The following is a 56074-nucleotide window of genomic DNA, read 5'->3' as shown; positions in this document are numbered from 1 at the left end:
CCCCCTACTACCAGGCCCCGGCGCGCTTCAACGGCGACTCCGCGCAGCGGCTCGTCGTCGCGGACGCCGTCGAGCGGACCGTCCAGCGCGACTCGTTCGGCGCCGAGGCGAAGCCGACGCCCACTCCGACCCCGACGCCCACTCCGACCGAGACTCAGACCGCTTCCGCGACCGTCGACGAGGAGGAGTCGGGCTCCGCCGAGGCGGAGACCGCCGCTCCCGTCCAGCGCGCCGCCGCTCCGGATCCCGGATCCGCGAAGGCGATCGCGTACGACATGATCGTGCAGCGCGGCTGGGCCGACAGCGAGTACGACTGCCTCGTCCTCCTCTGGAACCGCGAGTCCGGCTGGAACGTCTACGCCGAGAACAAGTCCAGCGGTGCCTACGGCATCCCGCAGGCACTCCCCGGCAGCAAGATGGCGTCGGCCGGCTCCGACTGGGCGACCAACGCGAGCACCCAGATCACCTGGGGCCTCGGCTACATCTCCGGCCGCTACGGCTCGCCCTGCGGTGCCTGGGCCCACTCCGAATCGGTCGGCTGGTACTGATCGTTCCCCTCCGCTCGGCACCGCGTCCGGCGGGCTGAGGCTCTCGCTACCCTGGTGCCGTGGATTACGCGCTGCTCGGGGTCGTCGGGATCATCACGGTCGTCACCGTCGCGCGGTTCTCGAGCCGCCTCGGGATCGCCGCACCGCTGCTCCTGGTCGTCATCGGGATCGGCGCGTCCTACCTCCCCGGGGTCCCGGACATCGAGGTCGAGCCTGAGCTGATCCTCGCGGGCGTGCTGCCGCCGCTGCTGTACTCGGCCGCGATCCAGGTGCCCCTCACCGACTTCCGGCGGAACCTGCGCTCGATCTTCGGGCTCTCGGTGCTGCTGGTCGTCGTGACCGCCCTCGTGGTCGGCGGCTTCCTCTACCTCGTGTTCCCCGATCTGAGCCTGCCCGCGGCGATCGCTCTGGGCGCCGTCGTGAGCCCGACCGACGCGGTGGCCGCGACCTCGATCGGCAAGAAGCTCGGACTCCCGCCCCGCCTGGTGACGGTGCTCGAGGGCGAGAGCCTCGTGAACGACGCGTCGGCGCTGGTGCTGCTGCGCGCCGCGACGGCTGCGGCGGCCGTGGTCGGCGCCTCCGTCACGACCGACGCGATCGACGTGGGCGAGGTGGGGGTCCTCTTCGTCTACTCCGTTCTGATGGCGATCGTCCTCGGACTGGTGATGGGCGTGCTCACCGTCTTCGTTCGCTCGAAGCTGCGGGACCCGGTGCTCGACACCGCCGTGTCCTTCGCCGTGCCGTTCCTGGCCTACATCCCGGCCGAGGAGCTGGGCGCGTCCGGGGTGCTCGCCGTCGTGGTCACCGGGATCTACACGGGGCACAACAGCGCGCGCTTCCTCTCGCCGCAGTCGCGGATCAGCGAGCGGGTGAACTGGCGGACGGCGCAGTTCCTGCTCGAGAACGGCGTCTTCCTGCTCATGGGCGCCGAGATCAAGGCGATCGTCTCCGGGGTCGTGGACCCGGGCGAGTTCGGAGTGGGCACCGCGGTGCTGCTGGGTCTGGCCACCGTGGTGATCCTGATCGTGCTGCGGGCCCTCTTCGTGTGGCCGCTGCTCCTGTGGCTGCGCAGCTCCGGTCGGCGGGCGGAGCGGATCAACCGGCGGCTGGCGGTGGGCCTCATGCGACTGCGCAACAGCGCCACCAGCGACGAGCGCTTCCGGCGGCGGCAGGTGAGAGCGGAGCGGCTCTACCTCCGGCGCGAGACCGATCTGGCCGCGACCACGAGCGAGGCGTTCGGCTGGCGCGGCGGAGTCGTCCTGTCCTGGTCCGGGATGCGCGGCGTGGTCACGCTCGCCGCGGCCCAGTCGCTGCCGGACGAGACTCCCTACCGCTCCCAGCTGATCCTGATCGCCTTCACCGTCGCCGTCGTGACGCTGCTCCTGCAGGGTGCGACGCTCCCCGCGCTGATCCGGCTCACCGGCATCCAGGGCACCGACGGAGAGGCCGACCGCCGCGAGCTCGCGACGCTGCTCGACGAGGTCGCGGCCACGGGCATCCAGGCCCTCCCCGAGGCAGTGGCTGAGCTGCCCGACGGCGAGGCGGGCGAGCGCGTCCTCGAGCGCGTGCGCCGCGACACTCTGACCCGCTCGCAGGTGGCGTGGGAGCAGGTCGGCCGTGCGGAGGACGCGCCGCTCGGCCCGCACGCGCAGTACCTGCGGCTGCGCCGAGCGGTCCTGCTCGCCGAGCGGGAGGCACTGCTGGACGCCCGGGGGCGCGGGGTCTACTCCTCGCGGACGCTGCGGCGGGCGCAGCTGATGCTCGACGCCGAGGAGACCCGGCTCGAGATGGACGACAGCTCCCACTGACGGAAGGGGCACGGCGGCGGCCTCCTAGACTGGGGGGATGCCGCGCAGCAACAGACCCCGGGGCGGCCGCCGTGACGACGACGACGAGCAGCGCGACCTCTCGCAGATGCTTGCCGGCTTCCGGCGCACCGAGTCCCACGCCGGCCGGGAGTGGAACGTCCAGCCCGTCTCCGCAGCGCGGGCCGTGAAGAACTACCTCTGCCCGGGCTGCGGGCTCACCATCGACATCGGCCAGCCGCACCTGGTCACCTGGCGGGCCGACGGCGCGCTCGGCGACGCGGCCGACCTGGCCGGCCGCCGCCACTGGCACACGCACTGCTGGAGAATCCGAGGAGCACGATGACCCACGAGATCCGCGGAGGCGTCGTCCTCCCCGCCCGCCGCGAGGACGTCGAGCTGCACACCTCCGACGGCCTGACCCTGGTGGGGGAGCTCGCGCTGCCCCTGGAGCACGAGCCGGTCGCGACCCTGGTCACCCTGCATCCGCTGCCCACCCACGGCGGCTTCATGGACTCGCACATCCTGCGGAAGGCCGCCGCCCGGCTGCCCGCGCTCGCCGACTTGGCGGTCCTCCGCTTCAACACCCGCGGCACCGCGTCGCCGCGCGGCACGAGCGAGGGCGCGTTCGGACACGGCACCGAGGAGCGCGCCGACGTCGCCGCAGCCCTGGCCCTCGTCGCGGACCGCGGACTGCCGCACCCCTGGCTGGTCGGCTGGTCCTTCGGCACCGAGCTCGCGCTGAAGTGGGGGAGGGAGCACCCCGTCGAGGGAGCGATCCTGCTCTCGCCGCCGCTGCACCGCACGAGCGCGGAGGAGGTCGCCGCCTGGGGCGAGGACGGCCGCCCGCTCGTGGCGCTCGTCCCGGAGTTCGACGACTACCTGCGGCCGGAGGCGGCCGCCGAGCGCTTCGCGAGCGTGCCGCAGCTGGACCTCGTCGCCGTGGGGGGCGGGAAGCACCTCTGGGTCGGCGAGGCGCAGACCCGCCGGGTCCTCGACGAGATCGTGCGCGTGGTCGCGCCCGCCTCGTCCCCGCTGCCGACGGAATGGGCGGGCGAGCTCGGCTGAGCCCGCCCGTGCGGCGGCCGCTTAGCGGCCGGACGAGCCGCCGTCGGAGCCGCTGCCGTCGGAGCCGCTGCCGTCGGAGTCGTCGCCGTCGCTGTCGTCCGCGAGTCCGTCGATGTGGCCGATGAGCCCGCGCAGTCCCGACACGTAGCCGGCGATCGCGTCGCGCTCGGTGCGGATCTCGTCGAGGCGCCGCTCGGCGGTGTCCATCAGCTCGCGGCTGCGGCGCTCCGCGTCCGCGACGAGCTTCTGCGCCTGGTCGCGCGCGTCGTCGAGGAGGGCGTCGGAGTCGTCCTGGGCCTTCCGGCGCAGTCGCGTCGTGTCGTCGAGGGCGTCGCTGCGGAGGGCGTCCGCCTCGAGGCGCTTGTCGTTCGCGCGTCGGATGGCGTCGGCGAGCTGCAGGTTCGACTCGTCGAGGTAGCGCTGGGTCTGCGCGACGGCCTCCTGGTGGCGGAGCAGGTCGTCGCGGTCGGCCTCCTCGCGGCGCGCGGCGAGCTCGACCACCAGGTCGATCCGGGCCTGCTCGACCTCGCGCGAGAGCGCAGCGGCCTCGTCGGCGGACGCGGCGCGCAGGCCCGCCAGCTCGGCGTCGAGCACGGCGACGGCCTCGGCGCGCTCCTGGGTGAGCCGGGTGCGCTGGTCGGCGATCTCGCGCGCGCCCTCGGCGCGGACTGCGGCGACCTCGGCGTCGAGCGCGGCGCGGGTCGAGAGCACCTCGGCCTCGACTGCCGCGCGCGCCTGGGCGACCTCGGCCTCGACGGCCGCCCGGAGCCGGTCCACCTCGGAGGCGACCTCGGCCCGCAGGAGCTCGTTGGCCTGGGCGAGGCGGGCGGCCTCGGCGCGGGCGACCTCGATCTCGCGGGCGGCGACGGCGCGCATCTCCGCGGCCTCGCGCTCGGCCTCGGAGCGGATCGCGGCGGCCTCGCGCTTCGCGGTGGCGCGCATCTCGGCGGCCTCGGTCGCCACGGTGCCCCGGATCGCGGCGGCCTCGCGGACGGCGTCCTGGGTCATCACGTCGCGGTCGTCGGCGGCCTTGCCGAGCGTCGCCGCGGCCTGCGCCTCGGACTCGTCGCGGGTCCGGTCCGCACGGCGGCGCGCCTCGGTCACCAGGCGCTCGGCCTCGTCGCGCGCCTCCTGGAGGATGCGGTCGCCGTCGTCGCGGGTGGAGCGGCGGAGGGCGGAGGCGTCGTTCTCGGCCTGGGCGATGATCCGCTCGGACTGCTCCTCGGCCACGCGCAGGGTGTGCTCGAGCTTGGCGCCCAGGCCGGCGTAGGTGGGAGTGCCGACCTGCTGCAGCTCCTTCTCGAGGCCCTCGATCCGGGAGGACAGGCGCTTCACCTCGCGGCCGCTCTCGGCCGCCTGGGTGTTCGAGTGGATGAGCTCGCGGCGCAGGCCCTGGACGGCCTTGTCGACCTCGTCCCGGTCGTAGCCACGGAACACCTGGGTGAATTCGGCCTCGTCGTTCGCCACGTCGTCTCCTTCAGAGCAGGACCGCGGTGGGGCTCGCGGCACTCGGAAAGTGTATTCAGCGCGGAGGCCGCGGCCGGGGCGACACCCGCACCGCGCGCCGCCCGGGCCGCACTCTCGGCTTCTCCCGGGCATCGGAGCGAGGGCATCGGCTATCGTGGACTGTCTTTGTCTGTTGCCGTCGCGCCCCGGTCCGGCTGCGTACCCCGAGCCGGCCCCGGCCGTCACCCCGATCCGGCAACGCAGGAGGAGTACTTTCGTGCGGTTCGTCTTCGCCATCATCGCCACCGTCATCGCTGCCGCGATGATCGTGCTCGGCATCGGTCAGCGGACGGTCTGGGCTCCTCCGGAGTCCCTCACCGCCGAGACCGCGCTCGACTCCTCCGCTCCCTACGCGGTCATCGACGGCAGCACCCTGGGCGCCAACCCGGGCCGCCAGACGATCACGGTCGAGGGCAGCGGCGATCTCGTCGTCGCCTACGCACCGACCTCCGACGTGCTGGGCTGGGTGGGCGGCTCGAGCTACGACGCCATCGGCTACGAGCGCGCCGACGACACCCTCACCTCCGCGGAGGAGACGGGGGAGCGCGTCCAGCTCTCCTCCGACGTCGAGACCGCCGACGCGGCGGTCGTCGATCCTCGCGGCTCCGACCTCTGGCTCGAGGAGTTCGAGGGGAGCGGCAGCGTGACCCTGGCGCTCGACGTGCCGGAGGACGTCTCCATCCTCATCGCGAGCGACGGCACCGCGCCGGCAGCCGACTCCGTGCGCGTCAGCTGGCCCGTGGACACCGCGACGCCCCTCGCCGGCCCGCTGCTGCTCGGAGGAGCCGTGTTCCTCCTCCTCGGCCTCGTCCTCTACATCTGGGCCTTCGTCCACCTGCGCCGCCAGCACGGCCCGCGCCGGAAGGGACCGCAGGGCCGGATCCCCCGCGGTGCCCGCCGTCCCCGGCCGCGTGCCGGGATCCAGGCCTCCACGGCGTCGCCGGCGCCCTCGCGCCGCCGGGCGGCCCTGGTGCTGCCCGTCGTCCTCGGGACGACCGTCCTCCTCTCCGGCTGCAGCTCCGACTACTGGCCTGATCTCGCCGCGGGCGCGAGCGAGGCGCCGACCGCGTCCGCCACGGCGACCGCGGGGGCAGAGCCGGTCTCGGCCGAGCCGACCCCCGTGGTCACCACGCAGCAGGCGGAGGCCGTCGTCGCCGAGGTCGCCGATGTCGCGTCGCGCGCCGACGCCGCCCGGGACGCCGGGATCCTGGCCGAGCGCTTCCAGGGCGAGGCGCTCACCGAGCGCACCACCAACTACGACGTCGTCGCCAAGGGCGGGACCATCGACCCCCCGCAGACGATCCCGGCCTCCCCGGTGAGCCTGGTGCTACCGCAGGACACGGAGTCGTGGCCGCGCCTGGTCACCGCCGTCGTGCAGAACTCGACGGACACCACCCAGGCCCCGATCGCGCTGATGATGAGCCAGGCGAGCCCGCGCGTCGACTACAAGGTCGACTACGCCATCTCGCTCGAGGCCAACGCGCGCATCCCCGACGTCGCGCCCGTCACCGTCGGCACGTCGATCGTGGCGCCGGACTCGCGCCTGATGAAGCTCGCCCCGCAGACCGTCGGCTCCGCGTACGCCGACGTGCTCGCCAACGGCGACTCGAGCCAGTACGCCGAGCTCTTCGCGGCCGACGGCGACACCCTCCGGGGCCAGGTCGGCGTCGACAAGAAGAACGCCGACCGCGAGGCGCTGCCGGACACCGCCTCGATCGAATTCTCGAACGCCGCCGGCACGTCGCCGACGATCGCGCTCGCGACGAACGACTCGGGGGCCCTCGTCGCGGCGAGCATCGCCGAGACGTCGACCGTCCGCCCCACTGCCGAGGGCTCGACCGTCTCGACCTCCGGCGCCTCGCAGACCCTGCTGGGCACGGACAAGTCGACGACCGGCATCGAGACCACCTACGGATACCAACTGCTGTTCTACGTACCGCCCGTCGGATCGGAGGAGAAGATCGTGATGCTCGGATGGAGCCAGGGACTCGTCTCGGTGGTGCAGCTGCCGTGAGCACCGTCCCGCCCCTGCCTGGAAACCTCCGCGGCGCCGTCGACCTCTCGTCGCTGGTGAACCGCCGCACCCCGCCCGCCGCCTCCGCCGGCGCCCCGGCCGCGCCCGCCGCTCCCGGAGGCGCGCCCGGCGCGAATCCGCTGCTGCTGACCGCCGGCGACGCCGAGTTCGACCAGGTGGTCCAGCTCTCGTCGCGCGTGCCGGTGATCGTCGACCTGCGCGGCTCCTGGTCGGACCAGAGCCAGAGCATGACCGCGCTGCTCGAGAAGGTCGTCGTCTCGTACGCCGGCGCGTTCGTGCTCGTCGGGGTCGATGTGGAGTCGAGCCCGCAGCTGGCGCAGGCGTTCCAGGTGCAGTCCGTGCCGACGGTCGCCGCGATCATCGGCGGCCGCCCGGTGCCCCTGTTCAGCGGCCTCGTCGCCGAGGAGCAGCTGCGCGAACTGCTCGAGCAGGTCCTCCAGCTCGCGGCTCAGAACGGTGTGACGGGCACGGTGCCGGTGGAGGGAGTCGCTCCCGCCGAGGGCGGCGAGCCCGAGCCCGAGCCGCTGCCGCCGCACCACCAGGAGGCCTACGACGCGATCGACCGGGGCGATTACGCCGCTGCGATCACCGAGTACGAGACCGCCATCGCGCAGAACCCGCGCGACGACCTCGCCGTCGCCGGTCTCGCGCAGGTGCGGCTGCTGGCCCGCCTCCAGGGCCGCACGCTCGACGACATCCGCTCGACCGCCGCGGCCGAGCCGTCGAACCTCGACGCGCAGCTCGCCGTCGCCGACCTGGACGTCTCGGGCGGCCACGTCGAGGACGCCTTCGACCGGCTGCTCTCGATGTTCCCGCGCCTCGACGCCGAGGGGAAGGCCGCAGTCCGGGCTCGTCTCCTGGAGCTCTTCGAGATCGTCGGTCAGACCGACCCGCGCGTCAACAAGGCTCGGGCCCGGCTCACCGGCCTGCTCTACTGACGCCGGCCGGAACGCCGAGAGGCCGCCCGCTCGCGACGATCGTCGCGGCGGGCGGCCTCTTCCGTGCGGGGACCGATCAGTCGGCGGGTCGCAGGTAGAGCACGGCCAGCGGGGGCAGGACCAGCTCGGCGGAAGCCGGGCGGCCGGCCCACGGCTCCTCGCGAGCCTCGACCGCTCCGAAGTTCCCGACTCCGCTGCCGCCGTAGATCTCGGCGTCCGTGTTGACGAGCTCCTCCCAGCGGCCGGCCGTGGGCAGGCTCACGCGGTAGCCGTGCACGGGCGAGCCCGAGAAGTTGGCGATGACGGCGATCGGGCGACCCTCGCTGTCCTTGCGCAGGAACGAGACGACGTTGGCCGCCGCCGCGCCGCCGTCGATCCACTCGAAGCCCGACTGCTCGTGGTCGAGCTCCCAGAGCGACGGCGAGTCGCGGTACACGCGGTTCAGCTGACCGACGAGGCTCCAGAGACCGCGGTGGCTCGGCTGATCGAGGATCCACCAGTCCAGACCCCGCTCCTCGCTCCACTCGGAGTACTGGCCGAACTCCTGGCCCATGAAGAGCAGCTGCTTACCGGGGTGGGCCCACATGAAGGCGAGGTAGGCGCGCACGTTCGCGAGCTGCTGCCAGTGGTCGCCCGGCATCTTCTGGATCAGCGAGCCCTTGCCGTGCACGACCTCGTCGTGGCTGATCGGCAGGACGAACTTCTCGCTGAAGGCGTAGACGAACGAGAAGGTGATCTCGCCCAGGTGGTACTGGCGCCACAGCGGGTCGTTCGCCATGTAGTCGAGCGAGTCGTGCATCCAGCCCATGTTCCACTTGAGCCCGAAGCCGAGGCCGCCGGAGCTGGTGGGCTGGGTGACGCCGGGCCAGCTCGTCGACTCCTCGGCGATCATCATGATGCCGGGGTGCAGCTTGTAGGCCGTGGCGTTGACCTCCTGGAGGAAGCTGATCGCCTCGAGGTGCTCGCGTCCGCCGTACTGGTTCGGCAGCCACTCGCCCTCCTTGCGGGAGTAGTCGAGGTAGAGCATCGAGGCGACGGCGTCCACCCGCAGGGCGTCGACGTGGAACTCCTCGAGCCAGAACAGGGCGTTCGCGACGAGGAAGTTGCGCACCTGGGTGTGCCCGAAGTCGAAGACGTAGGTGCCCCAGTCCATCTGCTCGCCGCGGCGCCAGTCCGGGTGCTCGTAGAGCGGCTCGCCGTCGAAGCGGGCGAGGGCGAAGTCGTCCTTGGGGAAGTGCCCGGGCACCCAGTCGACGATGACGCCGATGCCGGCCTGGTGCAGACGGTCGATCAGGTACTTGAGGTCGTCGGCCGTGCCGAAGCGGCTCGAGGCGGCGTAGTAGCCGGTGACCTGGTAGCCCCAGGAGCCGCCGAACGGGTGCTCGGCGAGCGGCATGAACTCCACGTGCGTGAAGCCGAGCTCGGTGACGTACTCGATCAGCGGGTCCGCGAGGTCGCGGTAGCCCAGTCCCGGACGCCAGGAGCCGAGGTGCATCTCGTAGACGCTGAGCGGCTGCGTGTGCGGATCGACCGAGGCTCGCTTCTCCATCCAGCCGGAGTCGCCCCACTGGTGGTGCGAGACGGGGACCTTCGAGGCGGTCGCAGGCGGCACCTCCGTGGCGCGGGCCATCGGGTCGGCCTTGCGGACCCAGTGGCCGTCGCGCGAGAGCAGGTCGAACTTGTAGGAGGCTCCGGGCTCGACGCCCGGGACGAAGATCTCCCAGACCCCGGTCGTCCCGAGGTTGCGGAGGGAGTGGCCCTCGCCGTTCCAGTCGTTGAAGTCGCCGACGACCCGAGCGGCCTGGGCGTGCGGGGCCCAGACGGCGAAGCTCGTGCCCCAGACCCCCTCGTGCTCGCGGTGGCGGGCACCGAGCGCCTCCCAGAGACGCTCGTGGCGGCCCTCGCCGATGAGGTAGAGGTCGAAGTCGCCGACCGTCTTCGAGAACCGGTAGGGGTCCTCCGCGGTCCACTCGCCGCCGCCGCCGTAGCGGGCCTCGACCGTGTACGCCTGCGGACCGAGGACGTGGAAGCCCTGCCAGATCCCGTCGCTGAGGTGGCTCAGCTCGACGCGGGCGCCGGTGGCGAGCACCACGGCGACCTTCTCGGCGAGCGGGCGGCGCACGCGGACGACCGTCACCGGGTCGGAGACGCCGGGGGCCGAGACGAGGTGCTGGCCCAGGACGTCGTGGGGGAGCGCGTTGCTGCCGGTGGCGAGCTGCTGCAGCACCCACTCGGGGATGTCGGGCAGCGCGATCGCAGCGGTGCCGTCGACGGGGCCCGAAGCGGAGGCGGGGTCCGCGGTCGTCTCGGCGGGGCCGGCGGTCGTCTCAAAGCGCGCGGCACTGTCGGCTGCGACGGAATCGGCGGCGTCCGTGTCGTCGGGCAGGTCGCCGTCGGCCCCGCTGCCGACCGGAGCGGACTCCGCGTCGTCGGCGTCGCGCTCGACGGTCACGGCGTCGTCGGCCGCGACCGGCTGAAGCGCCTCCGGGACCGTCTCGACCGCGTAGCTGCGCGCGTTCTCGCCCTCCGCTCCGGGGTGCTGTCGAGCGTCGGGCGCCGCGTCGGCGACGTGCGCGCCGTGGCCGGAGGTGGTCGCCGAGCTGGTGCCGGTCGTCGGGACCGTCTCGGCGTGCGCGCCGAGGCCCGCCTCCTCGGCCGGGCTCGTGCCCTCGGGGGTGGTTCCGCTCATCGCTCGTCCGCCTTCACGCTCAGGATGTGCACGGGCTCGACGAACGAGTCGAGCCGCACGTAGTCGTCGCTGCCCCAGGTCCAGACGGCGCCGGTGATCAGGTCCTCGACCTCGAAGGTCGCGCTCCAGTCGAGCCCGATCGCGGGCAGGTCGAGGTGGACCGTGGTCTCGCGGGCCGAATGCGGGTCGGTGTTGACGACGACGATGATCGTGTCGTCGGTCCCGGTACCCGTGAACGCGGCCTGCAGGTGCTTGGAGTAGACGAGGATCGCGTCGTCGTCGCTGCCGTGCACGTGCAGGTTCCGCAGCTGCCCGAGCGCGGGGTGCGAGCGCCGGATCTCGTTGAGGCGCGTGATGTACGGCGCCAGCGAGCGGCCCGACTCCTCGGCGCCGGCCCAGTCGCGCGTCTTGTACTCGTACTTCTCGTTGTCGATGTTCTCCTCGGCGCCGGGGCGAGCGACGTTCTCGACCAGCTCGTAGCCGGCGTAGACCCCCCACAGCGGCGACGCGGTCGCGGCGAGGGCCGCCCGCACCTTGTACGCCGAGCGGCCGCCGTACTGGAGGTACTCGGTGAGGATGTCCGGAGTGTTCACGAAGAGGTTCGGCCGCATGTAGTCGGCCGTCTCGTGGGAGATGCTCGTGAAGAACTCGCCGAGCTCCTCCTTGGTGTTGCGCCAGGTGAAGTACGAGTACGACTGCTGGAAGCCGACCTTGCCGAGTGCGCGCATGATCGCGGGGCGAGTGAACGCCTCCGCGAGGAAGACGACCTCGGGGTGCTCGGCGTTGACCTCGTGGATGATCCACTCCCAGAAGTCGAGCGGCTTCGTGTGGGGATTGTCGACGCGGAAGATCCCTACGCCCAGGTCGATCCAGTGCCGCAGGACCCGCAGCGACTCCTGACGGATGCCCTCGGGGTCGTTGTCGAAGTTGATCGGGTAGATGTCCTGGTACTTCTTCGGCGGGTTCTCGGCGTAGGCGATCGAGCCGTCGGGGAGCGTCGTGAACCACTCGGGGTGGCTGGTGACCCAGGGATGGTCGGGCGAGGCCTGCAGGGCGAAGTCGAGGGCGAGCTCGAGGCCCGCGGCCTCGACCGCGGCGTGGAAGGCGCGGAAGTCGTCCTCGGTACCCAGGTCCGGGTGGATCGCGTCGTGGCCGCCCTCGGCCGAGCCGATCGCCCACGGCGAGCCGGGGTCGTTCTCGCCGGCGTCGAGCGTGTTGTTCGGGCCCTTGCGGAAGGAGCGGCCGATGGGGTGGATCGGCGGCAGGTAGAGCACGTCGAAGCCCATCGCGGCCACCGCGGGAAGGCGGTCGATCGCGGTGCGGAAGGATCCGCTGGTCACGGTCCCGTCCTCGTGGCGCACGGCGCCCTCGGAGCGGGGGAAGAACTCGTACCAGGCGCCGACGCCGGCGCGGGTGCGCTCGACGTGGACGGTGCGCGGCTCCGAGACGCTGGTGAGGCTCATCACCGGGCGGGCGTCGAGCGCGCCGTGGACGGCGGGATCGGTCGCCGCGGCGAGGCGCTCCTCGGCGCTCAGTGTGGTGTCACCGACGCGGGCGGCGGTGTCGGAGAGCAGGCTGCGCTCGCCCTCGGGCCGCGAGGAGTCGTCGGCGCCGCTGCGCAGCAGGCCCTCGCCGATGGCGAAGGTGACGTCGATGTCCAGGCCGGCCGGGATCTTGACCTCGGCCGTGTGGAGCCAGGTCGCCCAGTCGTCGGCGTAGGCGCGGATGCGGTAGCTCCAGTCGCCCTCCTCGTCGAGGGCCACGAGGCGCCCGTAGCGGTCGGTGCCGGTCGCGAGGAGCGACATGCGGTGCTCCGACTCGGCCCCGGACGGCGAGCGCAGCAGGAGGTCGACGCCGATGAGGTCGTGCCCCTCGCGGAAGGCCGTGGCGGCGAAGGGGACGACCTCGCCGACGAACGCCTTCGCGGGCCAGCGGTCGTCCTCGAGCCGCGGCTGCGGGTCGATGATCGGCAGGCGCTCGGCGCGGACGCGGTAGCCGCTCCCGGTCGTCGCGGGCGCCGGCGACGCGTCGGGTGCGTCCGCGGTCACCGGGGCGGCCGGAGCACTGTCGGCCGCGGGGGGAGCAGGAGTCGCCTCGGGGGCGGCGGCGGGCGCCGGAGCGGCCGTCTCGGGAGGCGCCGACGCCTCCTGGGGTGCGCGTCCGCGACCCGCTCGCCGTGCGTCCTTGCCGTTCTGAGCCTTGCCGAAAGGTATCTGAGCCACGTCACGACAGTAGCGACCGGCGGCGGCTCGCACACGACGGTTGCGCCCGCGCTCGGGCCTGTGCAAACGGACCCGGGGAGCGCGTGCCGGAGCGTCGGGGCGGGTCCGCGTCCCGCCGATCCGCGGTGGTCGGGGTCCGCTAGGGTGACCGAGCGCGACCGCCCCGGTGCTCCGCGACCGGGCGCTCCGGGGTCCGCAGAGAGTCGAGGGGTGCCGTGAAGGCGATCCGCCGCTTCATCGTCCGCTCCGTCCTCCCGCCCGAGCTCTCGGCTCTGGGCGATCTGGCGGGCAATCTCCGCTGGGCCTGGCACGAGCCCGCCCGGCGCTTGTTCGAGCGGGTCGATCCGGAGCTGTGGCGGCGCGGGGGAGCGGACCCCACCGCCCTGCTCGGAGCGGTGAGCCCCGAGCGCCTCGCCGAGCTGGCGGGGGACCAGGGCTTCGTCGACGAGGCGTGGCGCCTCCGCGACGAGCTGGAGCGCTACCGCACCGAGCCGCGGTGGTACCAGTCGCTGCCGGAGTCCGCCCCGCGCTCGATCGCCTACTTCTCGCCGGAGTTCGGCATCGCGGCGGCGCTGCCCCAGTACTCCGGCGGACTCGGCATCCTCGCGGGCGACCACCTGAAGGCCTCCTCGGACCTGGGCGTGCCGCTCACCGGCGTGGGCCTCTTCTACCGGTCGGGCTACTTCTCGCAGAAGCTCTCCGCCGACGGCTGGCAGCTCGAGTCCTACCCCTCGCTCGATCCCGACGGGCTGCCGCTGCGCGTCGTCCGTCTCGCCGACGGCTCGCCCGCCCGCATCGTGCTGGCGCTCCCCGAGGGACGCGCGCTCTACGCCCGGGTCTGGCGCGCGGAGGTCGGCCGGGTGACTCTCCTCCTGCTCGACACCGACATCCCCGAGAACGAGGACTCGCTCCGCTCCGTCACCGACCGCCTCTACGGCGGCGGGGGCGAGCACCGCCTGCTGCAGGAGCTGCTGCTGGGCATCGGCGGGGTCCGCGCGCTCGAACTCTGGGCCGAGGTCTCGGGCGGCGTCCTCCCGGAGGTGTTCCACACCAACGAGGGGCACGCCGGCTTCCAGGGGCTCGAGCGCATCTCCGGCCTGATCGGCGCGGGCCTGGACTTCGACCAGGCTCTCCAGGTGGTGCGGGCGAGCACGGTCTTCACCACGCACACTCCGGTGCCGGCGGGCATCGACCGCTTCGACCGCGGGATGATCGAGGATTACTTCTCCACGGAGCTGCTCCCGGGCGTGCAGGTCGAGGACGTGCTCGCGCTGGGCGCCGAGCCGGGGGACTCCGGGACGGCGTTCAACATGGCGTACATGGGCCTGAGGCTCGCGCAGCGCTCCAACGGCGTCTCGACGCTGCACGGCGAGGTCAGCCGCTCGATGTTCTCGAGCCTCTGGCCCGGCTTCGAGACGGCGGAGGTGCCGATCGGCTCGGTGACGAACGGCGTCCACGCGGCCACCTGGACCGATCCGATCCTCCGGCGGCTCGCGGAGGAGCGGCTCGGCACCGACGACACGACGCGGGCCGACTGGGCCTCGGGTGCGCTCGGCGACACCGAGCTGTGGGCCGCGCGCCGGGCGATGCGGGAGCAGCTGGTGCGGGACGCCCGCCGCCGGGCCGCCCGCTCCTGGCGCGAGCAGAACCCGGGCGGCCTCCCGCCGGCCTGGCTCGACGAGCTGCTGGACCCGGACGTGCTCACCATCGGCTTCGCACGGCGGGTGCCGACCTACAAACGGCTGACCCTGATGCTCCACGACCCCGAGCGTCTGCGGGCGCTGCTCACCCACCCGCAGCACCCGATCCAGATCGTCATCGCGGGCAAGTCCCACCCGGCCGACGAGGAGGGGAAGCGCCTGATCCAGCGGCTCGTCCGCTTCGCGCAGGAGCCGGACGTGCGCCGCAGGATCGTCTTCCTGCCGGACTACGACATCGCGATGGCGCAGCTGCTCTACCCGGGCACCGACGTCTGGCTCAACAACCCGCTGCGCCCGCTCGAGGCGTGCGGCACCTCCGGGATGAAGGCGGCGCTCAACGGCTCGCTCAACCTCTCGATCCTCGACGGCTGGTGGAACGAGTACTTCGACGGCGAGAACGGCTGGGCGATCCCCTCCTCCGACCGCGCGCTCGACCCGGAGGCCCGCGACACGCTCGAGGCCGAGGCGCTCTACGAGCTGCTCGAGACCGAGGTCGTGCCGCGCTACTACGAGCGCGATCACGACGGCGTGCCCCGGCGGTGGGTGCGCTCGATCCGGCACACCCTCGCGACCCTCTCGCCCGAGCTCTCCGCCGAGCGGATGGTGCGCCAGTACGTCGAGGCGCTCTACTCGCCGGCCGCCGAGGCCGGGCGCGCCGTCGCCGCCGACCACTTCGAGCCGGCCAAGGAGCTGGCGACCTGGAAGCGGCGGGTCCGCGCCGGCTGGCCCGGGGTCGCGGTCGCGTCCGTCGAGTCCGGCGGGATCGACGCGGTGCCCCAGCGCGGGGACCGGCTCGCCGTGCGGGCGGGCGTGCGCCTGGGCGAGCTCTCGCCGGCGGACGTCTCGGTCGAGGTCGTCTACGGGACGACGTCCGCTGACGGCTCGCTCACCGAGGTCCGCCACCACGAGCTCGAGGTGGTCGAGGAGTCGGGTGCCGTGGTGCCGGCCGACGCGGTCGGGCGCGTGCCCTACGCCGGAGTGGTCACCCTCGACCGCAGCGGATCCTTCGGCTACACCGTCCGCGTCGTACCGCGGCATCCCCTCCTGGCCCGCTCCGCCGAGCTGGGCCTGGCCGCCGCCGCCGGCTGACCCCGCCCGGTCCCTCTCCGCGAGATGCCGCTCCGGTGCGCCTTCCTCGGCGTCTCGCGGACCGGAGTGGGATCTCGCGGGAGGAGGACGGCGCCCGGAGGAGGACGGCGAGGGATCGGGGGTCAGCGCGCGATGTCGGCGAGGAGGGCGGCCGTCGCGGCGACGAGGTCGGCGGGGGCGAGCTCGATGTCGAAGCCCCGGCGCCCGCCCGAGACGAGCACCGTGTCGTGGAGCTCGACGGTCTCGTCGATCACGGTGCGGTGCCGCGTCCTCTGCCCGAGCGGCGAGATGCCGCCGAGCACGTAGCCGGTCCGGCGCTGGGCCAGCACGGGGTCGGCCATCGCCGCCCGCCTGCCTCCGACCGCGGCCGCGAGCTCCTTCAGCCCGAGCGAGCCGGTGACGGGCACGACGCCCACCACGAGCTCGCCGTCGACGTCGACCATCAGGGTCTTGAACACGCGCTCCGGCTCGACGCCGAGCGCCTCGGCCGCCTCGAGCCCGTAGCGCGTCGTGGCCGGGTCGTGCCGGTACTGGCGGGGAGTGAAGGGGACGCCCGCCGCCGTCAGCGCGACGGTCGCCGGGGTCCCCGGCCCGCTCCTCGCCATCAGGCGTCCTGCTCGGCCGCCGGCCCGTGCGCGGCGAAGAGCTGCATCGAGGTTCCGGCCACGCGGATGACCTGCCCCGGCTCGAACGATTCGCCGTGCTCCAGCGGCTCCGGCTCGTCGCTGTTCCACAGGCGCGTGTAACCGGTGACCCCCTCGCCGTCGGCGAGCACGACCGTGGTGTCCTGCTCGACGCCGTGCACCACCAGCAGGACACGGTCCGGCTCGCCCTCGACCGGCGTCGAGGCCGCGAGGTACTGCAGCGTCCGGTTGGCGGCGGAGGTCCAGTCGTGCTCGCTCATCCCGCGCCCGTGGGCGTCGAACCACGTCATGGTCGTGGCGCCCGGCTCGCTCGCGTCGCCGCTGCCGTAGCGGGAGGGACGCAGCGCCGGGTGCTCACGCCGCAGGCGCAGCAGGGTGCGCGTGTGCGCGCGGAGCGCGAGCTGCCAGTCGGCCAGGCCCTCCCAGCGCACCCAGGTCAGGTCCGAGTCCTGGCAGTAGGCGTTGTTGTTGCCGCGCTGGCTGCGACCGGTCTCGTCACCCGCCGTGATCATCGGCACGCCGGCCGACAGCAGCAGGGTGCCGAGGAGGTTCCGCATCGCCTTGCGCCGCGCCAGCGTGATCCGCTCGTCGGTGGTGGGGCCCTCGAAGCCGTGGTTGAAGGAGCGGTTGGTGTCGGCTCCGTCGCGGTTCGACTCGCCGTTGCCGATGTTGTGCTTGACGTTGTACGAGACGAGGTCCGCCAGCGTGAAGCCGTCGTGCGCGGTGACGAAGTTGACCGAAGCGAGGGGTCCCCGCTCCGCCGAGAAGGTGTTGGAGGAGCCCGAGAGCCGGGTCGCGAAGCCGCCGATGCCGACGGGGGCCGTGCCGGCGCGGCGGGCGTAGTCGATGTCCGAGAGCCAGAAGTTGCGGGCGCGGTCGCGGTAGCGGTCGTTCCACTCCGACCACCCGGCCGGGAAGTTCCCCGTCTGCCATCCGCCCATTCCCACGTCCCAGGGCTCGGCGATCATCTTCACGCCGGCCAGCGCCGGATCCTCGACCGCGGCCCGCAGCAGCGGGTGGTCGCTCCGGAAGTGCGCGATCTCGTCCCGGCCGAGGGTCGCGGCCAGGTCGAGCCGGAAGCCGTCGATCCCGACCTCGCCCGACCAGTAGCGCATCGAGTCCAGCGCGAGGCGCTGCGCCGCGGGCCGGCCGAAGTCGATCGTGTTCCCGCAGCCGGTGACGTCCACGTAGTGGCCCTCGGGCGTCTGGCGGTACCAGCCGGCGTCGTCGATCCCGCGCAGGCTCGACATCGGCCCGCCCGGCCCCTCCTCGGCGGTGTGGTTGTAGACCACGTCCAGGATCACCTCGAGGCCGGCCTCGTGCAGGAGCTTCACCATCCCCTTGAACTCCCGGAGCACCGCGGTCGGTCCGCCGCGCTGCGCGGTGGAGGAGGCGTACGCGGCGTGCGGGGCGAAGAAGTTCAGCGAGTTGTAGCCCCAGTAGTTGGTCAGCCCCTGCCGCAGCAGGCGCTGCTCCGACACGAACGCGTGCACGGGCAGCAGCTCGACCGCCGTCACGCCCAGCTCGAGCAGCGCCGAGACCGTCGACTCGTGCGCCAGGCCGGCGTAGGTGCCGCGCAGCTCCACGGGGAGCGCCGGGTTCAGCCGGGTCAGCCCCTTCACATGCGCCTCGTAGATCACGGTGCGGTCCATCGGGGTGCCGGGCCGGGAGGAGGAGCCCCAGTCGAACGCGTCGTCCACGACGACCGAGCGCCACTCGTTCTCCGCCACCCGGTGCAGGCCGCGGGAGTACGGCTCCAGCAGGGCCCGGCGGGGGTCGAAGCGGTGCCGGGGGCCCGTCGGCCCGTCGACGCGCAGGGCGTAGCGGCGGCCGGGGGCCAGCAGATCGGAGCGCGCGGACCAGACCGCGGCGTCGTCGCGCGCCAGCGGGACCGTGCGGGTCACCCAGGTCGGGTCCTTCTCGTCGTACAGCAGCAGATCGACGGCGCTCGCGCTCTCGGACCAGACCCGCAGCTCACCGCCCTGATCGTCCACGGTCACGCCGAGCCGGGCCAGGGGATCGTGAGAGGTCATGCGACTTACAGTAGTGACGGGCACCGGCTCCCTCCGTGCCCCCGACGCGGGACGAAGGGCTGCTGTGATCTACCTCGACCACGCCGCGACCACCCCGCTGCGCGTCTCGGCGCTCGCCGCGTTCGCGGAGGCGTCCGCCCACGGCGGCAACCCCTCCTCCGTCCACGGCTCCGGCCAGGAGGCGCGCCGCCGGCTGGAGGACGCCCGGTCGGCGCTCGCCGGGGTGCTCGGCTGCGAGCCGATCGAGGTGATCCTCACCGCCGGCGGCACCGAGGCGGTCAACCTCGGGATCAAGGGCCTCTACTGGCAGCGCCGGAGCGAGGACCCGGCCCGCGTCCGAGTCCTGGTCGCCGAGGGGGAGCACCACGCGACGCTCGACTCCGCCGCCTGGCTCGCCGAGCACGAGGGCGCCGTCCTCGAGTGGCTGCCTCTCGACGACGAGGGCACCCTGCGGCCGGAGGCGCTCGCCGCGGCGCTGGAGGAGGACCCCGGCTCGGTCGCCCTGGTCACGGTGCTCTGGGTCAACAACGAGATCGGGACGATCAACCCGATCGCCGAGCTGGCGGCCGCGTGCGCCCGCGCCGGCGTCCCCCTCCACGTCGACGCGGTCGCCGCCCTCGGACACGTGCCGCTGCGGATCGCCGAGATCCGCCGCGCCTCCGGCTCCGGGCGCGGCGCGGGACTGGCCGCCGTCAGCGTCTCGGGTCATAAGGTCGGCGGGCCGATCGCGACCGGTGCGCTCGTGCTCGCCCGCGACGCCCGCGTGGTCCCGGTGCTGCACGGAGGCGGACAGCAGCGGGGCGTCCGCTCCGGCACCCAGGACGTGCCCGGCGCCGCGGCCTTCGCCGCCGCCGCGGTCGAGGCGGACGCCGAGCTGTCGGCGGAGGCGCAGCGCCTGGCCGCCCTGCGCGACCGGCTCGTCGCGGGCGTCCTCGCCGCCGTGCCGGGGGCGACCCTGACCGGGCCCGCCCTCGACTCCGGACGCCGGGTCGCCAACAACGCGCACCTCGCCTTCCCCGGTGCGCAGGGCGACTCCCTCCTCTTCCTCCTCGACACCGCGGGCGTCTCCGTCTCGACCGGATCCGCCTGCACGGCGGGGATCCCGGAGCCCTCGCACGTGGTCCTCGCGCTCGGCCGGAGCGAGGACGAGGCCCGCGGGGTGCTCCGGATGACGCTCGGCCACACCTCGACCGACGCGGACGTCGACGCCCTCCTGGCCGCGCTGCCCGGCGCCTACGCCCGCGCCGCCCGAGCCGGACTCTCGAACCGCACGGTGCTGCCCGGCTGAACCCCTGCCGGCCGCGCCCGCGGGAAACGTAGACTCGCACGGTGAAGGTTCTGGCGGCGATGAGCGGTGGAGTGGACTCGGCGGTGGCCGCGGCCCGCGCGGTGGAGGCTGGGCACGACGTGGTGGGCGTGCACCTCGCTCTGAGCAGGATGCCCGGCACGCTGCGCACCGGCAGCCGGGGGTGCTGCACGATCGAGGACTCGATGGACGCGCAGCGCGCCGCGAACGTCCTCGGCATCCCGTACTACGTGTGGGACTTCTCCGAGCGGTTCAAGCTGGACGTCGTCGACGACTTCGTCGCCGAGTACTCGGCGGGCCGCACCCCGAACCCCTGCATGCGCTGCAACGAGCGGATCAAGTTCGCCGCCCTGCTCGAGAAGGCTCTCGACCTCGGCTTCGACGCGGTCTGCACCGGCCACTACGCCTCCCTCCGCACCGCCGCCGACGGCTCCCCGGAGCTCCATCGCGCGAGCGACGAGGCGAAGGACCAGTCCTACGTCCTCGGCGTGCTGACGGAGCAGCAGCTGCGGCACTCGATGTTCCCGCTCGGCTCCACGCCGTCCAAGGCGATCGTGCGCGCGGAGGCGGCGGAGCGGGGCCTCAGCGTCGCGAGCAAGCCCGACAGCTACGACATCTGCTTCATCCCCGACGGCGACACCCGCGGCTGGCTCGCCGAGCGCGTCGCCCCCGAGACCGGAGCGGTCGTCGATCGGGACGGCGCGGTGGTCGGCTCCCACGAGGGCGCCCACGGGTACACGGTGGGCCAGCGCCGGGGCCTGCACCTCGGCGTCCCCGCGCCCGACGGACGGCCCCGCTTCGTCCTGGAGGTGCGGCCGGTGAGCAACGAGGTCGTGGTCGGTCCGCGCGAGGCTCTGCGCATCGGAGAGATCGCCGGCGAGCGGTTCACCTGGGCGGGCGCCGCTCCCGAGGACGCGGACGCGCCCTTCCGCTGCGACGTCCAGATCCGCGCGCACGCCGACCCGGTCCCCGCCTCCGCGGTGGTGTCGCACGTCGATGGCAGGGTGGAGCTCGTGATCACTCCGGACTCGCCGCTCGACGGCGTCGCCCCCGGCCAGACGGCCGTCGTCTACCTCGGCACCCGCGTGCTGGGCCAGTGCACGATCGACCGCACGGTCGCTGCCGACGCCGCGGTGCTCCGATGAGCGCCGTCGAGCCCGCCGCCCGCGTCGAGGAGCTGCGGGCGCGGATCCGGTCGGCGAGCGACGACTACTACGCGGCCGACTCCTCGCCGCTGTCCGACGCCGAGTACGACGCCCTGGTGCGCGAGCTCGCCGCGCTCGAGGCCGAGCACCCCGAGCTCGCCGCCGAGGACTCGCCGACGCGGACGGTCGGCGGGATCGTCGGAGCGGGCCTCGCCCCGATCGACCACGCCGAGCGGATGCTCTCCCTCGACAACGTGTTCTCGGCCGAGGAGCTGCGCGAGTGGTGCGAGAAGACGGTGGCCTCGGCCGACCGCCCCGTCGCCTGGCTCACGGAGCTCAAGATCGACGGGCTCGCGATCTCCCTCCACTACGAGAACGGCCGCCTCGTCACGGCGGCGACCCGCGGCGACGGCCGCACCGGCGAGGACGTCACCGTCAACGCCCTCCGCGTCGCGGGCATCCCCGAGCGCCTCTCCGGTGAGGGCCACCCGGCACTCGTCGAGGTCCGCGGCGAGGTCTTCATCCCCGTGGCCGCCTTCGCCGAGCTGAACGCCCTCCAGGAGACGCTGCGCGACGAGGCGGTCGAGGAGGCGCGGACCCGCTGGTCGACCCGCCCGGCCGCCACCCGCGGCGTCTTCGAGGAGGAGAAGGCGCGCACGAGTGCGCTGCGGCGCTTCCCGACCTTCGCCAACCCGCGGAACGCGGCGAGCGGCGGCCTCCGCCAGCAGCTCGACAAGAAGTCGGGTCTCGACCTGCGCGCCGGCGAGGCGCGCGTCGGCTCCCTCGCGCTCTACGTGCACGGCATCGGCGCCTGGCCGGACCCGTCGGTCGCGACCCAGTCCGAGGTCTACGGGCTCCTCTCCTCCTGGGGACTGCCGGTGAGCGGCCACAACCGCGTCTCGGCCTCGGTGGAGGAGGTGCTCGCCTTCGTCGAGCGCTACGGCCGCGAGCGGCACTCGGTCGAGCACGAGATCGACGGCGTGGTCGTGAAGGTGGACGAGCTCGAGCTGCACGACGAGCTCGGCGCCACCAGCCGGGCGCCGCGCTGGGCGATCGCCTACAAGTACCCGCCCGAGGAGGTGCACACGAAGCTCCTCGACATCGTGGTGAGCGTCGGGCGCACCGGCCGCGCGACGCCGTTCGCCCAGATGACCAAGGTGAAGGTCGCGGGGTCCGAGGTGCGCCAGGCCACGCTGCACAACGCCGACGTGGTCAAGGCCAAGGGCGTGCTCATCGGCGACACGGTCGTGCTGCGGAAGGCCGGGGACGTCATCCCCGAGGTGCTCGGCCCGGTGGTGGAGCTCCGCGACGGCTCCGAGCGCGAGTTCGTGATGCCGACGCAGTGCCCCGAGTGCGGCACCACGCTCGCTCCGGCCAAGGAGGGCGACGTCGACCTGCGCTGCCCCAACGCGGAGTCCTGCCCCGCGCAGGTCCGCGGGCGCGTCGAGCACATCGGCAGCCGCGGCGCGCTCGACATCGAGGCGCTCGGCGAGGTCAGTGCCGCCGCCCTGACCCAGCCCCTGGTGCCCGCCGAGCCGCCGCTGCGGACCGAGGCCGGCCTGTTCGAGCTCACGGTGGCCGATCTCTTCCCGATCGAGGTCGTCGTCCGCGACTCCGAGACGGGTCTGCAGAAGCTCGACGCGAAGGGCGATCCGAAGGTCGTCACGCCCTTCAAGCGCAAGCGGCAGCTCGCCAAGGACGGCGCCTTCGACCCGGAGGCGGGAGCCTTCGCGGGAGACGCGGCCTCCGTGCCCTCCACCAACGCCCTCCGGCTGATCGAGAACATCGAGCGGGCGAAGACCAAGGAGCTGTGGCGTCTGCTGGTCTCGCTCAGCATCCGGCACGTCGGCCCGGTCGCCGCGCGCGCGCTGGCGGGCTACTTCGGCTCGCTCGACGCGATCCGCGGGGCGAGCCGCGACGAGCTCGCCGCGGTCGACGGGGTGGGCGGGATCATCGCCGACGCCCTGATCGCCTGGTTCGAGGTCGACTGGCACGTCGAGATCGTCGACCGCTGGGCCGCGGCCGGAGTGCGCTTCGCCACGCCCGGCCACCCCGGTCCCGGTGCCGCGGACGCCGCCGGTGGGGTGCTCGCGGGTCTCACGGTCGTGGCGACCGGCAGCCTGGAGGGGTACTCCCGCGAGGGGGCGCAGGAGGCCATCCTCGCGGCCGGCGGCAAGGCCGGCTCGAGCGTCTCCAAGAAGACCGACTACGTCGCCGCCGGTCCCGGCGCCGGCAGCAAGCTCGGCAAGGCCGAGGCCCTGGGGCTCCGGATCATCACCGCGGCCGAGTTCCACCTCCTGGTGACGGAGGGACCGGACGCGATCGCGCTGCCGGAGGAGGCGTCCGCCGACGCTCCGGAGGAGGCCGCCGCCGGCCCGGACGGGGACGTCGCCGGCGCATCGCGCTTCGACGCCTCGCCGGAGGACGACGCCGTGCCGGAGACCGACGCCGTCCCGGACGCGGCCGCCCCGAGCACGGAGGAGCCGACCGGGCCCGATGCCTGACGCGGGCGGCGGGGAGCGGCGTGCGTTCCTGCGCCGCTCCCTCGCCGACGCAGCGTCGCTCGCGCTCGACGCCGCGGCTCGGCCCACCGCCGCCGAGCGTCGGACCGCCGAGGTGCTCGGGCGGATCGACCACGTGGTCGTGCTCTCCTTCGCCGGCCGCAGCCGCGACCAGGTCCTCGGCGCGCTCGACGATCCGGACGGTCCGGTGTTCACCGGTGATACGGACGCCGTGATGACCGCGCCCGGCCCGGACGATCCTCCGGGCGCGCGCTTCGCCCCCGAGATGCTGCCGGTGCACGCGCTCCTCGCCACTGCCTTCGCCCGGGCCGACCACTGGCGCGCCGACGGCCGCGATCCGGTGCCGGCGGCCCTGCGCGCGGCCCGGGAGACCGGCACCGGCTGGGCTCTCGCGGTCGACGAGCGGCAGGGCGTCTCGACCACGCTCCTCGCCGATCCGGAGTGGCCCCACCGCGATCCGGGCGCCGCCGGCTCCCGCGGCGGGCGCCTCCTTCCCATCGACGCGCTGGCCGCCGAGGCCGCAGCCGGCACCCTGCCTCCGCTCGTCCTGGTCGAGCCGCGGTCCCTCGTCGATCCGGCCGACTTCGCCGACGTCGCAGCCGCCGGCACCGATCGATCCGCTGATGCGCGCCTCGCGGAGCAGCTGCTGCACGTCGTGTTCGACGCCGTCCGCGACGGGGAGCGGGCGGGGCGGCGGATGCTGCTCCTCGTCACCGCGCGGGGGAGCGCGGAGCGGCCCGGCACGGTGCCGGCGCTCGTGCTCGCCTCGGCCGTCCCCTCGGGTGCACGGATCGGCGTGCCGCTCGGTCCGGAGACTCCCGCGCAGCTCGTCCGCGCCCGGGCGGGCGGGCGCCGGGCCCTCGTCGATCCGCAGGTCCGAGAGCTGGCCGCACTCCTCGGCGGTCCCGACCGGTCCCTCGCGCGCTGGCCCCGCACGGCGCCGGCGTTCGCGCCGCCCGCGCCGGTCGGGCGGCGCCTCCGCGACGCGGCCCGCCGCGCGCACGTCGACCCCGAGCCGGAGGCCGGACTGCTCGCCCGCGTTCGAGCCGCCGTCCCGGGCGCGTCGCTACACTCCGAGCAGGCGCAGGAGAGGCGGCGGAGATGACCAGCGAGCGGACTCCCTCGGAGCACGACGACGGAGCTCCCCGCTCCCGCTCGCGCCGCCGCTTCCTGGCCGGCACCGCCGCCGCCGGAGTCGGAGCCGGAGCCCTCGCCGGCGGCGCGATCGGCGCGGCCGTCGCCTCCGGCCCCCGCCGCGAGGAGGAGCCGCGACTGCCCGCCCGCACGGAGCCGGGCTTCGACCACGTCGTCGTGATCATGTTCGAGAACCGCTCCTTCGACAACGTCCTCGGCCGCCTCTACGGACCGGACGATCTGCCCGCGGGCGAGAGCTTCGAGGGCCTCCTCCCCGACGAGCGGACGAACACCAGCGCTGGCGGACTGACCGTCGGCACGCACGTCTACGAGGGCGCCACCGACTCCGTGATGCGCCAGCCCGACCCGGACCCGGGCGAGGAGTACCCGCACGTCAACACCCAGCTCTTCGGCACGGTGGATCCGCCCGAGAACGCCGGCCGCACCGTCGGCGCCATGACCGCGCCCTTCAACGCGCCCCCCGACGCCGCCGCCCCGACGATGAGCGGCTTCCTCGAGGACTACGTCCAGCACCTGAGGGTGATGAAGAAGGGGCAGGAGCCCACGGCGGAGGAGGCGCGGACGATCATGGGCGGCTTCTCGCCGGAGATGCTGCCCGTCTTCTCCACCCTCGCCCGCGAGTTCGCCGTCTTCGACCAGTGGTTCTGCGCCGTCCCCTCCCAGACCTTCTGCAACCGGTCCTTCCTGCACGCGTCGACCTCGCACGGCTTCGTCACCAACAAGCAGGGCGGCGGCTACGAGAAGTGGCTCGCGGACGACCTGGCCGACGCGCCGACGGTGTTCAACCGCCTCGAGGAGGCGGGGAGGACCTGGCGCGTCTACTTCGACGCGCTGCAGGTGGTCTCCTACACCGGCTTCCTGCACGCGCCGGTGCTCGAGAAGTACTGGAAGACCCACTTCTCGACGATGGACCGCTTCTACGCCGACGTGGAGAACGGCGAGCTGCCCGACTACGCCTTCCTCGAGCCGCGGCTCGTCTTCGACCACAACGACATGCACCCGCCGACCGGCGTCCTCCACGAGGACGAGGTCGACGGCACGCCCGTCTACGACAGCGCGCTGTCCGACGTCCGCGCCGGCGAGCTGCTGCTGCACCAGGTGTACTCGGCGATCCGGGAGAGCGCGAGCACGACCGGCTCGAACGCGGTGAACACGCTCCTGCTGGCGACCTTCGACGAGCACGGCGGCCTCTACGACCACGTCCCCCCGCCGTCGGCGACTCCGCCGGGCGACGGCCGCGAGGGCGAGATGGGCTTCGCCTTCGACCGGCTCGGCTGCCGCGTGCCGACGATCGCGGTCTCGGCGTACACGAGGGCCGGCACGATCGTGCACGACGAGCTGCACCACGGCGCCGTGATCCGAACCCTCAGTGCCCTGCACGGCCTCGAGCCGCTGACCGCTCGCGACGCCTCCGCCTTGGACCTCTTCGGGGTGCTGACCCTCGACGAGCCGCGGCAGATCGGCGACTGGCCGACCACGGTGCCGCAGTACCTGCCCCCGAACCCCGAGTCGGCACCGGCGCATCCAGCGCACGTGAACCGCGACAAGCCGCTGAGCCCGCCCGCCGTCGGCCTGATGGGCCTGCTGCTGGCCCGGTACGGCGAGCCCGGCGAGGACCTGCCGACCACCTACGAGGGGGCGTACAACGCACTCCTGAAGCACGGCTCCAGCCTCTTCGGGGGCTCCTGACGGGCGGGCGGCGCGGGCGGAGGCGGTGCGGGCGCGCCGAGTAGACTGGCGGCCGGAAATCCCCCCGAACCACCAGACGGAGACGCATGTCCGAGATCACGGCCGACACGGTCGCCCATCTGGCCCAGCTGGCCAGGATCGACCTCACTTCCGACGAGATCGGGAGCCTCACCAGGGAGCTCGGCCAGATCGTCGACTCCGTGCGCGCGGTCCAGGCCGTCGCCACGCCCGAGGTGCCGGCGACCAGCCACCCGATCCCGCTCGAGAACGTCTTCCGACCCGACGTGGTCGGCGAGACCCTCACGCTCGAGCAGGCGCTCTCCGGCGCGCCCGAGCACGACGGCAGCCGCTTCCAGGTCTCCGCGATCCTGGGGGAGGAGCAGTGAGCGCGCACGGCGACGAGCTCGTCCGCCTCAGCGCGTCCGCCCTCTCCGAGAAGCTGGCCGACGGCTCGGTCTCCTCGGTCGAGGCCACCCGCGCCCACCTCGAGCGCATCGACGCGGTCGACGGAGCGGTCCACGCCTTCCTCCACGTCGCGCGCGAGGGCGCGGTCGCGTCCGCCGAGGCGATCGACCGCCGGCGCGCCGACGGCGCGTCGCTGCACCCCCTCGCCGGAGTGCCTCTCGCGGTCAAGGACGTCATCGTCACGAACGACATGCCGACCACGAGCGGCTCCCGCATCCTCGAGGGCTGGCGCCCGCCCTACGACGCGACCGTCATGCGCAAGGTCCGCGAGGCCGGGCTGGTCCCGATCGGCAAGACCAACATGGACGAGTTCGCGATGGGCTCGACCACCGAGCGCAGCGCCTACGGCCCCACCCACAACCCGTGGGACCTCGACCGCATCCCCGGCGGCTCCGGCGGCGGGTCCGCCGCGGCCGTCGCGAGCTACGAGGCGCCCCTGGCCCTCGGCTCCGACACCGGGGGATCGATCCGCCAGCCCGCGCACGTGACCGGCACCGTCGGCGTGAAGCCGACCTACGGCGGCGTGTCCCGCTACGGAGCGATCGCGCTCGCCTCGAGCCTCGACCAGATCGGCCCCGTCTCCCGGACGGTCCTCGACTCCGCGCTGCTGCACGACGTCATCGCGGGCCACGACCCGCGCGACTCGACGTCGCTGCGCGACTCCTGGCCCTCCTTCGCCGACGCGGTGCGCCGCGCCGACGTGACGGGCCTCCGGATCGGCGTGGTCAAGGAGCTCGACGGCGGCGAGGGCTTCCAGCCCGGCGTGCTGGCGCGCTTCCACGAGGCGCTCGAGATCCTTCAGGGCGCCGGAGCCGAGGTCGTCGAGGTGAGCCTCCCGAGCGTCGAGCACGCGGTCGCCGCCTACTACCTGATCCTCCCCGCGGAGGCCTCCAGCAACCTCGCCAAGTTCGACTCGGTCCGGTTCGGCCTCCGGGTCACGCCGGAGGGCGGCGGCACGGTCGAGCAGGTCATGTCCGCGACCCGCGAGCAGGGCTTCGGCCCCGAGGTCAAGCGCCGGATCATCCTCGGCACCTACGCCCTCTCGGCCGGCTACTACGACGCCTACTACGGCAGCGCGCAGAAGGTCCGGACCCTGGTGCAGCGGGACTTCGACGCGGCCTTCGCGGACGTCGACGTGATCGCCTCGCCGACGGCACCGACGACCGCCTACCGCCTCGGCGAGAAGCTCGACGACCCGCTGGCGATGTACCGCGGCGACGTCGCGACCATCCCGGCGAACCTGGCCGGCATCCCCGGCATCTCCGTCCCCGCCGGCCTCGCCGACGAGGACGGGCTGCCCGTCGGCATCCAGTTCCTCGCTCCCGCCCGGGAGGACGTGCGCCTCTACACCGTGGGCGCCGCGCTCGAGGCGCTGCTCGAGGAGAAGTGGGGCCGCCCGCTCCTCGCGCAGGCCCCCGACCTGACCCACTCCGTGCTCTCCGCGACCGAGGAAGGTGCCGTCTGATGGCCTCCGCGCACACGTCCGCTCCCGAGCTGATGGACTACGACGAGGTCTTCGAGACCTTCGAGCCGGTGCTCGGCTTCGAGGTGCACGTCGAGCTCAACACGAAGACCAAGATGTTCTCGGACGCGCCGAACGAGTTCGGGTCCGAGCCCAACACGAACGTGACCCCGGTCGACCTCGGCCTCCCGGGCTCGCTGCCGGTCGTGAACGAGCAGGCCGTCCGCTACTCGATCAGCCTCGGCCTCGCCCTGGGCTGCTCGATCGCCCCGTCCAGCCGCTTCGCGCGCAAGAACTACTTCTATCCGGACCTGGCGAAGAACTACCAGATATCGCAGTTCGATGAGCCGATCGCCTTCGAGGGCTCGGTCGAGATCGAGTTGGCCGACGGCTCGCTCGTGCAGATCCCGATCGAGCGCGCGCACATGGAGGAGGACGCCGGCAAGCTCACGCACGTCGGCGGCGCCACCGGCCGCATCCAGGGCGCCGAGTACTCGCTCGTGGACTACAACCGCGCGGGGGTCCCGCTCGTGGAGATCGTCACGAAGCCCATCTACGGCGCGGGGAAGAGCGCGCCCGAGTACGCGAAGGCCTACGTCGCGACGATCCGCGACATCGTGCTGGCGCTCGGCATCTCGGACGCCAAGATGGAGCGCGGCAACCTGCGCTGCGACGCGAACGTCTCGCTCCGCCCGATCGGTCAGGAGAAGCTCGGCACCCGCACCGAGACCAAGAACGTCAACTCGCTCCGCTCGGTCGAGCGCGCCGTCCGCTACGAGATCCAGCGCCAGGCGGCGATCCTCGCCGCGGGCGGCACGATCACTCAGGAGACGCGCCACTGGCACGAGGACACCGGCCGCACCTCCGCGGGCCGGCCCAAGAGCGACGCCGACGACTACCGCTACTTCCCGGAGCCCGACCTGCTACCGGTGGTGCCGAGCCCCGAGATGATCGAGGAGCTGCGCGCCGCGCTCCCCGAGAAGCCCGCCGACCGCCGCCGCCGCCTCAAGCAGGAGTGGGGCTTCACCGACCTCGAGTTCCAGGACGTCGCCAACAGCGGCCTGCTGGTCGAGATCACCGAGACCGTCTCCGCGGGAGCCGCTCCGCAGGCGGCCCGCAAGTGGTGGACCGGGGAGATCGCGCGCCTCGCGAACGCGGCGGGCGAGGACCCGGCCTCCCTGGTCACTCCGGCGCAGGTCGCCGAGCTCGCCGGTCTGATCGAGAGCGGCACGCTGACCGACCGCCTCGCCCGCGAGGTCCTCCAGGGCGTCATCGCCGGAGAGGGCACCCCGCAGGAGGTCGTCGACGCCCGGGGACTCGCGGTCGTCTCGGACGACGGAGCGCTCATCGAGGCGATCGATGCGGCACTGGCCTCGCAGCCCGACGTGCTCGCGAAGATCCGCGACGGCAAGGTTCAGGCCGCCGGTGCCGTGATCGGTGCCGTGATGAAGGCCATGAAGGGGCAGGCCGACGCCGCCCGCGTCCGCGAGCTCGTGCTGGAGCGCGCGGCCGGCTGAGCCGGTGCGCGGGGAGGTGCGGTCATGAGCGGTGGAACCGGCGACGCGCCCCTTCCCGCGCGGCTCGAGCTGCCGGCGGGCGCCCTCCTGCGTCCCCTCGTCTCGAGCGATGCGGACCTCCTGCACGCGGTGATCGGCGAGCAGCGACCGTGGCTCGCGGCTCTCCTCCGCGGGGACGATCCGGCCGCCCTGCCGTCGGCGTCCCTCGGCGACGACGTACGCGGTCTCCTGCGCCTCGAGGAGGAGTCGCGTGCGGGCAGAGCGCACGCGTTCCTGCTCGTCGGGCCGGACCGCACCGAGGCGCTGGGCGCTCTGAGCGTCCGGCCCGGCGGCGGCGACTCCGCCGAGGCCTCCTGGTGGGTCGTCCCCGCCGTCCGGGGCTCGCGGCTCGAGGAGGAGCTCGACGCCTACGCGCGCCGCTGGCTCCAGCAGCACTGGCCCTTCGACACAATCACCACGCCCGACAACCACCCCGACGATCCCGCCTCCCTGGCCGGGGCGAACATCGTGGCGCTCGTGCCCGTCGCGCCGGAGCGCACGGCCCTCCCCGACGCCGATGCCGCCTCGGCGGCGCTCCTCTGGGCGGAGTACCGCTCCACGCATCCGGGAGTCGACGAAGCGCTCCCGCCGGTCGAGTCGTTCGGCGACAGCACGGCGATGGCGGACGAGCTGCTGGGCCTGGTGCGGCGCGGAGTGAAGACGGCCACGGCGTCCCTCGCCGAGGAGGGGGCGCCCGTCGCGGGCGACCACTGGATCGTCTGCGACGGCGCGGGAGCGGCGCGTGTCGTCCTCGTGACGGACGAGGTGCGGACCGGTCCGCTCGACTCCGTCGACGACGCGTTCGCCTGGGCCGAGGGCGAGGGGGACCGCACGCGCGCCTCCTGGCTCGACGGCCACCGCCGCTACTTCGCCCGCGTCTCACCGGGCGGCCTCGGCGACGTGGTCTTCGAGCGCTTCCACGTGGTCTGGCCGGAGGCCGACGCCGAGCGCGCGGCCGCCTTCGCCCGCTCGGTCGGAGCGTTCCGGCCCGAGGAGCTCGACGGGACTCCCGCGCAGACCTAGGGGGTTTCCCGGATGCCCCGCTCAGGCGCCCTGCGCCAGAGTGGAGTCATGGCTACTCTCGTGCGCCCCCGTCGGGGCAGGATCATCGCCGGCGTCTGTGCCGGTCTCGCCCGCCGATTCGGCTGGAGCCCCTTCGTGGTGCGTCTCCTGTTCGTGCTCTCGTGCCTCCTCCCGGGGCCGCAGATCATCGCCTACCTCGTGATGTGGGTGGTCATCCCGAAGCAGAAATGACCGAGGCCCCCGCTCGGAGCAGCCTCTGAGAGAACGCTCAGCACCCGGAGCGGTGAGAGGCCTACGGTGGCGGTGTGCGTCCGTCGGGCGCCGAGGAGGAGATCATGGGATTCCTGGACCGACTGCTGGGCCGCGACGAGCAGCCCGAGAGCGCACGCCGCTCGACGTACGCGCCGCCGCAGGCCGCGGACCGCAGGCCCGAGTACGGCTCCCCTCCGGCGACGTCTCCGCGCACCGACGATGAGCGTGCCATCGAGCGCTACCGCTACCTCCTCCGCACCGCGCCGCCCGAGGCGATCGAGCAGGTGCACCGCGAGGCCTTCGAGCAGCTGACCCCGGAGCAGCGCCAGCAGGTCTTCCGACAGCTCAGCGAGGGGGCCCCTGTCGGCGACGCGCCGAAGGACGACGACCCCCGCACGCTCGCCCAGTCCGCCACGCGGAGCGAGCTGCGCCAGCCCGGATTCATGGAGCGGCGCTTCTCCGGCGGCGGAGGCATGGGCTTCGGCGGCGTCCTCGCCTCCTCGATGCTCGGCACGATCGCCGGGTTCGCGATCGGCTCGGCCATCGCGGGCGCGTTCCTCCCCGACGCGGGAGGCGACTACGCCGGCGGTGACGGCGGGGGAGACGCCTCGGCCGACGGCGGAGCGGATGCGGGAGGTGCGGACGCCTCCGGTGCGGACGCCGGAGACGGCGGCGGCTGGGGCGACTCCGGCGGCGGCGACTTCGGTGGCGGAGGCGACTTCGGCGGGGGCGGCGACTTCGGAGGCGGCGACTTCGGCTTCTAGCCTCGTTGCAGAGGGCCCCCGATCACGGACAGTGGTCGGGGGCCCTCGCTCGTTCCGGGCTAGTCCTCGTCGGTCAGCATGGCCTTCACCTGGCGGCGGAGGACCTTGCCGATCATGCTCCGCGGCAGCTCGTCGACGACGGTGATCCGCTTGGGCACCTTGTAGGGGGTCAGCGCCTCCCGGACGGCCTTGCGGGCGGCTGCGACGTCGAGCTGCGCGCCCGGCTCCAGGACGACCGCCGCCGCCACGGACTCGCCGCTGCGCGGATCGGGCAGGCCGACCACCGCCACCTCCTTGATCTCGGGCAGGCGGAGCAGCACCTCCTCCACCTCGGACGGCGAGACGTTGAAGCCGCCCGTGATCACGAGCTCCTTGATCCGGTCGACGATGCGCACGAAGCCGTCCTCGTCGATCGTCGCGATGTCGCCGGTGCGGAACCAGCCGTCGCCGGTGAAGGTCGCCGCCGTCTCGTCGGGCTTGCGGTGGTAGCCCCGGAACACCTGCGGACCGCGCACGACCAGCTCGCCCTGCTCGCCGGTCGCCACCTCCGTGTCGGGATCCTCGGGGTCGACGATCCGCACGTCGGTGCCGGGCAGCGGGAGCCCGACCGTCCCGGCGCGTCGCGTCGGACCGACCGGGTTGGCCATCAGGACCGGAGAGGTCTCCGAGAGGCCGTAGCCCTCGACGAGCGTGCCTCCGGTCAGCGCCTCGAACGACTCGACCAGCGCCGGGTCGAGCGGCATCGCGCCGGAGATGGCGATCTCGATGCCGCGGAGGGAGACGCCCCGCTGCTGCGCGCTGCGCGCCAGGCGCTCCGCGATCGGCGGAACGGCCGGGAGGAAGGTGGCGGGGTGCTTCTTGACGACCTTCAGCACCAGCTCCGGGTCGAACTTCGGGAACAGCACCAGGCGCGCGCCCATGCTCATCGCGAAGGTGAGGCAGAGCGTCAGCCCGTAGGCGTGGAACATGGGGAGCACCGCGTAGACCACGCAGTCGCCGCGGCGGACCGTCGGCACCCAGGCGCGCGACTGGGCGGCGTTCGCCGTCAGGTTCGCGTGGGTCAGCTCGGCGCCCTTGGGCGTGCCGGTCGTGCCGCTCGTGTACTGGATGACCGCGAGGTCCTCCGCGACCGGGCGCGGGTGCGCCGGGTCGATCCGCCGGCGCAGCAGCGACTCCCACTCGATCGCACCGCGGACCGGTCCGGTCAGCGCGGCGCGCGACTCCCGGGCCTTCTTCAGCGGCAAGCGGAGGGCTGCGCGCATCGAGGCGGGCATCGCGCGGGTGAGGTCGACGGCGACGACGGTCTCGACGCCGAGATCGGCCGGGAGGTCCTGCACCGTCGGCACGACGCGGTTCCAGGCGATCGCGACACGAGCGCCGTGGTCCTCGAACTGGTGGCGCAGCTCGCGCGGGGTGTAGAGCGGGTTGTGCTCGACCACCACGGCGCCGAGCCGGAGGACGGCGTAGAAGGCGACGACGTGCTGCGGGCAGTTCGGGAGGACGAGGGCGACCGGATCGCCCGCGCGGACGCCCAGGCGGCGGAGTCCCTCGGCGGCCCGCTCCACCTCGTCGGCGAGCTGGGAGTAGCTGGTCGAACGGCCGAAGAACTCGAGCGCGACCTGGTGGGGATAGCGCTCGGCCGACTCGGTGACGATGTCGACGAGCGAGCCGGTCGGGAGCTCGAGCTCCGTCGGCACGCCGGGCGCGTAGCTGCGGATCCAGGGGCGGGGCGGGTGAGCACCCACCCGCCCCACTCTAGGAGGAGGTGCCGGGGCTCAGGCTCCCTGAGCCACCGCGTCCTCGATCGCGGTGGGACCGGAGACGATCTCCCACGTCTTCGCGATGGAGGTCGGCTGCGCCAGGGCGGCGATCACCGTCGCGGCGACGTCCGCTCGCGGGATGCTCCCCTTCTCGACGGAGGTGCCGAGCGTGATCGTGCCGGTGCCCTCGTCGTCCGTCAGCCCGCCCGGGCGGAGGATCGTGTAGTCGAGGCCGGAGTCGCGCAGTGCCGCGTCGGCGTCGCGCTTGGCCTCGACGTAGGCCTTCCAGCCCTCCTCCGTGTCCTCGGGGAGCGGCTCGTCCACACCGATCGCGCTGACCTGCACGAAGTGCTGGACCCCGACGATCGCGGCGGCCTTCTGGCTGAGGACGGACGCCCCCAGGTCGACGGTGCGCTTGCGCTCCGGGCCCGAGTCGGGTCCGGCTCCGGCGGTGAAGACCATGCCGTCGACGTGGCCCAGCGCCTCGGCGAAGGCCTCGGGCGTGGTGTCCTCGAGGTCGTGCACGAGCGGCTCGCCGCCCAGCCGGACGATGTCCTCGGCGTGATCGGGGTTGCGGATCACTCCGACCGACTCGTGGCCGGCGTCGTAGAGCAGGTGCAGGATCTGCTGCCCCACCTTGCCGTGGGCTCCGATGACGGCGATGCGTGTCATGGACGTTCCTCTCCTCGTCGGGGCGGGTCGCCCCGTGTTCGTGGTCCCCTCCATCCTGCCGCGGCGTCCCTGGACGCCCCCAGGCCTTGACGGCGTCCGGGCGCCGGGCCGTCAGGCGGCGAGGCGGTCGTCGCGTCCGGTGATGGCGAGCAGGCGGCTCTGGAGGGAGGCGGCGTCGTCGACCGGCACGGGCGCGGCGTAGAGGCCGCTCGCGCGCAGGGTCTCCTCCTGGGGTGCGAAGAGCTCCCAGACCGCTGCGACGAGCTCCTCGTCCAGCCGCTCGTCGCTGCCGGTCGCGCGGGCGAGGTCCCAGGCGTGGACGGTCACATCTGCCGTCTGCTCCTGCAGCAGCTCGACGGCGCTGACGGTGTCGCGCCCCAGCTGCACGGTCGCCGCCGGGTCGACGGTGCGGACAGCGTCGCGCAGGCGGTCGGTCACGCGACGCCACTCGCTCCTCAGATCGGTGGCGACGGACTCGAGGCGCAGCGCCGACTCGTCGCCCCCCGAGAGGAGCGTGTGCGCGCGCTGCTGCTCGCGGACGACGTGCAGCACCAGAGCGCGCGTGTCCCACTCGGTGTCGGGCGTGGGGGCCGACCAGTCCTCGACGGCGCTCAGCCGGAGCTCGAAGGCGCGGTGGGCGCGGTCCTGCAGATCGAGCCAGCGGCTCATCTCGGCGCCGGGGCCGGTCTCAGTGGCGGTGGGGGAGTCGGGCTGCTCGTGCGTCATGGTCTCTCCGGAGCGTCGTGGTGCTCGGGTCAACCGCGAGTGGTCGGCGCTCATTCCCGGCCGGCCCGGGCGCAGCGGCCGGGAAGCCGATGTCGGTGGTGGGTGCGATCATGTCCGGAGGTGTGGTCGAGCAGGACGGAGCGGCGTGAGCGAGCAGGACGGCGCGGCGTGAGCGAGCAGGACGGCACCGCATGAGCAAGCAGGACGGCACGGGGCGGCAGGTCACGACCGAGCCCTTCGACGACCCGCGCGCGAGCATCCTGCACATCGACATGGACGCGTTCTTCGCCTCCGTCGAGCTGCTCGACCGGCCGGATCTGCGCGGGAGGCCGGTCATCGTGGGCCACCACGGAGCGCGCTCCGTCGTCACAGCGGCGACGTACGAGGCGCGCCGCTACGGCGTCAACTCGGCGATGCCCATGGCGGTCGCCCTCCGCCGCTGCCCGCAGGCCGTGGTCCTCGAGCCGCACATGGAGCGCTACCGCGAGGCCTCTCGCCGCGTCATGGCGATCTTCGACTCCTTCACGCCGCTGGTCGAGCGTCTGAGCATCGACGAGGCGTTCCTCGACGTCGCGGGTGCCCGCCGCATCTCGGGCTCACCGTTCGCGATCGGCACCGAGATCCGCCGCCGGGTGCACGCCGAGCTCGGGCTGACCTGCTCGGTCGGGATCGCCAGCACCAAGTTCGTCGCCAAGCTCGCCTCCGGCCGCTCCAAGCCCGACGGTCTGCTGGTCGTCCCCGCCGACGGCGTCCGCGAGTTCCTCGATCCGCTGCCCGTGAGCGCGCTGTGGGGAGTCGGCGCGAGCACGGAGGAGGCGCTTCTGCGCCGCGGTCTGCGCACCGTCGCCGACGTCGCGACCACCCCGCTGCCGTCGATGGTGTCCGCCCTCGGCGAGGCGACCGGGAGGCGCCTGCACGCCCTGGCGAACGGGGTGGATCCGCGGCCGGTCGACACCCGCCAGATCGAGAAGAGCGCCGGACACGAGATCACGTTCGCCGATGACGTGGCCGACCCCGAGCTCGTCCGTCGTGAGCTGCTGCGGCTCTGCGACAAGGTCGCCGTGCGGATGCGCCGCTCGGGAGTGCGCTGCCGCACCGTCGCGGTGAAGGTCCGCTTCGGCGACTTCAGCACCCTCACCCGCTCCCGCACGCTCGTCGAGGCGACGGACGTGGCCCGCGTCCTCTACGAGGCCTCCTCCGCGCTCCTCGAGGCGGCCAACCCGATGCGGCGGCCCGTGCGGCTGATCGGCGTGCGCGGCGAGCAGCTCGTCGAGGGCGACGACGTCGCGTTCTCCCTGTGGAGCGACTCCGACGACTGGCGCGACGCGGAGCTCGCGGTCGACGGCGTGGCCGCCCGCTTCGGCTCCGGGGCCGTGCGTCCCGCCTCGCTCCTGTCCCGGTCGGCTCCCGAGTCGGCCAAGGGGATCGACCTCAGCGACACGCTCGCTACGCGGAACCGATCGTCAGACTGATCGGGCGGTGGTCGGAGCCGTTCGGCGGCAGGACCGCGACGGTCGCGGCGGTGACGCCGTCGGCGAGCGCGTGGTCGAGCGAGACGAGCGGCAGCAGGGACGGCCAGGTCGCCGGGAAGCCGACTCCGCCCGTGCGGACGAGGCCCGCCTCCGCCAGCACCGGAGCGAACAGGTGGTCGTCCGTCGGCGTGTTGAAATCGCCGATGACCAGCGTCCGCTCCGACTCGTCGTCTCGGAGAGCGGTGGCGAGGTTCGAGAGCATGGTGTCCCGCTCCTCGTGGTCGCCCGGCCGGAACGAGGCCAGGTGCACCACGAACAGGCGAGCGCTGCCGACCGGTGTGTCGACGTCGACGGCGAGCGCGCGCTCCCAGCCGAGACCGAGGTCGAGCGGCTCCTCGTCGGTCAGCTCGGTCCGGCTCCAGACGCCGACGGTGCTCGAGACGGACGAGTACGGGTACTCGTCGGCCAGCTCGGCGTCGACCGCGTCCACGGCGTCTCCGTCGAGCTCCTGCAGCGCGATCACGTCGGGGCCGCGGGCGGCGAGCGAGGCGGCGAGCCCACCGGCGTCGCCGCTCGTCTCGATGTTCTGGCTGACGACGGTGAACGAGCCGGAGCGCACGGCCGGCGCCGGCAGTGCGACCGGCAGCACCAGCACGCCGTAGACCATCGCCAGCACGGTGACCGCGGCCGCCGTCCGGCGCGACCGGAGGGCCGCCGCGGCCGCGATGAGGAGCAGCACGAGCAGCCCCGTCCAGGGGATCCCGACCTCGAGGACCGACAGCCAGCCGATCGGATCGGGCAGCGCGCGGTGGAAGGCGAGGAAGGCGGCGAGCACGAGGCTCGCGACCGCCACCGCGGCCGAGCGCACGGGGCGGCGGCGGCGGGTGCGGGCGGACATCCGTCGATCATGGCAGCAGGTCCCCGGAGGTCCATGGACGAGTCCTGTGCGCCCCGGCGGGCCGCTTGTCGCCGCGGAGAGCCGCGGAGTACCGTCGCACCATGCCCAACATCGCAGTCTCCCTGGCCGACACCGTCACCACCGCGGGTACCGCGACGATCTACGGCGAGCCCGTCACCGTCGACGGCGTCTCGCTCGTCCCCGTCGCCCTCCGCTGGTTCGGCTTCGGCGGAGGCAGCGGCTCCGAGGACGGCCAGGAGGGCGGCGGCGGAGGCGGCGGCGCCACGGTCATCCCGATCGGCGCGTACATCAAGGACGACCTCGGCCTGCGGTTCCAGCCGAACGTTATCTCGGTCCTCGCCGTCGGCATCCCCTTCGTGTGGGTGACCGGCAAGGCCCTCGCGCGCATCATCCGCGCCCTCAAGAAGTAGCCGGAGCGGCCCCGCGTCAGCTGGCGCGCTGCTGGCGCGCGGGGTACCACTTCTTCTTCGTCCGGCCGAAGCCGACGATCAGACGCTCGGCGTCGTCCGGCCGGCGGGGGTCGTAGATCACCGCGGCGGGCTCACCGGCCATCCACGCGTCCCCCCGCTTCAGCGGGTACTTCTGCGCGCGCTTCTCCACACCCTCGGCGGTCCGGTAGACGACCAGGAGCCTGCCCAGATCCCGTGCCGAATCGCGATCGCCGCGTGCCGGATCCGGCCCGACGACGCGCGCGGGCACCCGCGTGCCGTAGCTGAGCAGCTCGCGGCGGATCCGCGCACGGCGCTGCCAGAGCAGAGCCTGCAGCAGGACGATCAGCAGCACGGCCAGGACGACGACCACCGACCACGACATGACGTCTATGATTGCCGACGAACACGGGAGTCCGGTGCACCGGGCTGAGAGGAAGGCAGCAGCCTTCGACCGTCGAACCTGATCTGGGTCATGCCAGCGAAGGAACGTTTCGATCTCCTCTTACCAACCCGTGCCCTCCATTCGCTTCCACGAAAGGGCACGTCAGTGCAGAACACGAACGCGCAGAACACGAACGCGCAGAACACGAACGCGCAGAACCACACCTCCTCCGCCCCGGCCCGGCGCGATCTGCGCTGGCGGGTCGTCGACATCGTGGTGGCGAGCGTCGTCGCCGTTGCGAGCGGGATCGTCTTCTGGGCCTGGGGCCTGGCGACGAACGTCCTCGGCCTCGCCTTCGAGTTCCTGCCCGGGCTCGGCGGGCTCCTCGGCGGCGGCTGGCTCTTCGCCGGCGTCCTCGGCGGCTTGATCATCCGCAAGCCCGGAGCCGCGCTCTACACCGAGCTGGTCGCCGCGGCCGTGTCGGCTCTGATCGGCACCCAGTGGGGCTTCACCGTGCTGATCTCCGGACTCGTGCAGGGACTCGGCGCGGAGATCGTCCTGGCGCTCTTCCTCTACCGCAGCGGCCGTCCGCTCGTCGCGATGCTGGCCGGTGCCGGTGCCGGGCTGGCCCTCGCGATCAACGACCTGCTGTCGTACTACGCCGTCAACGACGTGCTCTTCAAGACCGTCTACGTCGCCTCCTCGATCGTCTCGGGCGCGCTCCTGGCCGGGCTGCTGTCCTGGTTCGCGGTGCGGGGGCTCGCGGCCTCGGGAGCGCTGGACCGCTTCGCCTCCGGGCGCGAGGGCCGGACGGTCGAGGGAGCCGGCGCGGGCGCTCGATGAGCGGCGCCTCCGTCCGGGCGCGGGGCTGGAGCTGGCGGCACGCGGGACGCTCCCGCGACGCCCTCTCCGGCCTCGATCTCGCGCTGGAGCTGGGGGAGCGCGTGCTGCTCCTCGGCCCCTCCGGCGCGGGAAAGAGCACGCTGCTGCACGCCCTGGCCGGCGTCCTCGGCGGGGAGGAGGACGGCTCCGCGGCGGGCGAGCTCGAGATCGACGGAGCCGCGCCGCTCACCCGGCGCGGTGTCGCGGGGCTCGTGCTGCAGGATCCGGACACTCAGGCGGTCCTGGCGCGGGTCGGCGACGACGTCGCGTTCGCCTGCGAGAACCTCGGCGTGCCGCGCGAGGAGATCCCCGCGCGGGTGCGGGAGGCACTCGGCGACGTCGGGCTCGACGTGCCGTTGGACCACTCCACCTCGGCGCTCTCGGGAGGGCAGAAGCAGAGGCTCGCCCTGGCAGGTGTGCTCGCCATGCGTCCGCGGCTCCTGCTCCTCGACGAGCCCACCGCCAACCTCGATCCGGACGGCGTGCGCGAGGTGCGGGCGGCGGTGGAGCGCACGGCCGCCCGCACGGGGGCGACGCTGATCGTCGTCGAGCACCGGGTCGACGTGTGGGTCGGCCTCGTCGACCGGGTCGTGGTGCTCGGGCGGGACGGCGCGGTCGTCGCCGACGGCGCTCCGGTCGAGGTCCTCGATCGGGCGCACGACGTGCTCCGCGCCTCCGGCGTCTGGCTGCCCGGTGACACCCCCGCCCGGCGCGGGGCGAGCGTGCTGCCCTCGCCCGCCGCCCTGAGCGCGCACGACCTCGCCATCGGCCGGCCCGTCCTCGGGCGCCGCCGCTCGACCATCGTGGCCTCGGGGCTCGAGCTCGCCGTCGACTCCGCGCGGGCCACGGCCGTGCTGGGACCCAACGGCGCGGGGAAGTCGACCCTCGCGCTCACGCTGGCCGGTCTCCTGCCGCCGGTCGCGGGGCGGGTGACCGCCTCCGAGTCGCTCCGCGCCGGTGCGGGCCCCGAGCCGATCCGCTGGACCTCGGCTCAGCTCGCCGGACGGATCGCGATGGTGTTCCAGGAGCCGGAGCACCAGTTCCTCACCGCTCGCGTGCGCGCCGAGCTCGCGCTGGGCGCCCGCGACGAGACGGAGCGGCATCGGGCGGAGGAGCTCCTGGAGCGCCTCGGCCTCGCGCACCTCGCCGACGCCAATCCGTTCACCCTCTCCGGAGGCGAGAAGCGGCGCCTGGCCGTCGCGTCCGCCCTCACCCGGTCGCCGTCCGTGCTCGTCCTCGACGAGCCGACGTTCGGGCAGGACCGCCTGACCTGGGAGGTGCTCGTCGACCTCCTCGCCGAGCAGCGCGACGCGGGCACGGCGGTGCTCGCCGTCACCCACGACGAGGCGCTGGTCGCCGCCCTCGCCGACTCGGTCGTCACCCTCGGCGCCCGCGAGGCGGTGTCGGGATGACGCTCCTCGACTCCGTTCCCGCGCGCAGCCGGATCGCCCGGGCCAACCCGGTCGCCAAGCTCCTCGCCAGCCTGGTCATCGCGTTCGCGCTCCTCCTCACGGTCGATGCGGTCTCCGCGGCGACGGCGCTGGCGCTCGAGCTGCTGGTTCTGCCCTTCGCGGGGCTCCGGGCGGGTGAGCTCGTGCGGCGGACGGCTCCCGTCTGGATCGCGGCTCCGCTCGCCGGCCTCTCGACAGTCCTCTACGGGCGTGACAGCGGCGCCGTCTACGCGGAGTTCCTCATCGTCTCGGTCACAGAGGGATCCGTCGCCCTCGGGCTGGCCATCGCGCTGCGCGTCCTGGCGATCGGACTGCCGAGCGTGGTCCTCATCGCCACCACCGACCCGACGGACCTGGCGGACGGCCTCGCGCAGATCCTGCGCCTGCCCTCGCGCTTCGTGCTCGGCGCTCTCGCCGGCATGCGGCTCGTCGGTCTGCTCGTCGACGACTGGCGCACCCTGTCGATGGCCCGCCGGGCCCGTGGGGTCGCCGACGGCCGCGGGCCCGTCGAGGTGCTCCGCAGCCTCGCGGCCCGCACGTTCTCGCTGCTCGTGCTGGCCATCCGGCGGGGGAGCAGGCTCGCGACGGCGATGGAGGCGAAGGGCTTCGGCTCCGGCGTCCCGCGCACCTGGGCGCGGCAGTCGCGCCTCGGAGCCGGCGACCTCCTGCTGCTCGCGGGCGGAGTGCTGATCGCTGCCGTCGCCGTGACCGCCGCCGTCGTCACCGGCTCCTGGAGCTTCGTCCTGCATGGCTGAGCGGATCCTGCCGCTGACGGATCACACGGCGGGCGACCTCGCCCGCTCCGTGATCGCGCGGCGGCGTCGGACGGTGCTGCTGGACGGACCGAGCGGCTCCGGCAAGTCGACGTTCGCGCGCGCGCTGGTCGAGCAGCTCCGTCTCGCGCCGGCGGCACCGTCGGTCGCGCTCGTGCGGATGGACGACCTCTACCCCGGCTGGACGGGCCTGGACCGGGCGTCGCGGGAGACGGCCGGGACGCTCGTCCGCCCCCACGGCCTCGGCCTCGCGGCGCACTGGCGGCCCTGGAACTGGGCCGCGGGGACGACGGCCGGGCGCCGCGTCGTCCGCGAGACGCTTCTCGTGCTCGAGGGCTGCGGGTCGGCCGGCGCCGCCGCGCGCCGCTACGCCGATCTGGTGGTCTGGCTCGAGGCCGACGACGAGGTGCGGCGCGTGCGCGCGCTCGAGCGCGACGGCGAGCTCTTCGCTCCGCACTGGGACGCCTGGGACCGCGACTTCCGCTCCTACTGCGCTCGGGAGCGGCCCCGGGAGAACGCCGACCTCGTGCTGGACACGGGCGGCGGGGGAGCGGTGCGCGGCTGAGGGGTCCCCTCCGAGCGCGGCGACGCGCGGATGCCGGTGAGAGGCTCGCCCTCGGCGGTGATCAGGCCCAGCCGAGCTCGTGCAGCCGGTCGTCGTCGATGCCGTAGAAGTGGGCGATCTCGTGGACGAGCGTGACGTGGATCTCGTCGCGCAGCGCGTCCAGATCGTCGCACGCGGCGAGGTGCGGCTCGCGGAACAGCACGATGCGGTCGGGCATCTCGCCGAAGCCGTAGCGCTCGCGCTCGGTGAGGGCGACGCCGTCGTAGTAGCCGAGCAGATCCAGGGTCCCGTCCTCGGGCCGGTCCTCCACGACGAACACGACGTTGTCGAGCCCGTCGACCATGTCGTCCGGGAGCGCGTCGAGCTCGGAGATCACCAGGGCTTCGAAGGCGTCCTCGTCCAGCTCGAGCATCCGGGACCTCTCTGCGTCGGCGATCGCTGCCGGTCGCCGGATGTGCGAAGAGGCCCGGAGTCGGAACTCCGGGCCTCTTCCGCTGCATGCACAGCCACTGGGGTGAGTAACGGGGCTCGAACCCGCGACCTCCTAGACCACAACCAGGCGCTCTGCCAACTGAGCTATACCCACCAGGAGCGTGTTCCGGCGGGGTGACCCGCCGAAGCAACTGTACGAGAGTACTACATCCGCGAGGCGAACTCGTCCACGACGGCGGCCGACACGGCCTGCACCTCGGCGGTGCTCGGCCCCGGCTGCTCCACGAACACGGCACGGCGGTAGTACTGCAGCTCGCGGATGCTCTCGAGGATGTCGGCGAGAGCGCGGTGTCCGCCGTGCTTCTTGGGCGCGTTGAAGTAGATGCGCGGGAACCAGCGCCGTGCCAGCTCCTTGATCGTGCTGACATCGACGTTGCGGTAGTGCAGGTGGCCGTCGAGGCGCGGCATGAACTTCGCGAGGAAGGCGCGGTCGGTGCCGATCGAGTTGCCGGCGAGGGGGGCCTGCTGCTCGGCCGGGACGTGCTTCAGCACGTACTCCAGCACCTCGTACTCGGCCTCCGCGACGCTGACGCCGGAGGGGATCTCGACCAGCAGGCCGGAGGTCTCGTGCATCGACCGGACGAAGTCGCCCATGTTCTCGAGCGCGGTCGCGTCGGGCCGGATGACGAGGGAGAGCCCCTCGTCGAGCGGGTTCAGCTCGAAGTCGGTGACGACGACGGCGATCTCGACGAGCTCGTCGACGGAGAGGTCGAGCCCCGTCATCTCGCAGTCGATCCAGACAAGACGGTCGGGGGCGCTACTCATGCGGGGCAGTCTATCGGCGGCCGCCGACACCCGGTCCGGCCGCCTCGCTCCTCCTACACTGGACCCTCGTGATCACGCTCGCCTGCTGCCTCCTCATCGTCAACGCCGTGTGGAACGCGATCGTCTGGCCGCCCTTCCTCCGCCGCGTCCGCAAGGACCCGCGGGCGCGCGACGCGGACGGCCGCGCGACGACCTTCCTCCGCGTGCACACGGTCCTCATCGGCGTGTCGCTCGCCCTCGCCGTGGTCTCCCTGGTCGTGGGAGTGCTGGGACTCGTCCGGGGCGCCTAGGCCCCGGCGGGCGCGGCCCCTGCGCTTCGGTATCGTGGTCGGAGTCCGCCCCCGTAGCTCAGCGGATAGAGCAGGAGCCTTCTAATCTCTTGGTCGCAGGTTCGATTCCTGCCGGGGGCACCATCGGATCGGGAGCGCGCCGGTCGCCGTCCCTAGTCTTGTCCCGGTGGCGTGCGGATCAGCGTCGACGCCTCGCGCCCGTCCTTCGACCGCGTCGCGGCCTCTCCTCGAGCGGCGCTGCGCTCCTCCGAGGAGTGACGCCCGGCACCCACGGGGTTTTCCTCCGCTCCGGTGACCCTCGGACGAGGACTCGCGGTCGCTGCACCCGTAACACACCGGCAAATCGGAGGCAACACCGGCGTGTTTCCCACCCGATGTCGTTTGAGTGTCATTGAGGCACCTAGTCTTGGGGTGTCCGGAATTACAACGACGTAACGAACGGAGGTACGACCATGCTGCTCCTCGCCATCCTCGGTGGAATCGCCGTCGCGTGGACGATCGTCGCGGCGCCCCTCGCCGTACTGGTCGGCCGAGTCGCCCGTGCACGTGATGCACACAGCTAGTCAGTACACGCACCGCCCGCACCACGGAGAAGGCCCCGATCGCACTCGCGATCGGGGCCTTCTTCTCGTAATCGGGAGCACTCAGACCGAGCTGCGCTCCTGGCCTCGGTCGTCGTCCGAGGCGGACCGCTCGAACCGGGCCTCGTCCGCCCGGACGACCGCCTCGTCGTCGGCCGGCACGTCGTCGCGGTCTCCGTCGGCCGGAGCCGACGGCGTCGCGTCGTGCTCCGCGTCCGGCTGCGGCTCGGCGGCAGGAGCCGAGCGCTGCGGGTCGACGGGCGGCAGCTCCTCCACGGGACGCTCGCGCGACGGCACCTCCAGGCGGTCGACGTCGGCGAGCAGGCGGCGGGTCTCCTCCTGCGAGGCGTCCCCGGCCGACGCGGGGAGGACGATCGTGGGCGTCTGCGGGGCTGCAGAGCCGGAGGCGGAGCCCGCGCCGACGACGACCGGTGCGACGGCGGTCGGTGCGGCGGCCGGGGGAGCGGTGCGCTGGGGAGCGGCCTCGGCGGTGCTCGCGGCCCGATCGGACGACGGAGCGGACTCGGCGGAGCGGTCTCGACCCGTCTCCGAGAAGCGCCAGCGCTCGAGGTCGGCGAGGAAGGCCTTCCGGGCGCGCCCGGGCTTGTCCCGCCACTGCACGAGGCGGTCGCGGAACTCGCCCACGCTCGCCTGCGTCTGGTAGCCGCCGGTGCTCGACGTGTGCTTCAGCTCGGCGAGCTCGTGAGCGGCCCAGTTGGCCGCGACTCCGGAGCCCTTGACGGGCAGGAGGCGCAGGTGCGTCTCGGCCTGCGCGGACGCGCGGTCGCTGAGGACGCGCTCCGGGCTGCTGAGGACGTTCCAGGCCGAGGCGTCGACCGCGGCGTCGACGAGCGTCGCGATGACCGCGTTCTTCCGCTCGTGATCCTGCTGACGGATGAGGCGCGCGATGGACGCTCGGAAGACGGAGGCGATCACGATCGCTCCGCCCACCACGGCCAGCAGGACCACAGCGGCCGTGAAGACCGCCTGGTGCCCGTCGCTCGTGCGGATCCAGGACATGAACTCGTTCCACCACTGCATGGGGCGAACGCTATCCGGGGCGGTCGCCGCGGCCCGGTCGGCACGCCGCCGACCGGGCGGATCGGCGCGTCAGGCGACGCGGAAGACCTCGATCGCGTCGTCGACGCTCCAGAACTCGCCGAGCTCGGCGCCGGCGGGCATGCCCGCCCGCAGCAGCCGGGCGCGGTACCGCTCGCCGAGCGGATCCTCGACCAGCTCGATGTGACCGACCACGGCGCCCGAGCCGGTGCTCACGCGCCACAGCCGGGCGTTGACCCGGGTGAGCGTCGGCGGGGTGCGGGTGGCGTGCAGCGTGGACAGGGACATCGGTTCCTCCTGCTCGAGTCTCGGAGCACCCACCGGCCGAGTGCTGTCGCAGACTACGGCCGACCACCGACAGCCCCGCCGGGGCGTCAGCGCAGGGTCGTGCCGTGCACCGCGAACTCCTCGATCGCGTCGATCTCCTCCTGCGAGAGGGGGCCGGCGTCCAGCGCGGCGACGTTCTGCTCGAGCTGCGCGACGCTCGACGCGCCGATGATGGCGCTCGTGACGGTGGGCACCCGGAGCACCCAGCTCAGGGCGAGCTGGGCCAGCGACTGGCCGCGCTGCTGCGCGATCGCGTTCAGGCCGCGGGCGCGCGTCAGGTACGCCTCGTCGATCCGGTCGGAGGAGAGGAAGCGCGACGTCGCCGCACGGGACCCCTCCGGCACGGTGCCGTCGAGGTAGCGGTCCGTCAGGAGCCCCTGCGCCAGCGGCGAGAAGACGATGCAGCCGGTGCCGAGCTCGTCGAGCACGGGGAAGAGGCCGTCCTCGGGTCCGCGGTCGAAGAGCGAGTAGCGGGGCTGGTGCAGGAGGAGCGGCACTCCGCTGCCCGCCAGTGCCGCCTGCGCGGCCCGGGTCTGCTCGGGCGAGTAGTTCGAGATGCCGGCGTAGAGCGCCTTGCCCGACTCCACCGCCGAGACGAGAGCGCCCATGGTCTCCTCGATCGGAGTCTCCGGGTCCGGCCGGTGCGAGTAGAAGACGTCCACGTAGTCGACGCCGATCCGCTGCAGGCTCTGGTCGAGCGAGGAGAGCAGGTACTTGCGCGAGCCGCCGTCCCCGTACGGGCCGGGCCACATGTCGTATCCGGCCTTGGACGAGATGACGATCTCGTCGCGGTACGGGCGGAGGTCCTCCGCGAGGATGCGGCCGAAGGCCGTCTCGGCGGCGCCGTAGGGCGGTCCGTAGTTGTTCGCGAGGTCGAAGTGTGTGACGCCCAGGTCGAACGCGCGGCGGAGGATCGCGCGCTGCGTGTCGAGGGAGCGGTCGGATCCGAAGTTGTGCCAGAGGCCCAGCGACAGGGCGGGCAGCAGCAGGCCGCTCCGTCCGGTGCGTCGGTAGTCCATGCGGTCGTAGCGGGCGGGGGCGGCGTCGTAGCTCACGCCGCGACTCTATTGCAGGGGGCGGATCCGCGGAATGCAGGGGGCGGTGAGCGTGTTGGACCGACTGACGCCTCCGGCACCCCGGACGCGTCGACGCGACAGGAAGTGAGTCACACGCAATGCGCACATTCGTACTCGCCGGAGGATGCTTCTGGTGTCTGGACGCCGTCTACCGCGTCCTCGACGGCGTGACCGACGTCGTCTCCGGCTACACCGGCGGCCGCACGACCGAGCCCGACTACGAGGACGTCTGCTCCGGGCGCACCGGCCACGCCGAGGCCGTCGCCGTCACCTTCGACCCCGAGGTCATCCCCGAGCAGGTCGTCCTCGACGTCTTCTTCACCCTGCACGACCCGCGACAGCTGAACCGCCAGGGCAACGACGTCGGCACGCAGTACCGCTCGGCGATGTTCTACTCCTCCGACGAGGAGAAGGAGCTGTTCGAGACCGCGCGCGACCGTGCGTCCGAGTGGTGGGACGGCCCGATCGTCACCGAGATCTCGCCGCTGGGCGTCTACTACCCCGCCGAGGACTACCACCAGGACTTCTTCGCGAAGAACCCGGGCCAGGGCTACTGCATGGCCGTCGCACTGCCCAAGGTGAACAAGATCCGCAAGTCCTACTCGAGGTACATCACCGCGTCGTAACGCTCCTCCACAGGGGACGATCCGCTCGTCCTCTCCCCAGAAGGGCCCGCCTCCACCTCGGAGGCGGGCCCTTCGTCGCGACACTGGCCCCGCGGCGCCCGAGCGGTACCAGCCCCCTCCGCCCGGGCGCCGTGCCCGTCGCAGCCGTGGCGGGGCAGGAGTAGAGAGGACACGACCATGACCGACACCCTGACCGTCATCGGGACCATCGGCACCGAGCCCCGGAGCATCGACACCTCCAGCGGCACCGCGATGACCAGCTTCCGGCTCGCCTCGACGCAGCGGCGCTACGACCGCTCGGAGCAGCGCTGGGTCGACGTCTCGACCAACTGGTACACCGTCACCGCGTTCAACGGCCTGGCCGGCAACGCGCTGTCCTCCCTGTCGCGCGGCGACCGGATCCTCGTCACCGGGCGGCTCGGGGTGAGGGCCTGGGAGGCGGGAGGCAAGGCCGGTACGGATGTGGTCCTCACGGCCGAGGGCATCGGGCACGACCTCGCCTGGGGGACCAGCAGCTTCACGAAGACCGTCGGGCGCGCCTCTGCTCCCGCCCCTGCCGCCGAGCCCGCGTGGAGCGAGGAGGCGCTGCGCGAGGGCGCCGCGGCGGGGGACTGGGGCGCGTCGGGCCATGACCGCGGTGATGCCGCGCCCGAGCCGCCGGTGGCGGCGGGCGTCGGCGGAGGCGCTCCCGGTCTCTCGGTAGGATCCGGGGAGACCCCGTTCTGATCCGGGGGACCGGAGCGAGAGCCGTCCCGGTCGGGAGGAGCCGGGCGTGACACGGAACCGAGCGGCCCGCATCGCGCTCGTGCTCGGCGGTCTCGCCGTCTGCCTCTCCGGCTGCACGTCGCCGTCGGCGCCGGACCCCGTGGTGTCCTCCTCCGCGGCCGAGGCGCCGGCACCGGCGGAGTCCGCCGCACCCGTCGCCTTCGTGCCGGGCGGGACGACGGAGCAGAACCTCCCCGTGTTCGAGCAGACCCTTCGCGCGGCGGCCGAGCCCGATCCGGAGGTGAGCGGCTCCAGCGTGGTCGACGCGCTCGTCGCGGCGGGGTTCTCCCGCGAGTCGATGCAGCTGACAGCGGACGAGACCTCGGTCGGACTCGACGCGGACTCGGTGCAGGTCTCCGTCAAGCTCGGGGAGTCGTGCCTCATCGGCCAGTACGGCCCGAAGAGCGGCGGGGTGCGGGCGGTGATCGCGGCACCGATCGCGACCGGCGCCTGCCTGGTCGGCCGGACCGTCCCGATCCAGGGCTGACGCGCCGGCCTCGACCGGGAACCGCTCCGCCATGCGCCCCGGTCGGGGTCCGGAAGGGCGAAAGGATCCTCGACAAGCCCCCTCGCCCGTCGAGCCCGAGAGAGCCCGGAATTTACCCGTCGCTCCAGCAGGACCACTCCGACCGGTGCGGATCCGAGCGTGAGCACAGCCTCGTGCGGGCGGACCGGTCGACGATCCCGGTGGTCGGCGGCGCCCTCCCCTCCCCGGGACGCCGCTCAGCACGGTTAGGCTGCCCTGACCGACACGTGTGCCCCAGCGCGGGCACCGCGACGGACGTGCCGACGGGAGTGCTCGGCACGAGGACCACGACGAGGGGGAACTCGCCATGACCACATCCCGACCGCAGACGACGACGCGAGCGAGGTGGAGGCGCACCGCCATCGCGGTCGCGAGCACGGCAGCCGTCGTCCTCGGAGTGACGACAGGAGCCGGAGCGGCCGCCGCCGCGGAGAGCCGGATGGTCGCGCTGACGAGTCCCTACAACTGGTCGACCACCGAGACGTTCTCGGCCGCCCAGATCAGTCCCGTCGCGGGCGACGTCACCGGTCTCGACGTCACGCTCTCCGACTCCGCTCGGCCGACGGGTTCCTATCCGGCGTTCACGACCTACAACTGGGCGATCGGTGACTACGACCTCGCCGGGTCGGCGAAGCTCGCGTCCGGGAGCCGCAGCTTCCGCATCGACCTGAAGCAGCCCCTCGCCTCGTTCGGCAGTGGAACCGTCGCCCTCCAGATCACGGCGCAGAAGCAGCCGATCAAGAACCCCCGGGAGCCGATCGGCCAGCCGGTCGACAGCGGCTACGAGCTGACCACGTCGGCCACCCTCTCCGTCGCCGGAGCCTCCGGCAGCGGCGGCGTCGGCGGGGTCGACCTCAGGGGGACCGCGCAGACGCTCCAGCGCAGCGCCGCCTACTTCGCCTACAGCAACGCCGCTGAGGTGCCGGACGTGAAGGGCGGCGACACCGTCGTCCTCGAGTCCAACCAGCCCGGCTTCTACGACCTCCAGGGGCTCGCCGCCTACGTCGGTCCCAGCAGGACCGAGCGGATCCCCGCCCAGGTGGTCGCGGACAACGATCAGTCCAAGGTCACCGTGACGATCCCGTCCAGCGCCTACGACGCCTACAAGGACCGCGTGAGCAGCCTGCTCCAGGTCACCGGCATCAGCAACGGCAGGGTGGAGCAGCCCCGCGGAGCGACCATCACGTCGGACGCCGCGGTCCGTGTGACGGGAAGCGGAGCCACCACCCCGCCGGTCACGCCGTCCCCGACGGCCACCGCGACCACCCCGCCGGTCACGCCGACCCCGACCACTCCTCCGGTCACGCCCACGCCGACCGCAACGCCGACGGCCCCGCCCGCCGGCTCGCCGGCCGTCTCGCGCATCTCGGGCACCGACCGTCAGGGCACCGCGGTCGAGGTGTCCAAGCGCACCTTCCCGGCGAACGTCCCCGTCGTCTACGTCGCCACTGGGCAGAACTTCCCGGACGCGCTCAGCGCCGGACCCGCCGCGGCCAAGGCGGGCGGGCCGCTGCTCCTGGTCGACCGCGACTCGATGAGCCAGGTCGTCCGCACCGAGCTGACGCGTCTCAAGCCCGCGAAGATCGTCGTCGTCGGCTCCGAGCTCAGCGTCGGCAGCCAGGTCTACAACGACCTGGCCGGGTACGCGACGAACAGGAACATCACGCGCCTCGGCGGAGTCGACCGCTACGACACCTCGAAGAAGATCCTGCAGTACGCCTTCCCCACCGGCTCCTCGAGGGCCTGGCTGGCGACGGGCGAGAAGTTCCCCGACGCTCTGAGCGCCAGCGCCGCGGCCGGCGCGAAGGATGCTCCGGTGGTGCTGACCAACGGAACCGGCTCCACGGTGGACCCCCTCACCCAGCAGATCATCAGCGGCCTCAAGATCAGGACGCTGACCATCGCGGGCTCCTCGCTCTCGGTCAGCGCCGGCATCGAGCGCTCGATCACGGGCCCGGTGATCACCCGCATCGGCGGGACCGACCGGTACGACACCTCGGAGAAGCTGAACAAGGCGGCCTTCACCTCGGCGAATACCGTCTACCTCGCGACCGGTGAGAAGTTCCCCGACGCCCTGGCCGGAGCCACGGCGGCGGGCTACACCGGGAGCCCGCTCTTCGCGGTCCAGCCCACCTGCGTGCCCCGGGCGGTCCTCGCCGACATCTCCGCGTCCAAGGCGACGCAGGTGATCCTGCTCGGCAGCACGGACACGCTGTCCGAGGCGGTGGAGCGCCTGACGCCCTGCAGCTGATCCGCACCGTCGTCCGCTGACGCGATCCGCCCTCCCCACCGGCCCGGCCGGAGCGGAGGGCGGTCCGCGTTCAGGCGCTCCCTCCGACGCGGACCGGCGAGTTCCCGTTATCCTCGACTGGTGCGGACGGTCCCGCGGCCTGCGCTCCGCGTCGGCCGGGGCCCGGCGTCCCGCCCCGGTCCGAGCCTCCGTCAGCGCCTCCGCGCGGAGCAGGGGACCGGCGGGCGACCCGACTCCGCGCAGACCGACGGACTTGAGGACTGGGCATGGCTGAATACATCTACTCGATGGTGCGCGCGCGGAAGGCGGTCGGCGACAAGCTGATCCTGGACGACGTCACCATGTCGTTCCTGCCGGGAGCGAAGATCGGCGTGGTCGGGCCCAACGGCGCCGGCAAGTCGACGATCCTGAAGATCATGGCGGGGCTGGACACGCCGAGCAACGGCGAGGCGCGGCTCAGCCCGGGCTACACCGTCGGCATCCTGATGCAGGAGCCCGAGCTCGACGAGACCAAGACGGTGCTCGAGAACGTCCAGGAGGGCGTGGGCGAGATCAAGGGCAAGATCGACCGCTTCAACGAGATCTCCCTCGCGATGGCCGACCCGGACGCCGACTTCGACAGTCTCCTCGCCGAGATGGGGACCCTGCAGGAGGCGATCGACGCCGCCGACGCCTGGGACCTGGACTCGCAGCTGGAGCAGGCGATGGACGCGCTGCGCACCCCGCCGGGGGACTCCCTCGTCACCAACCTCTCGGGTGGCGAGAAGCGCCGTGTGGCGCTCACCAAGCTCCTCCTGCAGAAGCCCGACCTGCTGCTGCTCGACGAGCCCACCAACCACCTCGACGCCGAGAGCGTGCTCTGGCTCGAGCAGTTCCTCTCGAAGTACCCCGGCGCCGTGCTCGCCGTCACCCACGACCGGTACTTCCTCGACAACGTCGCGGAGTGGATCGCCGAGGTCGACCGCGGCCACCTCTACCCCTACGAGGGCAACTACTCGACGTACCTCGAGAAGAAGAGCGCCCGCCTGGAGGTCCAGGGCAAGAAGGACGCCAAGCTCGCCAAGCGGCTCACCACCGAGCTCGACTGGGTGCGCAGCAACGCCAAGGGCCGTCAGGCCAAGTCGAAGGCGCGCCTGGCGCGCTACGAGGAGATGGCGGCCGAGGCCGAGAAGACGCGCGTGCTCGACTTCGAGGAGATCGTCATCCCGGTGGGCCCACGTCTCGGCTCCCAGGTCATCGACGCGAAGAAGCTGCACAAGCAGTTCGGCGAGCGCGTCCTCATCGACGACCTCAGCTTCACGCTGCCCCGCAACGGCATCGTCGGCGTCATCGGCCCGAACGGCGTCGGCAAGACCACGCTCTTCAAGACGATCGTCGGCTTCGAGCCGCTCGACTCGGGCGACCTGAAGATCGGCGAGACGGTCGACATCTCCTACGTCGACCAGAGCCGCGGCGGCATCGACCCGCAGAAGAACCTGTGGGAGGTCGTCTCCGACGGGCACGACTACATCACCGTCGGGAAGACCGAGATCCCCTCCCGCGCCTACGTCTCGCAGTTCGGCTTCAAGGGCCCGGACCAGCAGAAGAAGGCCGGCGTCCTCTCCGGCGGCGAGCGGAACCGCCTCAATCTCGCGCTGACGCTCAAGCAGGGCGGCAACCTGCTCCTGCTCGACGAGCCCACCAACGACCTCGACGTCGAAACCCTGGGCAGCCTCGAGAACGCGCTCCTCGAGTTCCCGGGCTGCGCCGTGGTCATCACTCACGACCGGTGGTTCCTCGACCGGATCGCGACCCACATCCTCGCCTACGAGGGCACCGAGGAGGACCCGGCCAACTGGTACTGGTTCGAGGGCAACTTCGAGGCGTACGAGGAGAACAAGATCGAGCGCCTCGGCCCGGACGCGGCGAAGCCGCACCGCTCCGCGTACCGCAAGCTCACCCGCGACTGATGCGCCTGCACGTCGCCATCCCGCTGCGCTGGTCGGACTTCGACGCCTACGCGCACGTGAACAACGCCGAGATGCTGCGCCTGCTCGAGGAGGCGCGCATCCAGGCGTTCTGGAAGCCGGACTCGCCGCAGCCCGGCGGGATGGCGACGGCGGTGCTCGACGCACGGCCGGGCGCCGAGTCGATCAGCCTCATCGCCCGGCAGGAGATCGAGTACCTCGCGCCGATCCCGTACATGCGCGCGCCGATCGACGTGGAGCTGTGGATCGGGCGGATCGGCGGGGCGAGCCTCGAGGTCTGCTACGAGCTCTACTCGCCCGCCGGCGTCGTCCCGCGGGTGCTCTTCACGAAGGCGGCCACCACTCTGGTGCTGGTCACGGCCGCGACGGGCAGGCCCCAGCGCATCCCGGAGGAGCTCCGCGAGGCGTGGAGCCCCTACGTCGAGGAGCCCATCACCTTCTCGAAGCGGGGCTGAGCTCAGCCCAGGGGGACGCGGACCATGCCCTCCTGGGCGACGCTCGCCACGAGCACGCCATCCTGCGTGTAGATGCGCCCGAGCGAGAGCCCGCGTCCGCCGGACGCGCTCGGCGCCTCCTGCACGTAGAGGAGCCACTGGTCCACGCGCGCGGGGCGGTGCCACCACATCGCGTGGTCGAGGCTCGCGATCCGCAGGCCGGGCGTCGTCCAGGCCGCACCGTGCCGGCGGAGCGTGGATTCGAGGATCGTGTAGTCGCTCGCGTAGGCGAGGGCGGCGCGGTGCAGCATCGGATCGTCCGGCAGCGGTCCGAGCGAGCGCATCCACACGCTCTGGTGCGCGACCCGCTCGGGGTCGGCCCGGAGGTACACCGGCTGCTCGACGTGCCGCACGTCGAAGGGGCGCTGCGTGGCCCAGAAGCTGCCGACCGGGTGGTCGACCCCCGCGAGGATCTCAGCGGTGCTCGGCAGCGACTCCGGGTCGGGGATCCCCTCCGGCATCGGCGCCTGGTGGTCGAGGCCCTCGTCCTCGGTCTGGAACGAGGCGATCATCGAGAGGATGGGGCGTCCGTTCTGGTAGGCCTGCGTCCGACGGGTGCAGAAGGAGCGGCCGTCGTGGATCCGGTCGACCGAGAACGTGATCGGCAGGGAGACGTCCCCGGGGCGGAGGAAGTACCCGTGCATCGAGTGCACGGAGCGCCCCTCGACGGTGCGACCGGCAGCGATGAGCGACTGCGCGAGGACCTGGCCGCCGAAGACCCGCCCCTCGGGCATCCACTGCGAGGGACCCGTCGAGATGTCCTCGCTGGTGCGGGCGCCGGTGTCCGTCAGGTCGAGCGCGGTGAGGAACGAGGACAGGGGATCGGGCACGGTACCTCCGGGGTGTCGGGCGGTCGGGCGAGCGGCCTCGGGTAAGTTTATCGACGCGATGAGTTCGTCCTTCTCCCTGGCGGATCCGCCCAGCCTGTCGGATCTGCGCGTCTTCCTCGGCCGTTCGGCCCGGGTCGAGGACGGTGCGGTCCGGCTCCTCGCCGACGACCACGTGCTGGCCGCCTACACGCCGATCCTCCAGCCCCGCGGTCTGCTCGACCGCTCCGCGACCGTGCTGGGCCTGCGCGTCTTCGCGCTCGACGAGCCCGCCGGCTTCGACCGGGTCGTGCCGATCCGTGCGCTGTCGGACCGCCTCGCCCGCCTGCAGTGGGAGCCGGGCGGAGCGGACGGCAAGCCGGTCGTCCTGCCCGACGGCGACGACGCGACGGCGGGGCCCTGGGCGGGCGTCTCCCCGCCCCGCGGCGGCTGGACCCGGCGCGAGCCCGTGGACCCGGGCTTCCTGGAGCGCGTCGCGCGCGAGGGGATCGACGAGATCGCGGCGGCCGTCGGCTCCGAGACGGGCGAGCAGATCGTCGGCCGCGTGCGGTCGAGCGTCTGGGGCCGCCCGCTCGACGGCCTCGAGGACGTCCCGGCGGGAGCGGCGTTCGCCCTCTTCGCGCTCGGGTTCCTCGGCGCCGACGACCCGGTCGCCCTGCTCGAGAGCGGCGCCTGGCGCCGCCTCACCTCACGGCGCGGACACGTGCTGGTCCGCACCCCGGGCTGAGCGGCTACTCCTCGAAGGTGTTCACCATCGCGTGGGCGGCGCGCTCCAGGTAGTCCCAGAGCAGGGCGTCGTCGGCCGGAGCGAGCTCGAGATCGTCGACGGCCGTCCGCATGTGCTGGAGCCAGTGGTCGCGGGCCTCGGGGTTGATCCGGAACGGCTGGTGCCGCATCCGCAGGCGCGGGTGGCCGCGCTCCTCGCTGTAGGTGCCCGGGCCGCCCCAGTACTGCTCGAGGAAGCCGGTCAGCCGCTGGATCGCGCCCTCGAGGTCGTGCTCGGGGTACATCGGCCAGAGGACCTCGTCCTCGCGGACGCCCTCGTAGAAGCGGCGGACCAGGCGCTCGAACGTCGGCCGGCCGCCGATGTGCTCCCAGAAGCTGCGCAGCGGAGGCGTGCCGCCGATCTGCAGGCCGCTCACGAGCGCGCTCCCGTCGGGCCGGAGGTGCCGCCGCCGTCCTGGGGCGGCGTCCCGCTCCCGCGCCGCAGCGCGCGGGGGAGCCGCACGGGCTTGCCGTGCTCGGTGCTGATCGTGGGGGAGGGCGTGGTCCGCGGCGGCTTGGCGCCTCCGACGCTCGTCGCCCCCTCGAAGCCCTCGAGGACGACGGTGGCCAGCGAGGGGAGCTTCACGTCGAGCGCGTCGAGCGACTTCTTCAGGCGCAGGCGCAGCTCGCGGGCGACGTCGTCCTTGGCGGTGGTGCGGGTCTTGACCACCACCCGGATGACCAGGGCGTCGTCGGCGATGGACTCCAGGCCCCAGAGCTCGGGCTTGTCGATGATCCGGGCCCGCCAGCGGCTGCTCGCCGCCAGCTCGTTCGCGGTCGCGAGGACCGTGGACTGCACCTGCTCGAGGTCCGTCTCATAGGGCACGGCCAGGTCGACGATGACGCGCGACCAGCCCTGCGACATGTTCCCGACCCGGACGATCTCGCCGTTGCGGACGAACCAGAGGGTGCCGTTGACGTCGCGGATCTGCGTCACGCGGACGCCGACCGACTCGACCACGCCCGTCGCCTGCCCGGTGTCGACGACGTCGCCGACCCCGAGCTGGTCCTCCGCGACCATGAACAGCCCGTTCAGGACGTCCTTGACGATGTTCTGCGCGCCGAAGCCGAGGCCCGCGCCGAGGGCGGCCGTCAGCAGGGCGAAGGAGCCGATGAGGTCCTTGTCGATCGTCGTCACGATCATGACCAGGGCGATGACGACGATCAGGATCGAGCTCAGGTTGTTGAGGATCGACCCGAGCGTGCGCGTGCGCTGCACCACCCGCACGGCCGCGAGCGGCGACGCGGCGATCGACTGGGTGTCCTCGACGCGCTGTCGGCGCTTCACTCCCGACACGATCTGGTCGACGACGCGGCCGATCACGAAGTGGGCGATGACGCGCACCAGCAGCGCGCCCAGCACGATCCCGAGGATCGCGACCACCTTCCAGAAGGGCTCGGACTCGAAGAAGGAGACGGTGGCGGCGACAGGATCCGGGGTGGAGGTCTGAAGAAGCAGCATGACCGCTCCAGGCTACGGGACGCCTCCCTCCGAGACGGGTGCACGAGCCCCGCGCGCGTATAGATTCGAAGCGGGTCCGCTCGGACCCGGACACCGCCCTGGGAAGGACGCCCGATGCTCCACTCCACCCGGACTCCCGCCGAGAAGCGCCG

Annotated in this window: 51 protein-coding genes, 2 tRNA genes and 1 riboswitch (2 of these 54 cut by a window edge); of the genes, 34 read left to right on the top strand and 19 right to left on the bottom strand. The window is 73.0% G+C overall.

The window, feature by feature from the left end:
* The 4 genes in view from C5C10_RS03130 to C5C10_RS03115 are tightly spaced (at most 59 nt apart) and all read left to right on the top strand, a layout consistent with a single transcriptional unit that may run on beyond the window.
* Positions 1-548 carry the 3' portion of a lytic transglycosylase domain-containing protein gene (locus C5C10_RS03130; protein WP_244229431.1) on the top strand. The gene continues 190 nt to the left of window position 1, outside the view, so only the last 548 of its 738 coding nucleotides appear in the window; its start codon lies off the left edge, out of view; the stop codon is at positions 546-548.
* 59 nt (positions 549-607) lie between these two features.
* Positions 608-2356 carry a sodium:proton antiporter gene (locus C5C10_RS03125; protein ID WP_104226863.1) on the top strand — a complete coding sequence of 583 codons (1749 nt, stop codon included), beginning with the start codon at positions 608-610 and terminating at the stop codon, positions 2354-2356.
* A gap of 37 nt (positions 2357-2393) precedes the next feature.
* Complete coding sequence (locus tag C5C10_RS03120) at positions 2394-2699, top strand: hypothetical protein (RefSeq protein WP_181027199.1); 306 nt, start codon at positions 2394-2396, stop codon at positions 2697-2699.
* Positions 2696-3421 (top strand): alpha/beta hydrolase, encoded by a 726-nt coding sequence (locus C5C10_RS03115; protein WP_104328480.1) that lies wholly within the window; start codon positions 2696-2698, stop codon positions 3419-3421. Before C5C10_RS03120 ends, C5C10_RS03115 begins: the two co-directional genes overlap by 4 nt.
* Positions 3422-3442: 21 nt before the next feature.
* Here C5C10_RS03115 and C5C10_RS03110 read toward each other — a convergent pair whose 3' ends face one another.
* Positions 3443-4888, bottom strand: coding sequence for a DivIVA domain-containing protein (locus C5C10_RS03110; protein WP_104328479.1), 1446 nt, complete (start codon positions 4886-4888; stop codon positions 3443-3445).
* A 256-nt stretch (positions 4889-5144) separates the two neighbouring features.
* On the opposite strand from C5C10_RS03110, the gene C5C10_RS03105 reads away from it, so the two are divergent.
* Together C5C10_RS03105 and C5C10_RS03100 are read left to right on the top strand one after the other, a co-directional pair.
* Positions 5145-6941, top strand: coding sequence for a hypothetical protein (locus C5C10_RS03105; RefSeq protein ID WP_104223886.1), 1797 nt, complete (start codon positions 5145-5147; stop codon positions 6939-6941).
* Positions 6938-7900 (top strand): tetratricopeptide repeat protein, encoded by a 963-nt coding sequence (locus C5C10_RS03100; RefSeq protein ID WP_104328478.1) that lies wholly within the window; start codon positions 6938-6940, stop codon positions 7898-7900. Before C5C10_RS03105 ends, C5C10_RS03100 begins: the two co-directional genes overlap by 4 nt.
* A gap of 76 nt (positions 7901-7976) precedes the next feature.
* On the opposite strand, the gene glgB is transcribed toward C5C10_RS03100, so the two are convergent.
* Both glgB and C5C10_RS03090 read right to left on the bottom strand, forming a co-directional pair.
* Complete coding sequence (glgB, locus tag C5C10_RS03095; protein WP_104328477.1) at positions 7977-10589, bottom strand: 1,4-alpha-glucan branching protein GlgB; 2613 nt, start codon at positions 10587-10589, stop codon at positions 7977-7979.
* Positions 10586-12556 carry an alpha-1,4-glucan--maltose-1-phosphate maltosyltransferase gene (locus C5C10_RS03090; protein WP_258060383.1) on the bottom strand — a complete coding sequence of 657 codons (1971 nt, stop codon included), beginning with the start codon at positions 12554-12556 and terminating at the stop codon, positions 10586-10588. The genes glgB and C5C10_RS03090 overlap by 4 nt, the downstream gene beginning before the upstream one ends.
* A 470-nt stretch (positions 12557-13026) precedes the next feature.
* Here C5C10_RS03090 and glgP point away from each other — a divergent pair, with 470 nt between their 5' ends.
* A complete protein-coding gene (glgP, locus tag C5C10_RS03085) occupies positions 13027-15600 on the top strand; it encodes an alpha-glucan family phosphorylase (protein WP_104328476.1) in 2574 nt (857 codons plus the stop codon).
* 122 nt (positions 15601-15722) lie between these two features.
* Here the strand turns inward: glgP and ybaK are convergent, their stop codons facing one another.
* Together ybaK and glgX are read right to left on the bottom strand one after the other, a co-directional pair.
* Complete coding sequence (gene ybaK, locus C5C10_RS03080) at positions 15723-16205, bottom strand: Cys-tRNA(Pro) deacylase (protein ID WP_104226855.1); 483 nt, start codon at positions 16203-16205, stop codon at positions 15723-15725.
* Positions 16205-18277 carry a glycogen debranching protein GlgX gene (gene glgX / locus C5C10_RS03075; RefSeq protein WP_104328475.1) on the bottom strand — a complete coding sequence of 691 codons (2073 nt, stop codon included), beginning with the start codon at positions 18275-18277 and terminating at the stop codon, positions 16205-16207. The genes ybaK and glgX overlap by 1 nt, the downstream gene beginning before the upstream one ends.
* A gap of 64 nt (positions 18278-18341) precedes the next feature.
* Between glgX and C5C10_RS03070 the strand changes: the two genes are divergently transcribed.
* The 11 genes from C5C10_RS03070 (at position 18342) to C5C10_RS03020 (ending at position 31616) form a co-directional block, all read left to right on the top strand.
* Positions 18342-19565 (top strand): cysteine desulfurase family protein, encoded by a 1224-nt coding sequence (locus C5C10_RS03070; RefSeq protein ID WP_308471657.1) that lies wholly within the window; start codon positions 18342-18344, stop codon positions 19563-19565.
* A 41-nt stretch (positions 19566-19606) separates the two neighbouring features.
* Entirely contained in the window at positions 19607-20728 is a 1122-nt protein-coding gene (mnmA, locus tag C5C10_RS03065; RefSeq protein ID WP_181028759.1) for a tRNA 2-thiouridine(34) synthase MnmA, read from the top strand.
* Positions 20725-23232, top strand: a complete 2508-nt coding sequence (gene ligA, locus C5C10_RS03060; protein WP_104328473.1) for an NAD-dependent DNA ligase LigA — start codon at positions 20725-20727, stop codon at positions 23230-23232. Before mnmA ends, ligA begins: the two co-directional genes overlap by 4 nt.
* Positions 23225-24355 (top strand): hypothetical protein, encoded by a 1131-nt coding sequence (locus tag C5C10_RS03055; protein ID WP_104328472.1) that lies wholly within the window; start codon positions 23225-23227, stop codon positions 24353-24355. Before ligA ends, C5C10_RS03055 begins: the two co-directional genes overlap by 8 nt.
* Positions 24352-26094: an alkaline phosphatase family protein gene (locus C5C10_RS03050; protein ID WP_104328471.1), complete on the top strand. Its 1743-nt coding sequence runs from the start codon at positions 24352-24354 to the stop codon at positions 26092-26094. Before C5C10_RS03055 ends, C5C10_RS03050 begins: the two co-directional genes overlap by 4 nt.
* Positions 26095-26180: 86 nt before the next feature.
* A complete protein-coding gene (gene gatC, locus C5C10_RS03045; protein ID WP_104226848.1) occupies positions 26181-26480 on the top strand; it encodes an Asp-tRNA(Asn)/Glu-tRNA(Gln) amidotransferase subunit GatC in 300 nt (99 codons plus the stop codon).
* Positions 26477-28024 (top strand): Asp-tRNA(Asn)/Glu-tRNA(Gln) amidotransferase subunit GatA, encoded by a 1548-nt coding sequence (gene gatA, locus C5C10_RS03040; protein WP_104328470.1) that lies wholly within the window; start codon positions 26477-26479, stop codon positions 28022-28024. Before gatC ends, gatA begins: the two co-directional genes overlap by 4 nt.
* The gene (gene gatB / locus C5C10_RS03035; protein WP_104283580.1) at positions 28024-29538 is read left to right on the top strand and encodes an Asp-tRNA(Asn)/Glu-tRNA(Gln) amidotransferase subunit GatB; all 1515 of its coding nucleotides are present in this window, start codon (positions 28024-28026) and stop codon (positions 29536-29538) included. The genes gatA and gatB overlap by 1 nt, the downstream gene beginning before the upstream one ends.
* A 24-nt stretch (positions 29539-29562) precedes the next feature.
* Positions 29563-30600 carry an ASCH domain-containing protein gene (locus C5C10_RS03030; protein ID WP_104328469.1) on the top strand — a complete coding sequence of 346 codons (1038 nt, stop codon included), beginning with the start codon at positions 29563-29565 and terminating at the stop codon, positions 30598-30600.
* Between the two features lie 48 nt (positions 30601-30648).
* A complete protein-coding gene (locus C5C10_RS03025) occupies positions 30649-30831 on the top strand; it encodes a PspC domain-containing protein (protein ID WP_104223873.1) in 183 nt (60 codons plus the stop codon).
* A 104-nt stretch (positions 30832-30935) separates the two neighbouring features.
* The gene (locus C5C10_RS03020; RefSeq protein ID WP_104328513.1) at positions 30936-31616 is read left to right on the top strand and encodes a hypothetical protein; all 681 of its coding nucleotides are present in this window, start codon (positions 30936-30938) and stop codon (positions 31614-31616) included.
* Between the two features lie 59 nt (positions 31617-31675).
* Here the strand turns inward: C5C10_RS03020 and C5C10_RS03015 are convergent, their stop codons facing one another.
* The 3 genes from C5C10_RS03015 to C5C10_RS03005 form a co-directional block, all read right to left on the bottom strand.
* Positions 31676-33370 (bottom strand): long-chain-fatty-acid--CoA ligase, encoded by a 1695-nt coding sequence (locus tag C5C10_RS03015; RefSeq protein ID WP_374953336.1) that lies wholly within the window; start codon positions 33368-33370, stop codon positions 31676-31678.
* 21 nt (positions 33371-33391) lie between these two features.
* A complete protein-coding gene (locus tag C5C10_RS03010; protein ID WP_104328467.1) occupies positions 33392-34048 on the bottom strand; it encodes an SDR family oxidoreductase in 657 nt (218 codons plus the stop codon).
* Positions 34049-34159: 111 nt separating this feature from the next.
* Entirely contained in the window at positions 34160-34774 is a 615-nt protein-coding gene (locus tag C5C10_RS03005) for a TIGR03086 family metal-binding protein (RefSeq protein ID WP_244229430.1), read from the bottom strand.
* Between the two features lie 191 nt (positions 34775-34965).
* On the opposite strand from C5C10_RS03005, the gene dinB reads away from it, so the two are divergent.
* Positions 34966-36246 carry a DNA polymerase IV gene (gene dinB, locus C5C10_RS03000; protein WP_104328466.1) on the top strand — a complete coding sequence of 427 codons (1281 nt, stop codon included), beginning with the start codon at positions 34966-34968 and terminating at the stop codon, positions 36244-36246.
* Here the strand turns inward: dinB and C5C10_RS02995 are convergent.
* Positions 36221-37144, bottom strand: a complete 924-nt coding sequence (locus tag C5C10_RS02995; RefSeq protein WP_104250548.1) for an endonuclease/exonuclease/phosphatase family protein — start codon at positions 37142-37144, stop codon at positions 36221-36223. The genes dinB and C5C10_RS02995 overlap by 26 nt on opposite strands.
* 101 nt (positions 37145-37245) lie before the next feature.
* Between C5C10_RS02995 and C5C10_RS02990 the strand changes: the two genes are divergently transcribed.
* Positions 37246-37575, top strand: a complete 330-nt coding sequence (locus tag C5C10_RS02990; protein WP_104223724.1) for a hypothetical protein — start codon at positions 37246-37248, stop codon at positions 37573-37575.
* 16 nt (positions 37576-37591) lie between these two features.
* On the opposite strand, the gene C5C10_RS02985 is transcribed toward C5C10_RS02990, so the two are convergent.
* Positions 37592-37978 carry a DUF3592 domain-containing protein gene (locus tag C5C10_RS02985; protein ID WP_104223723.1) on the bottom strand — a complete coding sequence of 129 codons (387 nt, stop codon included), beginning with the start codon at positions 37976-37978 and terminating at the stop codon, positions 37592-37594.
* 14 nt (positions 37979-37992) lie between these two features.
* Positions 37993-38100: riboswitch (TPP riboswitch) on the top strand.
* A gap of 43 nt (positions 38101-38143) precedes the next feature.
* On the opposite strand from C5C10_RS02985, the gene C5C10_RS02980 reads away from it, so the two are divergent.
* The 4 genes from C5C10_RS02980 to C5C10_RS02965 are packed head-to-tail and all read left to right on the top strand — an operon-like array spanning position 38144 to position 41649.
* Positions 38144-38821, top strand: a complete 678-nt coding sequence (locus C5C10_RS02980) for an ECF transporter S component (protein ID WP_104328465.1) — start codon at positions 38144-38146, stop codon at positions 38819-38821.
* Positions 38818-40272, top strand: a complete 1455-nt coding sequence (locus C5C10_RS02975) for an ABC transporter ATP-binding protein (protein ID WP_104328464.1) — start codon at positions 38818-38820, stop codon at positions 40270-40272. The genes C5C10_RS02980 and C5C10_RS02975 overlap by 4 nt, the downstream gene beginning before the upstream one ends.
* Entirely contained in the window at positions 40269-41066 is a 798-nt protein-coding gene (locus C5C10_RS02970) for an energy-coupling factor transporter transmembrane protein EcfT (RefSeq protein WP_104328463.1), read from the top strand. The genes C5C10_RS02975 and C5C10_RS02970 overlap by 4 nt, the downstream gene beginning before the upstream one ends.
* A complete protein-coding gene (locus C5C10_RS02965) occupies positions 41059-41649 on the top strand; it encodes an AAA family ATPase (protein WP_219813228.1) in 591 nt (196 codons plus the stop codon). The genes C5C10_RS02970 and C5C10_RS02965 overlap by 8 nt, the downstream gene beginning before the upstream one ends.
* Positions 41650-41710: 61 nt before the next feature.
* Here C5C10_RS02965 and C5C10_RS02960 read toward each other — a convergent pair whose 3' ends face one another.
* The 3 genes from C5C10_RS02960 to orn form a co-directional block, all read right to left on the bottom strand.
* A complete protein-coding gene (locus C5C10_RS02960) occupies positions 41711-42061 on the bottom strand; it encodes a metallopeptidase family protein (protein ID WP_104223719.1) in 351 nt (116 codons plus the stop codon).
* Between the two features lie 98 nt (positions 42062-42159).
* A tRNA-His gene (locus C5C10_RS02955) sits at positions 42160-42235 on the bottom strand.
* Between the two features lie 50 nt (positions 42236-42285).
* Positions 42286-42906 carry an oligoribonuclease gene (orn, locus tag C5C10_RS02950; RefSeq protein ID WP_104223718.1) on the bottom strand — a complete coding sequence of 207 codons (621 nt, stop codon included), beginning with the start codon at positions 42904-42906 and terminating at the stop codon, positions 42286-42288.
* Positions 42907-42974: 68 nt separating this feature from the next.
* Here orn and C5C10_RS02945 point away from each other — a divergent pair, with 68 nt between their 5' ends.
* Together C5C10_RS02945 and C5C10_RS02940 are read left to right on the top strand one after the other, a co-directional pair.
* Positions 42975-43196: an SCO4848 family membrane protein gene (locus C5C10_RS02945; RefSeq protein WP_104223717.1), complete on the top strand. Its 222-nt coding sequence runs from the start codon at positions 42975-42977 to the stop codon at positions 43194-43196.
* Positions 43197-43243: 47 nt separating this feature from the next.
* Positions 43244-43319 (top strand) — tRNA-Arg (locus C5C10_RS02940).
* Positions 43320-43840: 521 nt separating this feature from the next.
* On the opposite strand, the gene C5C10_RS02935 is transcribed toward C5C10_RS02940, so the two are convergent.
* The 3 genes from C5C10_RS02935 to C5C10_RS02925 all read right to left on the bottom strand — a co-directional run bounded on the left by C5C10_RS02935 (position 43841) and on the right by C5C10_RS02925 (position 46218).
* A complete protein-coding gene (locus tag C5C10_RS02935) occupies positions 43841-44818 on the bottom strand; it encodes a hypothetical protein (RefSeq protein WP_104328462.1) in 978 nt (325 codons plus the stop codon).
* A 69-nt stretch (positions 44819-44887) separates the two neighbouring features.
* Positions 44888-45124, bottom strand: a complete 237-nt coding sequence (locus tag C5C10_RS02930) for a hypothetical protein (protein ID WP_104223715.1) — start codon at positions 45122-45124, stop codon at positions 44888-44890.
* 86 nt (positions 45125-45210) lie between these two features.
* Positions 45211-46218 (bottom strand): aldo/keto reductase, encoded by a 1008-nt coding sequence (locus C5C10_RS02925; RefSeq protein WP_104223714.1) that lies wholly within the window; start codon positions 46216-46218, stop codon positions 45211-45213.
* 119 nt (positions 46219-46337) lie between these two features.
* On the opposite strand from C5C10_RS02925, the gene msrA reads away from it, so the two are divergent.
* The 6 genes from msrA (at position 46338) to C5C10_RS02895 (ending at position 52829) form a co-directional block, all read left to right on the top strand.
* Positions 46338-46865: a peptide-methionine (S)-S-oxide reductase MsrA gene (gene msrA / locus C5C10_RS02920; protein ID WP_104223713.1), complete on the top strand. Its 528-nt coding sequence runs from the start codon at positions 46338-46340 to the stop codon at positions 46863-46865.
* 177 nt (positions 46866-47042) lie between these two features.
* A complete protein-coding gene (locus tag C5C10_RS02915; protein WP_104328461.1) occupies positions 47043-47591 on the top strand; it encodes a single-stranded DNA-binding protein in 549 nt (182 codons plus the stop codon).
* Positions 47592-47637: 46 nt separating this feature from the next.
* Positions 47638-48117: a DUF6993 domain-containing protein gene (locus C5C10_RS02910; RefSeq protein ID WP_104223710.1), complete on the top strand. Its 480-nt coding sequence runs from the start codon at positions 47638-47640 to the stop codon at positions 48115-48117.
* A 346-nt stretch (positions 48118-48463) separates the two neighbouring features.
* Entirely contained in the window at positions 48464-50407 is a 1944-nt protein-coding gene (locus C5C10_RS02905; protein WP_104328460.1) for a cell wall-binding repeat-containing protein, read from the top strand.
* 266 nt (positions 50408-50673) lie between these two features.
* Positions 50674-52356 carry an energy-dependent translational throttle protein EttA gene (ettA, locus tag C5C10_RS02900; protein ID WP_104223708.1) on the top strand — a complete coding sequence of 561 codons (1683 nt, stop codon included), beginning with the start codon at positions 50674-50676 and terminating at the stop codon, positions 52354-52356.
* Positions 52356-52829 carry a thioesterase family protein gene (locus C5C10_RS02895; protein WP_104328459.1) on the top strand — a complete coding sequence of 158 codons (474 nt, stop codon included), beginning with the start codon at positions 52356-52358 and terminating at the stop codon, positions 52827-52829. The genes ettA and C5C10_RS02895 overlap by 1 nt, the downstream gene beginning before the upstream one ends.
* A 2-nt stretch (positions 52830-52831) precedes the next feature.
* On the opposite strand, the gene C5C10_RS02890 is transcribed toward C5C10_RS02895, so the two are convergent.
* Positions 52832-53698: an acyl-CoA thioesterase II gene (locus C5C10_RS02890; protein ID WP_244229429.1), complete on the bottom strand. Its 867-nt coding sequence runs from the start codon at positions 53696-53698 to the stop codon at positions 52832-52834.
* Positions 53699-53756: 58 nt separating this feature from the next.
* Here C5C10_RS02890 and C5C10_RS02885 point away from each other — a divergent pair, with 58 nt between their 5' ends.
* Positions 53757-54422, top strand: a complete 666-nt coding sequence (locus tag C5C10_RS02885; RefSeq protein ID WP_104247302.1) for a hypothetical protein — start codon at positions 53757-53759, stop codon at positions 54420-54422.
* A gap of 4 nt (positions 54423-54426) precedes the next feature.
* Here C5C10_RS02885 and C5C10_RS02880 read toward each other — a convergent pair whose 3' ends face one another.
* Together C5C10_RS02880 and C5C10_RS02875 are read right to left on the bottom strand one after the other, a co-directional pair.
* Entirely contained in the window at positions 54427-54837 is a 411-nt protein-coding gene (locus C5C10_RS02880) for a globin (protein ID WP_279630823.1), read from the bottom strand.
* Positions 54834-55922, bottom strand: coding sequence for a mechanosensitive ion channel family protein (locus C5C10_RS02875; RefSeq protein WP_104223705.1), 1089 nt, complete (start codon positions 55920-55922; stop codon positions 54834-54836). Before C5C10_RS02875 ends, C5C10_RS02880 begins: the two co-directional genes overlap by 4 nt.
* Before the next feature lie 114 nt (positions 55923-56036).
* Between C5C10_RS02875 and prpB the strand changes: the two genes are divergently transcribed.
* On the top strand, positions 56037-56074 hold the 5' end (the start) of the coding sequence (gene prpB, locus C5C10_RS02870; protein WP_104292163.1) for a methylisocitrate lyase. The gene runs 874 nt beyond the window's last position; 38 of the gene's 912 nt are visible here — the first part of the coding sequence; its start codon is at positions 56037-56039; the stop codon falls past the right edge of the window.

The sequence above is a fragment of the Rathayibacter sp. AY1A3 genome, assembly GCF_002930975.1.
In the GTDB taxonomy this organism is placed as follows: Bacteria; Actinomycetota; Actinomycetes; order Actinomycetales; family Microbacteriaceae; genus Rathayibacter.
This window is presented reverse-complemented; position numbering and strand designations above follow the sequence as displayed.

Coding starts and splice junctions, on each gene's coding strand:
- C5C10_RS03120 (WP_181027199.1), top strand. CDS start 2,394: ATGCCGCGCAGCAACAGACCCCGGGGCGGCCGCCGTGACGACGACGAC.
- C5C10_RS03115 (WP_104328480.1), top strand. CDS start 2,696: ATGACCCACGAGATCCGCGGAGGCGTCGTCCTCCCCGCCCGCCGCGAG.
- glgB (WP_104328477.1), bottom strand. CDS start 10,589: ATGAGCGGAACCACCCCCGAGGGCACGAGCCCGGCCGAGGAGGCGGGC.
- ybaK (WP_104226855.1), bottom strand. CDS start 16,205: ATGGCGAGGAGCGGGCCGGGGACCCCGGCGACCGTCGCGCTGACGGCG.
- glgX (WP_104328475.1), bottom strand. CDS start 18,277: ATGACCTCTCACGATCCCCTGGCCCGGCTCGGCGTGACCGTGGACGAT.
- ligA (WP_104328473.1), top strand. CDS start 20,725: ATGAGCGCCGTCGAGCCCGCCGCCCGCGTCGAGGAGCTGCGGGCGCGG.
- C5C10_RS03055 (WP_104328472.1), top strand. CDS start 23,225: ATGCCTGACGCGGGCGGCGGGGAGCGGCGTGCGTTCCTGCGCCGCTCC.
- C5C10_RS03050 (WP_104328471.1), top strand. CDS start 24,352: ATGACCAGCGAGCGGACTCCCTCGGAGCACGACGACGGAGCTCCCCGC.
- gatC (WP_104226848.1), top strand. CDS start 26,181: ATGTCCGAGATCACGGCCGACACGGTCGCCCATCTGGCCCAGCTGGCC.
- gatB (WP_104283580.1), top strand. CDS start 28,024: ATGGCCTCCGCGCACACGTCCGCTCCCGAGCTGATGGACTACGACGAG.
- C5C10_RS03030 (WP_104328469.1), top strand. CDS start 29,563: ATGAGCGGTGGAACCGGCGACGCGCCCCTTCCCGCGCGGCTCGAGCTG.
- C5C10_RS03025 (WP_104223873.1), top strand. CDS start 30,649: ATGGCTACTCTCGTGCGCCCCCGTCGGGGCAGGATCATCGCCGGCGTC.
- C5C10_RS03020 (WP_104328513.1), top strand. CDS start 30,936: ATGGGATTCCTGGACCGACTGCTGGGCCGCGACGAGCAGCCCGAGAGC.
- C5C10_RS03010 (WP_104328467.1), bottom strand. CDS start 34,048: ATGACACGCATCGCCGTCATCGGAGCCCACGGCAAGGTGGGGCAGCAG.
- C5C10_RS03005 (WP_244229430.1), bottom strand. CDS start 34,774: ATGACGCACGAGCAGCCCGACTCCCCCACCGCCACTGAGACCGGCCCC.
- dinB (WP_104328466.1), top strand. CDS start 34,966: ATGAGCAAGCAGGACGGCACGGGGCGGCAGGTCACGACCGAGCCCTTC.
- C5C10_RS02995 (WP_104250548.1), bottom strand. CDS start 37,144: ATGTCCGCCCGCACCCGCCGCCGCCGCCCCGTGCGCTCGGCCGCGGTG.
- C5C10_RS02990 (WP_104223724.1), top strand. CDS start 37,246: ATGCCCAACATCGCAGTCTCCCTGGCCGACACCGTCACCACCGCGGGT.
- C5C10_RS02985 (WP_104223723.1), bottom strand. CDS start 37,978: ATGTCGTGGTCGGTGGTCGTCGTCCTGGCCGTGCTGCTGATCGTCCTG.
- C5C10_RS02975 (WP_104328464.1), top strand. CDS start 38,818: ATGAGCGGCGCCTCCGTCCGGGCGCGGGGCTGGAGCTGGCGGCACGCG.
- C5C10_RS02970 (WP_104328463.1), top strand. CDS start 40,269: ATGACGCTCCTCGACTCCGTTCCCGCGCGCAGCCGGATCGCCCGGGCC.
- C5C10_RS02965 (WP_219813228.1), top strand. CDS start 41,059: ATGGCTGAGCGGATCCTGCCGCTGACGGATCACACGGCGGGCGACCTC.
- C5C10_RS02960 (WP_104223719.1), bottom strand. CDS start 42,061: ATGCTCGAGCTGGACGAGGACGCCTTCGAAGCCCTGGTGATCTCCGAG.
- orn (WP_104223718.1), bottom strand. CDS start 42,906: ATGAGTAGCGCCCCCGACCGTCTTGTCTGGATCGACTGCGAGATGACG.
- C5C10_RS02935 (WP_104328462.1), bottom strand. CDS start 44,818: ATGCAGTGGTGGAACGAGTTCATGTCCTGGATCCGCACGAGCGACGGG.
- C5C10_RS02930 (WP_104223715.1), bottom strand. CDS start 45,124: ATGTCCCTGTCCACGCTGCACGCCACCCGCACCCCGCCGACGCTCACC.
- msrA (WP_104223713.1), top strand. CDS start 46,338: ATGCGCACATTCGTACTCGCCGGAGGATGCTTCTGGTGTCTGGACGCC.
- C5C10_RS02915 (WP_104328461.1), top strand. CDS start 47,043: ATGACCGACACCCTGACCGTCATCGGGACCATCGGCACCGAGCCCCGG.
- C5C10_RS02905 (WP_104328460.1), top strand. CDS start 48,464: ATGACCACATCCCGACCGCAGACGACGACGCGAGCGAGGTGGAGGCGC.
- ettA (WP_104223708.1), top strand. CDS start 50,674: ATGGCTGAATACATCTACTCGATGGTGCGCGCGCGGAAGGCGGTCGGC.
- C5C10_RS02895 (WP_104328459.1), top strand. CDS start 52,356: ATGCGCCTGCACGTCGCCATCCCGCTGCGCTGGTCGGACTTCGACGCC.
- C5C10_RS02885 (WP_104247302.1), top strand. CDS start 53,757: ATGAGTTCGTCCTTCTCCCTGGCGGATCCGCCCAGCCTGTCGGATCTG.
- C5C10_RS02875 (WP_104223705.1), bottom strand. CDS start 55,922: ATGCTGCTTCTTCAGACCTCCACCCCGGATCCTGTCGCCGCCACCGTC.